50 protein-coding genes and 6 tRNA genes (1 of these 56 only partly in view) are annotated in these 56,658 nt (G+C 67.6%); 22 read left to right on the plus strand and 34 right to left on the minus strand.

Going from position 1 to position 56,658, the window contains the following annotated elements; translation table 11 throughout:
* The 4 genes from EDC29_RS13070 to EDC29_RS13085 form a co-directional block, all read right to left on the minus strand.
* Positions 1-227, minus strand: a 227-nt coding sequence (locus EDC29_RS13070) for a GTP-binding protein (protein ID WP_243695651.1), incomplete at its 3' end; no start/stop codon positions are given.
* Between the two features lie 66 nt (positions 228-293).
* Positions 294-369, minus strand: a tRNA-Thr gene (locus EDC29_RS13075).
* A 39-nt stretch (positions 370-408) separates the two neighbouring features.
* A tRNA-Gly gene (locus tag EDC29_RS13080) sits at positions 409-483 on the minus strand.
* 98 nt (positions 484-581) lie between these two features.
* Positions 582-666: transfer RNA gene (locus EDC29_RS13085), tRNA-Tyr, on the minus strand.
* Between the two features lie 295 nt (positions 667-961).
* On the opposite strand from EDC29_RS13085, the gene EDC29_RS13090 reads away from it, so the two are divergent.
* Positions 962-2,299, plus strand: coding sequence for a UDP-glucose dehydrogenase family protein (locus EDC29_RS13090; RefSeq protein WP_123141131.1), 1,338 nt, complete (start codon positions 962-964; stop codon positions 2,297-2,299).
* A gap of 51 nt (positions 2,300-2,350) precedes the next feature.
* On the opposite strand, the gene EDC29_RS13095 is transcribed toward EDC29_RS13090, so the two are convergent.
* The 7 genes from EDC29_RS13095 to EDC29_RS13125 all read right to left on the minus strand — a co-directional run bounded on the left by EDC29_RS13095 (position 2,351) and on the right by EDC29_RS13125 (position 9,280).
* Positions 2,351-3,829, minus strand: a complete 1,479-nt coding sequence (locus EDC29_RS13095) for an OmpP1/FadL family transporter (RefSeq protein ID WP_062275464.1) — start codon at positions 3,827-3,829, stop codon at positions 2,351-2,353.
* A gap of 258 nt (positions 3,830-4,087) precedes the next feature.
* Positions 4,088-4,672, minus strand: coding sequence for an aminoacyl-tRNA hydrolase (pth, locus tag EDC29_RS13100; RefSeq protein WP_123141129.1), 585 nt, complete (start codon positions 4,670-4,672; stop codon positions 4,088-4,090).
* A 119-nt stretch (positions 4,673-4,791) separates the two neighbouring features.
* Positions 4,792-5,403 carry a 50S ribosomal protein L25/general stress protein Ctc gene (locus EDC29_RS13105; protein ID WP_123141128.1) on the minus strand — a complete coding sequence of 204 codons (612 nt, stop codon included), beginning with the start codon at positions 5,401-5,403 and terminating at the stop codon, positions 4,792-4,794.
* A 136-nt stretch (positions 5,404-5,539) separates the two neighbouring features.
* Positions 5,540-6,493 carry a ribose-phosphate diphosphokinase gene (locus EDC29_RS13110; protein WP_123141127.1) on the minus strand — a complete coding sequence of 318 codons (954 nt, stop codon included), beginning with the start codon at positions 6,491-6,493 and terminating at the stop codon, positions 5,540-5,542.
* A 36-nt stretch (positions 6,494-6,529) separates the two neighbouring features.
* A tRNA-Gln gene (locus EDC29_RS13115) sits at positions 6,530-6,605 on the minus strand.
* A gap of 48 nt (positions 6,606-6,653) precedes the next feature.
* A complete protein-coding gene (gene ispE / locus EDC29_RS13120) occupies positions 6,654-7,556 on the minus strand; it encodes a 4-(cytidine 5'-diphospho)-2-C-methyl-D-erythritol kinase (protein WP_123141126.1) in 903 nt (300 codons plus the stop codon).
* A complete protein-coding gene (locus EDC29_RS13125; RefSeq protein WP_132230262.1) occupies positions 7,553-9,280 on the minus strand; it encodes a tetratricopeptide repeat protein in 1,728 nt (575 codons plus the stop codon). The genes ispE and EDC29_RS13125 overlap by 4 nt, the downstream gene beginning before the upstream one ends.
* 438 nt (positions 9,281-9,718) lie before the next feature.
* On the opposite strand from EDC29_RS13125, the gene hemA reads away from it, so the two are divergent.
* From hemA to prmC, 3 genes are read left to right on the plus strand one after another with little or no spacing between them, the layout of a single operon-like run.
* On the plus strand, positions 9,719-10,993 hold the full coding sequence (gene hemA / locus EDC29_RS13130; RefSeq protein WP_062275454.1) for a glutamyl-tRNA reductase: 1,275 nt from the start codon (positions 9,719-9,721) through the stop codon (positions 10,991-10,993).
* Positions 10,990-12,072, plus strand: a complete 1,083-nt coding sequence (gene prfA / locus EDC29_RS13135; protein WP_123141124.1) for a peptide chain release factor 1 — start codon at positions 10,990-10,992, stop codon at positions 12,070-12,072. The genes hemA and prfA overlap by 4 nt, the downstream gene beginning before the upstream one ends.
* A gap of 2 nt (positions 12,073-12,074) precedes the next feature.
* A complete protein-coding gene (prmC, locus tag EDC29_RS13140; RefSeq protein ID WP_200189272.1) occupies positions 12,075-12,941 on the plus strand; it encodes a peptide chain release factor N(5)-glutamine methyltransferase in 867 nt (288 codons plus the stop codon).
* Here prmC and EDC29_RS13145 read toward each other — a convergent pair.
* Positions 12,894-13,703, minus strand: a complete 810-nt coding sequence (locus tag EDC29_RS13145) for a lysophospholipid acyltransferase family protein (RefSeq protein ID WP_123141123.1) — start codon at positions 13,701-13,703, stop codon at positions 12,894-12,896. The two genes, prmC and EDC29_RS13145, sit on opposite strands and share 48 nt — an antisense overlap.
* 208 nt (positions 13,704-13,911) lie before the next feature.
* Between EDC29_RS13145 and EDC29_RS13150 the strand changes: the two genes are divergently transcribed.
* The 3 genes from EDC29_RS13150 to EDC29_RS13160 are packed head-to-tail and all read left to right on the plus strand — an operon-like array spanning position 13,912 to position 15,687.
* A complete protein-coding gene (locus EDC29_RS13150; RefSeq protein WP_123141122.1) occupies positions 13,912-14,322 on the plus strand; it encodes a hypothetical protein in 411 nt (136 codons plus the stop codon).
* Positions 14,323-14,362: 40 nt separating this feature from the next.
* Entirely contained in the window at positions 14,363-15,109 is a 747-nt protein-coding gene (locus EDC29_RS13155; protein ID WP_123141121.1) for a HesA/MoeB/ThiF family protein, read from the plus strand.
* A gap of 44 nt (positions 15,110-15,153) precedes the next feature.
* Positions 15,154-15,687, plus strand: coding sequence for a hypothetical protein (locus EDC29_RS13160; RefSeq protein WP_123141120.1), 534 nt, complete (start codon positions 15,154-15,156; stop codon positions 15,685-15,687).
* On the opposite strand, the gene ubiA is transcribed toward EDC29_RS13160, so the two are convergent.
* Positions 15,672-16,574 carry a 4-hydroxybenzoate octaprenyltransferase gene (ubiA, locus tag EDC29_RS13165; RefSeq protein ID WP_123141119.1) on the minus strand — a complete coding sequence of 301 codons (903 nt, stop codon included), beginning with the start codon at positions 16,572-16,574 and terminating at the stop codon, positions 15,672-15,674. The genes EDC29_RS13160 and ubiA overlap by 16 nt on opposite strands.
* 175 nt (positions 16,575-16,749) lie before the next feature.
* Positions 16,750-18,864 carry an ATP-dependent DNA helicase RecG gene (recG, locus tag EDC29_RS13170; RefSeq protein WP_123141118.1) on the minus strand — a complete coding sequence of 705 codons (2,115 nt, stop codon included), beginning with the start codon at positions 18,862-18,864 and terminating at the stop codon, positions 16,750-16,752.
* A 113-nt stretch (positions 18,865-18,977) separates the two neighbouring features.
* On the opposite strand from recG, the gene EDC29_RS13175 reads away from it, so the two are divergent.
* A complete protein-coding gene (locus tag EDC29_RS13175) occupies positions 18,978-19,394 on the plus strand; it encodes a secondary thiamine-phosphate synthase enzyme YjbQ (RefSeq protein WP_132230264.1) in 417 nt (138 codons plus the stop codon).
* 7 nt (positions 19,395-19,401) lie between these two features.
* On the opposite strand, the gene mltB is transcribed toward EDC29_RS13175, so the two are convergent.
* Both mltB and EDC29_RS13185 read right to left on the minus strand, forming a co-directional pair.
* Positions 19,402-20,484: a lytic murein transglycosylase B gene (gene mltB / locus EDC29_RS13180; RefSeq protein ID WP_123141116.1), complete on the minus strand. Its 1,083-nt coding sequence runs from the start codon at positions 20,482-20,484 to the stop codon at positions 19,402-19,404.
* A gap of 125 nt (positions 20,485-20,609) precedes the next feature.
* The gene (locus EDC29_RS13185; protein ID WP_123141115.1) at positions 20,610-20,996 is read right to left on the minus strand and encodes a RidA family protein; all 387 of its coding nucleotides are present in this window, start codon (positions 20,994-20,996) and stop codon (positions 20,610-20,612) included.
* Positions 20,997-21,102: 106 nt separating this feature from the next.
* On the opposite strand from EDC29_RS13185, the gene EDC29_RS13190 reads away from it, so the two are divergent.
* From EDC29_RS13190 to hcp, 4 genes are all read left to right on the plus strand, one after another.
* Positions 21,103-21,987, plus strand: a complete 885-nt coding sequence (locus EDC29_RS13190) for a phosphoribosylaminoimidazolesuccinocarboxamide synthase (protein WP_123141114.1) — start codon at positions 21,103-21,105, stop codon at positions 21,985-21,987.
* A gap of 310 nt (positions 21,988-22,297) precedes the next feature.
* Positions 22,298-22,678: a c-type cytochrome domain-containing protein gene (locus tag EDC29_RS13195; protein WP_123141113.1), complete on the plus strand. Its 381-nt coding sequence runs from the start codon at positions 22,298-22,300 to the stop codon at positions 22,676-22,678.
* Between the two features lie 140 nt (positions 22,679-22,818).
* Positions 22,819-23,397, plus strand: a complete 579-nt coding sequence (locus EDC29_RS13200) for a DUF302 domain-containing protein (protein ID WP_123141112.1) — start codon at positions 22,819-22,821, stop codon at positions 23,395-23,397.
* 120 nt (positions 23,398-23,517) lie between these two features.
* Positions 23,518-24,813 carry a hydroxylamine reductase gene (hcp, locus tag EDC29_RS13205; protein WP_132230266.1) on the plus strand — a complete coding sequence of 432 codons (1,296 nt, stop codon included), beginning with the start codon at positions 23,518-23,520 and terminating at the stop codon, positions 24,811-24,813.
* Between the two features lie 3 nt (positions 24,814-24,816).
* On the opposite strand, the gene EDC29_RS13210 is transcribed toward hcp, so the two are convergent.
* Entirely contained in the window at positions 24,817-25,515 is a 699-nt protein-coding gene (locus tag EDC29_RS13210) for a Crp/Fnr family transcriptional regulator (RefSeq protein ID WP_123141110.1), read from the minus strand.
* A gap of 164 nt (positions 25,516-25,679) precedes the next feature.
* Between EDC29_RS13210 and EDC29_RS13215 the strand changes: the two genes are divergently transcribed.
* From EDC29_RS13215 to EDC29_RS13255, 9 genes are all read left to right on the plus strand, one after another.
* The gene (locus EDC29_RS13215; protein ID WP_123141109.1) at positions 25,680-26,066 is read left to right on the plus strand and encodes a DUF805 domain-containing protein; all 387 of its coding nucleotides are present in this window, start codon (positions 25,680-25,682) and stop codon (positions 26,064-26,066) included.
* 69 nt (positions 26,067-26,135) lie between these two features.
* Complete coding sequence (locus EDC29_RS13220; RefSeq protein WP_123141108.1) at positions 26,136-27,284, plus strand: efflux RND transporter periplasmic adaptor subunit; 1,149 nt, start codon at positions 26,136-26,138, stop codon at positions 27,282-27,284.
* Positions 27,281-27,946: an ABC transporter ATP-binding protein gene (locus tag EDC29_RS13225; protein WP_123141107.1), complete on the plus strand. Its 666-nt coding sequence runs from the start codon at positions 27,281-27,283 to the stop codon at positions 27,944-27,946. The genes EDC29_RS13220 and EDC29_RS13225 overlap by 4 nt, the downstream gene beginning before the upstream one ends.
* A 108-nt stretch (positions 27,947-28,054) precedes the next feature.
* The gene (locus EDC29_RS13230; protein WP_132230268.1) at positions 28,055-29,128 is read left to right on the plus strand and encodes a GGDEF domain-containing protein; all 1,074 of its coding nucleotides are present in this window, start codon (positions 28,055-28,057) and stop codon (positions 29,126-29,128) included.
* A complete protein-coding gene (locus tag EDC29_RS13235; RefSeq protein WP_132230270.1) occupies positions 29,128-30,333 on the plus strand; it encodes an ABC transporter permease in 1,206 nt (401 codons plus the stop codon). The genes EDC29_RS13230 and EDC29_RS13235 overlap by 1 nt, the downstream gene beginning before the upstream one ends.
* A gap of 11 nt (positions 30,334-30,344) precedes the next feature.
* Positions 30,345-31,541, plus strand: a complete 1,197-nt coding sequence (locus EDC29_RS13240) for an ABC transporter permease (protein ID WP_123142471.1) — start codon at positions 30,345-30,347, stop codon at positions 31,539-31,541.
* A 127-nt stretch (positions 31,542-31,668) separates the two neighbouring features.
* A complete protein-coding gene (locus tag EDC29_RS13245) occupies positions 31,669-31,977 on the plus strand; it encodes an Hpt domain-containing protein (protein WP_223806077.1) in 309 nt (102 codons plus the stop codon).
* Between the two features lie 455 nt (positions 31,978-32,432).
* Positions 32,433-33,254 (plus strand): glycine/sarcosine N-methyltransferase, encoded by an 822-nt coding sequence (locus EDC29_RS13250; protein ID WP_123142470.1) that lies wholly within the window; start codon positions 32,433-32,435, stop codon positions 33,252-33,254.
* Positions 33,251-34,093 (plus strand): SAM-dependent methyltransferase, encoded by an 843-nt coding sequence (locus EDC29_RS13255; protein WP_132230272.1) that lies wholly within the window; start codon positions 33,251-33,253, stop codon positions 34,091-34,093. Before EDC29_RS13250 ends, EDC29_RS13255 begins: the two co-directional genes overlap by 4 nt.
* Before the next feature lie 111 nt (positions 34,094-34,204).
* Here the strand turns inward: EDC29_RS13255 and EDC29_RS13260 are convergent, their stop codons facing one another.
* The 7 genes from EDC29_RS13260 to EDC29_RS13290 all read right to left on the minus strand — a co-directional run bounded on the left by EDC29_RS13260 (position 34,205) and on the right by EDC29_RS13290 (position 44,027).
* On the minus strand, positions 34,205-34,420 hold the full coding sequence (locus EDC29_RS13260) for a cold-shock protein (RefSeq protein WP_123141101.1): 216 nt from the start codon (positions 34,418-34,420) through the stop codon (positions 34,205-34,207).
* 1,024 nt (positions 34,421-35,444) lie between these two features.
* Entirely contained in the window at positions 35,445-36,815 is a 1,371-nt protein-coding gene (locus EDC29_RS13265) for an EAL domain-containing protein (protein ID WP_123141100.1), read from the minus strand.
* A gap of 194 nt (positions 36,816-37,009) precedes the next feature.
* Positions 37,010-37,210, minus strand: a complete 201-nt coding sequence (locus EDC29_RS13270) for a DUF2061 domain-containing protein (protein ID WP_123141099.1) — start codon at positions 37,208-37,210, stop codon at positions 37,010-37,012.
* A 116-nt stretch (positions 37,211-37,326) separates the two neighbouring features.
* Positions 37,327-39,330, minus strand: coding sequence for an ABC transporter ATP-binding protein (locus tag EDC29_RS13275; RefSeq protein WP_132230274.1), 2,004 nt, complete (start codon positions 39,328-39,330; stop codon positions 37,327-37,329).
* 92 nt (positions 39,331-39,422) lie between these two features.
* Entirely contained in the window at positions 39,423-40,841 is a 1,419-nt protein-coding gene (locus tag EDC29_RS13280; protein WP_123141097.1) for an ABC transporter permease, read from the minus strand.
* A 13-nt stretch (positions 40,842-40,854) separates the two neighbouring features.
* On the minus strand, positions 40,855-41,832 hold the full coding sequence (locus EDC29_RS13285; RefSeq protein ID WP_005224694.1) for an ABC transporter permease: 978 nt from the start codon (positions 41,830-41,832) through the stop codon (positions 40,855-40,857).
* Entirely contained in the window at positions 41,829-44,027 is a 2,199-nt protein-coding gene (locus tag EDC29_RS13290) for an ABC transporter substrate-binding protein (RefSeq protein WP_132230344.1), read from the minus strand. The genes EDC29_RS13285 and EDC29_RS13290 overlap by 4 nt, the downstream gene beginning before the upstream one ends.
* A 386-nt stretch (positions 44,028-44,413) precedes the next feature.
* Here EDC29_RS13290 and EDC29_RS13295 point away from each other — a divergent pair, with 386 nt between their 5' ends.
* Positions 44,414-45,190, plus strand: a complete 777-nt coding sequence (locus tag EDC29_RS13295) for an enoyl-ACP reductase FabI (protein ID WP_062275390.1) — start codon at positions 44,414-44,416, stop codon at positions 45,188-45,190.
* A gap of 312 nt (positions 45,191-45,502) precedes the next feature.
* On the opposite strand, the gene EDC29_RS13300 is transcribed toward EDC29_RS13295, so the two are convergent.
* The 10 genes from EDC29_RS13300 to hemN all read right to left on the minus strand — a co-directional run.
* Positions 45,503-47,428, minus strand: a complete 1,926-nt coding sequence (locus EDC29_RS13300) for a SurA N-terminal domain-containing protein (RefSeq protein ID WP_132230276.1) — start codon at positions 47,426-47,428, stop codon at positions 45,503-45,505.
* Positions 47,429-47,503: 75 nt separating this feature from the next.
* Positions 47,504-47,580: transfer RNA gene (locus tag EDC29_RS13305), tRNA-Asp, on the minus strand.
* 58 nt (positions 47,581-47,638) lie between these two features.
* Positions 47,639-47,714 (minus strand) — tRNA-Val (locus EDC29_RS13310).
* Between the two features lie 51 nt (positions 47,715-47,765).
* A complete protein-coding gene (locus tag EDC29_RS13315) occupies positions 47,766-48,179 on the minus strand; it encodes an HU family DNA-binding protein (RefSeq protein ID WP_165913526.1) in 414 nt (137 codons plus the stop codon).
* Positions 48,180-48,478: 299 nt separating this feature from the next.
* Positions 48,479-50,920 carry an endopeptidase La gene (lon, locus tag EDC29_RS13320; protein ID WP_132230278.1) on the minus strand — a complete coding sequence of 814 codons (2,442 nt, stop codon included), beginning with the start codon at positions 50,918-50,920 and terminating at the stop codon, positions 48,479-48,481.
* 230 nt (positions 50,921-51,150) lie between these two features.
* On the minus strand, positions 51,151-52,416 hold the full coding sequence (gene clpX / locus EDC29_RS13325) for an ATP-dependent Clp protease ATP-binding subunit ClpX (RefSeq protein WP_062275383.1): 1,266 nt from the start codon (positions 52,414-52,416) through the stop codon (positions 51,151-51,153).
* Positions 52,417-52,607: 191 nt separating this feature from the next.
* A complete protein-coding gene (gene clpP, locus EDC29_RS13330; protein WP_123141094.1) occupies positions 52,608-53,252 on the minus strand; it encodes an ATP-dependent Clp endopeptidase proteolytic subunit ClpP in 645 nt (214 codons plus the stop codon).
* 80 nt (positions 53,253-53,332) lie between these two features.
* Entirely contained in the window at positions 53,333-54,631 is a 1,299-nt protein-coding gene (gene tig, locus EDC29_RS13335) for a trigger factor (RefSeq protein ID WP_123141093.1), read from the minus strand.
* Positions 54,632-54,774: 143 nt separating this feature from the next.
* Positions 54,775-56,313, minus strand: a complete 1,539-nt coding sequence (locus EDC29_RS13340) for an AMP-binding protein (protein WP_132230280.1) — start codon at positions 56,311-56,313, stop codon at positions 54,775-54,777.
* Positions 56,314-56,323: 10 nt separating this feature from the next.
* Positions 56,324-56,658 carry the 3' end of an oxygen-independent coproporphyrinogen III oxidase gene (hemN, locus tag EDC29_RS13345; protein ID WP_123141091.1) on the minus strand. The gene runs 1,051 nt beyond the window's last position, so 335 of the gene's 1,386 nt are visible here — the last part of the coding sequence; its start codon lies beyond the right edge, outside the window; its stop codon occupies positions 56,324-56,326.

Below are 56,658 nucleotides of genomic sequence, written 5' to 3' on the forward strand. Positions count from 1 at the left end.
TGACGCGTATCGGACTCGTACTCGACGTGCGCGGTGGCGATGGTGATACCACGCTCACGCTCTTCCGGGGCGTTGTCGATCTGGTCGTAGGCACGTGCCTCACCGCCAAACTTGCGCGCCTGGTGCGTGGTGATCGCAGCCGTCAGCGTGGTCTTGCCGTGGTCGACGTGGCCAATGGTGCCAACGTTGACATGTGGCTTACTACGTTCGAATTTTTCTTTGGACATGAACGGCTCCCCGCATGTTTCAAATCGACCAGGCGCGCCTGGATGCGCGCAACCGTACCGAGAAATTGGAGCCCATGACCGGAATTGAACCGGTGACCTCACCCTTACCAAGGGTGTGCTCTACCATCTGAGCTACATGGGCAAAACTTGCTTTAAACGCGCTGCCAGCGCCTTAACTTCTTGGAGCGGGTGATGGGAATCGAACCCACATCATCAGCTTGGAAGGCTGAGGTTCTAGCCGTTGAACTACACCCGCAAGACTGGCGTACCAGCCTGCGACGCTCGCCTTCGACACAAGGCCGATCACCGCAGTGCCATGACTCAATCATGACGCCCGCCAACTAGCGGGAAACTTGGTGGAGGGGGGAGGATTCGAACCTCCGAAGGCTGAGCCGTCAGATTTACAGTCTGATCCCTTTGACCGCTCGGGAACCCCTCCAAAAGAGCTGCTCATTCTAGGCGTCGATTCAGACCCTGTCAACACTCTCTTGAAACTTTTTAACTCCGTCCCTGACCGTTTCTTTAACGTCCCAGACACTGCGGACTGATACTATGCTCGCGACAACGCCAGCAACGACGGGCCCGAGAGACTGAAACGATCAAATTCTACGGCCAGGATCGGGGGTCAATCCCCATCGCCAGCACCGGAGTAGCCCCTTAAGATACTCTCACTTCACCCCCGTACGCAACCCGATTCATCCAACATCAATTCAGTCAGACTCGGAGATCTCCCGATGGAAGTAACGATTTTCGGCAGCGGCTATGTCGGCCTGGTCACCGGCGCATGTCTTGCCGAGGTGGGCAACGACGTCCTCTGCATCGACGTCGACCCAGACAAGATCGACCTGCTCAACAGCGGCGGGGTGCCGATCTACGAACCAGGACTCGACGAACTGATCCGCAACAATCGCGAGGCCGGACGACTGCGCTTCTCGACCGACGCCGAGGCCGGGGTCAAGCACGGGCTCTTCCAGTTCATCGCCGTCGGCACCCCGCCCGACGAGGACGGATCGGCCGACCTGCAGTACGTGCTCTCGGTGGCACGCACCATCGGTCAGCACATGGAGGGCTACCGCATCCTGGTCGACAAGTCGACCGTCCCCGTCGGCACCGCCGACAAGGTTGCCGAGACCGTCCGCGCCGCACTCGCCGAGCGCGACCAGAGCATCGACTTCGATGTCGTCTCCAACCCCGAGTTCCTCAAGGAAGGCGCGGCGATCGAGGACTTCATGCGTCCCGATCGGATCATCGTCGGCACCGACAACCCACGCACCGCCGAGCTGTTGCGTGCGCTCTACGCCCCCTTCAACCGCAACCGCGACCGACTGATGGTGATGGACGTGCGTTCGGCCGAGCTGACCAAGTACGCCGCCAACGCCATGCTGGCGACCAAGATCAGCTTCATGAACGAGCTCTCGAACATCGCCGAGATCGTCGGCGCCGACATCGAGAAGGTCCGTGTCGGCATCGGCTCGGACCCCCGCATCGGCTACCAGTTCATCTATCCCGGCTGCGGCTACGGCGGCTCCTGCTTCCCCAAGGACGTGCGCGCACTCGAGCGCACCGCGCGCGGCGTCGGCTATGACCCGCAGTTGCTGCAGGCGGTCGAGGCGGTCAACTTCCGCCAGAAGGAGCTGCTGTTCGACAAGCTCAAGGCGCAGTTCGACGGCGACCTCGCCGGGCGCACCATCGCGCTCTGGGGGCTGGCCTTCAAGCCCAACACCGATGACATGCGCGAGGCCTCGAGCCGGGTGCTGATGGAATCGCTGTGGGCGGCCGGCGCCAAGGTGCAGGCGTTCGACCCGGTGGCGATGGACGAGGCCCGCCGGATCTACGGCGAGCGCCCCGACCTGGTACTCGCCGAGGACGCCACCGCCGCACTGGCCGGTGCCGATGCGCTGGTGATCGTCACCGAGTGGACCCAGTTCCGCAGCCCCAACTTCCGCCTCATCCGCGACACCCTCGCCCGCCCGCTGCTGCTCGACGGGCGCAACATCCTCGATCCGCAGCAGGCCACCGCCGCCGGCCTGACCTATCTCTCGATCGGTCGCGCACCGGCCACCCCCGCCTGAGACATCCCGCCACGCGGTCGCGCACCGGCGCGACCGCGCCCTAGCCCACCGTCAGAAACGCCGACTCCAGGCGATCTCGATGTCGAGCTGCTGCATGTACAGGCTCCCGGTCTGGTCCTGGGTGATGCTCGGATTGGCGCCGTCGAGCTGCTCCTCCGGCATATAGGACACGGCCAGGGTGAAGCGGTCGCGGTCGCTCGCCTGATAGCTCGCCCCCAGCGTCAGGTGCCAGCGCACGGTCGCCGGGGTGAGGATGTTGAACAGGGCCATGGAGCCATCGGTGAAGTCGCTGTTGTAGCTCACCCCACCCATCAGACTGAGCCGCTCGTCGACGTCGTAGCGCACCCCGAACTTGAAGACATCCATGGTCTCCCAGCCGAACCCCACGCCATTGTCGCCACCGAGACAGTAGGAGGGCTTGGTGCCGGGCGCGAAACAGGCGGAGATGTCGCGCGCATTGGAGTTGGCGATGGCGTCGATGTCACCATAGAAGATGCGCTGGTAATCGAACGCCAGGGTCAGATCACGCCAGGGCCGGTAGCTCAGACCGAGATTGAGCATCGCCGGGATGTCGAATTCGCCACCACCGGCGAACAGCCCCTCGTAGTCGTCGAAATCGGTCATGTAGATGCGGGTGCGATAGGAGGCGCCGAGCGCCAGGCGCTCGTTCACCTGCCCGTACCAGCCCAGGTGCAGACCGGCACCATAGGACCACTCCTCACCGTTGTTGGTCACCCGGTCCGGGGCGACCGAGGCGCCACGGAAGGGCTCCAGGCCCTCGGCCTCGAAGCGCTGGATGGCGAACACCGGCGCGATACCCAGCGCTTGACGGCCACCGGCGAATCGATAGGTATAGGGGATCTCGATGAACAACTGCTCGAGGCTGACACCGGTCGGCGTGGTCGCGGTGAAGTAGCCACCGGGGTTGGCATTGTTGCCCGCCGGCGGCGGCGGCACACTCGGGTCGGTCACCGGCTGCGGCGGGTTGGTCGGCAGGAACAGCAACCCGCCCGGACTGGCGATCTGGCCGGCGCCCGGAACCCCGGCGAGCTGATCCGGCGCAGCGGCAAAGTTCTCCCACACCGCACGATCGCGATACCGGGTGTTCATGCCGCCGTTGCCGAAAATGCTGACCCCGATGGTCGCTCGCTCACCGAGCGGGCGGTTGTAGCCGAAGCTCGGGATCAGGAACCAGTCGGCATCGCTGTCATAGTCACCCGGGGTGACGAAGGGACCGGTCGGGAACCCCGTCGCCGGATCGACGGCGAAGTCGGGGTTGGCCTCGTAGCCACGCGGCGACGGATGAAAGAAGGCGACGCCGATATCGAACCCCTCGCCGACGAAGGCCATGCCGGCGGGATTGGTGGCCGCGGCCAGACCATCCTGGGGGAGCGCGGTGGCGACCCCCGCCATCGCCTTGGAGCGCGCGCCCCAGCCGTGCGAGAAATACCCATTGGTCGCCGACGCGAGCGTCGGCAGGCCACCCAACACCACCGACGCCACCAGGGCGCCTCGGAACGCTGAACCCATGCACTGCCCCTCCGTTGCGTGATCTGAGACGAAGCACTCGACGAACCGGCGGACTGCACACCCTGTAAAGCGATCGAGCCGTCCTGGCACACGCCGAGCTCGTCGGCATCAGCGCGACGACGACCGATCAAGGGGTTGGGAGGGAATCCTGCTGGAACGATTGCGTTTTGTCAAAGACCGGCAATCATCGGCATGAGCGAGGAGAGCGTTCGCCCAGGAGAGCGGGCGACACCACCGACGGAGACGACGGAGAAGGGATCAGCGCCCGGCGTGCAGACGGTTCATCACCTGCTGGAAGCGCCCCTGCAACAGATCATCGAGGGCACGCTCGGTCTCGAACAGGGCATCGTCGATCGCCTGGCGATCGCTTCCCGAGGGCCGACCGAGCACATAGCCGGTCACCAGCGAGCGATCACCGGGATGGTCGATGCCGATCCGCAGACGCCAGAAATCACGCCCACCCAGGGCCGAGATCGAGTCGCGCAGACCATTGTGCCCGGCATGCCCGCCCCCCTGCTTGAGCCGGACCGCGCCGACCGGCAGGTCGAGTTCGTCATGAGCGATCAGGATGCACTCGAGCGGGATGTCGAAATAGCGCGCCACCGCAGCCACCGAGCGACCACTGTGGTTCATGTAGGTCGAGGGCTTGAGCAGGCGCAGGTCGCGACCACCGATCACGCAGCGACAGAGTTCGCCATGAAAGCGGCTCTCCGGGCGGAAGTCGACGCCGGCAGACCTGGCGATGGAGTCGACGAACCAGAAACCGACGTTGTGACGTGTCGCCTCGTACTGGGCCCCGGGGTTGCCCAGACCGACGATCAGACGAATGCCATCATTCGACATCTATGCAGGTCATTCCGTACAGAGGGACAGATTCAGGCATCGGAGAGATGCCCGGAAAAGAGCAGAGACGCCTTGCGGGCGTCTGCCCCGGCGGCACACCGCCGGGGCCTGGAGACCGATCAGGCCTCGGCGGAATCCTCGCCCTCGGACTCCTCATCGGCACCACCGCGCGGCGCCTGGATGGCGACCACCACCTCGTCACCTGCGGCGTGGGCCAGCTCGACACCGGCCGGCAGCTGCAGCTCGGAGAGGTGGAGGATGGCACCAACCTCCATCGCGACCATGTCGATCTCGATGTACTCGGGCAGATCCTGCGGCAGGCAGCTCACCTCGACCTCGGTCAGCGAACGCGAGACCAGACCACCGGCCTTGACGCCGACGCAGCTCTCCTCGTTGAGGAAGTGCAGCGGCACGCTCATGCGCAGCTTCTCACCCTGGGTGACGCGCTGGAAGTCGACGTGCAGGATGAAGGGCTTGGCGGGATGACGCTGCAGGTCCTTGAGCACCACCGAGGAGGTCTCGTCACCGACCTGAAGGGTCAGCACGTGGGAGTAGAAGGCCTCGTGCTCGAGGTGCTTGAGCAGCTCGTTGTGCGGCAGGGTGATCATCTGCGGCTCCTGGTGGCCACCGTAGACGATGGCAGGCACCTCGCCGGCGCGACGCAGGCGGCGGCTCGCACCCTTCCCCACGGTTTCGCGCGGCTGCGCAACGATGTTGAAATCGACGCTCATCAGCGTTCTCCAGATCTATCAAGGGACTCAATGAAATACGCCGGGATCCCGCGACCAGGACCCCGGCGCTCGGTGGCCACATGCTTGCGGCCGGGTCGCGCGCCAAGAGGGAGCGGCACGCGACGCAAGGACTGACTCAGTCGACGAACAGCGAGCTGACCGATTCCTCGCTCGAGATCCGACGCATGGTCTCGGCGAGCAGCTCACCGATGCTGAGCTGGCGAATCTTCGGGCACTCGGCCGCCGCGCCCCGCAGCGGGATGGTATTGGTCACCACCAGCTCATCGAGCACCGAGTTGGTGATGTTGTCGACCGCCGGCCCGGAGAGCACCGGATGGGTGCAGTAGGCCGCAACCATCTTGGCGCCATGATTCTTCAGCGCCTCGGCCGCCCGACACAGGGTGCCGGCGGTGTCGACCAGGTCGTCGACGATCACGCAGGAGCGATCGCGCACATCACCGATGATGTTCATCACCTGGGCCTCGTTGGCACGCGGACGGCGCTTGTCGATGATCGCCAGGTCGGCATCATCGAGGCGCTTGGCCACGGCACGCGCACGCACCACGCCGCCGACGTCGGGCGAGACCACCATCAGATCGTCGTGCTTCTGGCGCCAGATGTCGCCGAGCAGGATCGGCGAGGCGTAGACGTTATCGACCGGGATATCGAAGAAGCCCTGGATCTGGTCGGCGTGCAGATCGACGGTGAGTACGCGATCGGCGCCCACCTTGCCGATCATCTTGGCCACCATCCGCGCACTGATCGGCACCCGCGCCGAGCGCGGACGCCGATCCTGGCGGGCATAGCCGAAATAGGGAATCACTGCGGTGACGCGCTTGGCCGACGCCCAGCGCAGGGCATCGACCATCACCAGCAACTCCATCAGGTGGTCGTTGGTGGGGGCACAGGTCGGCTGGACGACGAAGACGTCACGCCCACGCACGTTTTCCTGGATCTCGGCCATCACCTCACCATCACTGAACTGGCCGACGACGGCCTTACCCAGCGGGAGATTGAGGCGACTTGCGATTTCAGCCGAAAGCTCCGGGTTGGCATTCCCGGAGAAGACCATCATATGGCTGGCGGGCACTGGCATCTTCCTGTCTGCGCGACTGCAGAGCTGATATGGCTGGGGCGCCAGGATTCGAACCTGGGGATGCCGGGATCAAAACCCGGTGCCTTAACCGCTTGGCCACGCCCCAAAAGATGAAAGACGATGTTCGGTTTGATACGACGAGACGCGCAGTCCCTTACGCTGGGCCATGCCGACTCGACAGTCGAGCGTCGATATCTGCGAGTCGATCGAGCAGCGGAGAGCGATTGCAGCCGCGTGCCACGAAGCCGTCGATTCCAGCGGGGCGTTGCTCCCAGGCCGCGAGTGCCTGATCGCGCCCGGCAAATGCCGCGAACACACAGGCCCCGGTCCCGGTGAGCCTGGCCTCACCCCATTGGGACAACCAATCAAGGGCATCGGCAACCGCTGGATACTCGTCGCGGACGACGGGGAGGCAATCGTTGACGACATCCCCGCCTGTAAAGTCCGCAAGTTTGATCGGTTTCGAGTCGCGTGTCAATCGCGGATGCGTGAACACGGCCTGAGTCGACACCGAGCAGCGCGGCACCAGCACCAGGAACCAGGGCTCGGGGAGTTCGACCGGGGTGAGCCGCTCGCCGACCCCCTCGCCCCAGGCCGCCTGACCACGCACGAACACCGGCACATCAGCCCCCAACGGCAGCGCCAGCCGAGCCAGTGCCTCGGTATCGAGCCCAGTCCCCCAGAGCACGTTCAGCGCCACCAGGGTGGTCGCCGCGTCCGAGCTGCCGCCACCGAGCCCACCGCCCATCGGCAACACCTTCTCACAGCGGATATCGACCCCGAGCGAACAGCCGCTCGCCGCCTGCAGCGCACGCGCGGCGCGCACCGTGAGATCGGCCTCGGCAGCGACCCCGGGCAGCTCGCCATCGCGTCGCACCTCACCGTCCTCACGTACCCGGAAACCCAGGCGGTCGCAGCGATCGACGAACTGGAACACCGTCTGCAGCTCGTGGTAGCCGTCGGCACGCCGCCCCACCACCCGCAGCATCAGGTTGAGCTTGGCCGGAGCGGGCCAGACACTCCAGGCATCGTTGTCGGTGACGGCTTCGTCGATCATGGTTGCGACTCTCTTGGCTGCAGTTGGTTGTCATCGTCGGAGACGGTGTGCGAGGAGCGATGACGCTCGATCACGTCCATCAGATAGGCGTGCCCCGGATGCGTCTCGAGCGCCGTCTCCCATACCGCCCAGGCATCGGCATGACGGCCCAGCGCCCACAACACCTCGCCGAGGTGCGCGGCGATCTCGCCGTCATCGAGCGCGGCCAGGGCGCGCTCGAGATAGTCGAGCGCGGTGTCATAGTCACCGAGCCGGTAGTGGACCCAGCCCATGCTGTCGAGGATCGCCGGCTCCTCGGGCTTGAGCGCATAAGCGCGCTCGATGTAGTCGCGCGCCTCGCGATAGCGCTCGGTGCGATCGGCCAGGGTATAGCCCAGGGCGTTGAGCGCATCGGCATGCTCGGGATCGGCGGCGATGATCCGACGCAGATCCCGCTCGGCGAGATCGAGACGGTCTCGTTCCACGGCATAGAGCGCGCGAGCATATAGCAGGTTCGGCTCGTCCGGGTAGACCTCGAGGGCCGCGGCATAGACCGTCATCGCCTGCTCGGGCCGATCGACCTCGGCAAGGATCTCGGCCTCGACCATATAGAGTGCAATGGCGTCCTCGGGGGTGCGATCACGCAGTCGCTGCAGGATCTCGCGGGCGCGCTCGAGATCCCCGCCGCGGGCCTCGATCAGGGCGATGCGGACCTGGGCATCGGTCTCGTTGGCATCGCCCACCCGGGCGTACCAGATGGCCGCCTGAGGGTCGCGCCCGGCGCGCTCCTCGGTCTGACCGAGATAGAAGGCGGCCTCGTCGCGTCGCTGCCCGGTGCCGTAGAGCCGCTCGAGATAACCGCGCGCGGAGTCGAGATCGTCGAGCTGCAAGGAGAGGATGCCGAGCGCGAACAGCACATCGGGCTGCTTGGGCTGATTGGCGAGCAGCCGCGCGAACACCTCGCGCGCGGTGCCGTATTCCTGATCGTCGACCAGCAACTGACCGTAGAGCATGCGCAGCGCGGCATCGTCCGGGCTGTTGGCGACGAAGCCCTCGAGCAGGGTGCGCGCCTCCTCGCGCCGATCCTCCGAGAGCAGCAGACGGACCAGGAACAGCCGCGGCTTGTTCCAGTCCGGGCGCAGCGCCAGGGCGCGCCGCGCCGCCGCGTCGGCAAGTTCGAAGCGCCCGGCGCTGGCCGCCACCATCGCCAGCGACTGACGCGCCTCGGCGCTCTCGGGGAAGACATCGACCAGCGAGCGCATCAGCGCCAGACGGGTCTCCACGTCGGGGGCGCGGGCGACGATCGAGACCACCTGAGCATAGGCATCGGCGACCGCGTCGCCGGCCAGCTCGATGATCCGGCGCAGATGGTTCAGCGCCGCCCCCATGTCGCCGGCACGGATGCTCAGAAAGGCCGCGACCTGGTGGGCCGAGACCGCCTCCGGCGCAAGCGTCAGCCACAACCGGACCGCGCGCCAGGCGGCGGCGTCGGAGTCGGCGCTGATGGCGCTGCGCACCGCCAGCTCGGCCAGACGCGGGCTGCGCGTCAGCGTCGCCGCCTCCAAGTAATAGTGATGGGCCAGCGCCAGCTCGCCGCGCTGCGCCGCGACCTCGGCGGCGAGCACGGCGAACACCTGCTCGGCATCGGCGCCCGCGGCCGGTGCGGCGGCGAGCGCGCTGAACGGCCAAACCAGCGCCAACCCGAGCAGGCTGGCGGAAATCGGCTTGAGAGGCATCGAGGACATGGAGGCTTCCAGGCACTTGGCATCTGAATGTGGACTCTGCCGGCGCCGCGGTCGATAACCGGGCGCGGCGCTTGCGCGCGACGCCGACGGGGCACTATTGTGCATCACGATGCGCCAGCGGCGCGCAACCGGTGAGGGCCAACCGTGGCGCCCATCCCCCGACGGCCATAAACCGTCGAGACGACTGCGCCAGGTCAATCCGCATCCGTTTTTGCAACGCCTGAAGGGTGGACGGCATTGGTCCAGGGCGGCAAAAAGTTGCTACCATGTTGCTGCTTGCACCCATTGGATGCGCAGTCTATCGGTGGCAGGAACTCGGACGTAAGCCCTTTGAGATGATGCGACCGTGACGCCCCATGGGGCCGGGCCGGCGCCGGCAGCAACGACGGCAGCCCGACCTCTCCCATCGCTGAGCGAAATTCCAAGACAGATACCGATATGAAGCTGCTTGTTCTCGGACTCAACCACAAGACCGCCCCGGTCGACATCCGCGAACGGCTGGCGTTTGGTCCAGACATCATCGCCGGAGCCCTGCGTGACCTGACCGGATGCCAGGACGTGAGCGAGGGGGTGATCCTCTCCACCTGCAACCGTACCGAGCTCTACTGTGCCATCGAGGACGGCGCCGAGCTGTCCGTGCGTCACTGGCTCAGCCAGTTCCACGGCATCGAACTCGAGCGCATCGACCCCTTCATCTACGCCTATGCCGAACGCGACGCGGTCACCCACCTGCTGCGCGTCTCCAGCGGTCTCGACTCGCTGGTGCTCGGCGAGCCGCAGATCCTCGGGCAGGTCAAGAACGCCTACCAGACCGCCAAGGACTGCGGCGCCACCGGCAAGCTGCTCGGTCGGCTGTTCCAGCATACCTTCTCGGTGGCCAAGACGGTCCGTACCGAGACGGCGATCGGCAGCAACCCGGTCTCGGTCGCCTTCGCCGCGGTCAACCTCGCGCGCCAGATCTTCAGCGACCTGTCGCAGCAGACCGCGCTGCTGATCGGCGCCGGCGAGACCATCGAGCTGGCCGCCCGTCACCTGCACAACAACGGCATCGGCCGCATCATCGTCGCCAACCGCACCGTCGAGCGCGCGCACGAACTCGCCGCCCAGTTCGATGGCTTCGCCATCGCCCTGACCGAGATCGCCGGCCACCTCGCCGATGCCGACATCGTCATCGCCTCCACCGCCAGCCCGCTGCCGGTGCTCGGCAAGGGTACGGTCGAGCGCGCGCTCAAGAAGCGCAAGCACCGCCCGATGTTCATGGTCGACATCGCCGTGCCACGCGACATCGAACCCGAGATCGCCGACCTCAACGACGTCTATCTCTACACCATCGACGACCTCAAGGAGGTCATCGACGAGAACCTGCGCTCGCGTCAGGCCGCCGCCGAGCAGGCCGAGGAGATCATCGCCTTCCACACCGAGGAGTTCCTCGCCTGGTTGCGCTCGCTCGACGCCGCCGGTCTGATCCAGGACTACCGCCTCCGTGGCGAGGCGCTGCGCGACGAGGTGCTGGCCCGTGCGCTGCGTCAGCTCGACGCCGGCAAGCCCCCGGCCGAGATCGTCAAGTTCCTCGCCCACACCCTCACCAACAAGCTGCTGCATGCGCCCAGCTCGCGGCTGCGGCAGGCGGCGCGTGACGGTGATGCGGAGATCCTCGAGGCGGCCAACGAGCTGTTCCAACTCGACACCAACAACCGTACCGCCAATTCATGAACCCATCGATCCGGGGCAAGCTGGAGCGTATCTCGGATCGCTTCGACGAACTCATGGCGCTGCTCGCGGACGCCGAGACCCAGGCGGACACCAACCGCTTCCGGGACCTCAGCCGCGAGTATGCCCAGCTCGATCCGCTGATGGCCTGCTATCGGCGCTATCTCGAGGCCGAGGACGACATCGCCACGGCCCGCGAGATGCTCGCCGATGCCGAGATGGCCGCGCTCGCCCGCGAGGAGCTGGCCGAGGCCGAGGCGCGCTGCGCGGCACTCGAGCCCGAGCTCATCGCGCTGCTGATCCCGCCCGACCCCAACGACCGCTGCAACGCCTTCCTCGAGGTCCGCGCCGGCACCGGCGGGGCCGAGGCGGCGCTGTTCGCCGCTGACCTGATGCGTATGTACATGCGCTATGCCGAACTGCTCGGCTGGCGTGTCGAGCCGATCTCCGAGAGCGCCGGCGAGCTCGGCGGCTACAAGGAGGTGGTGCTGCGCATCAGCGGCAGCGGGGTGTTCTCGCGGTTGAAGTTCGAGCCGGGCGCGCACCGCGTGCAGCGCGTCCCCGAGACCGAGTCGCAGGGACGGGTGCACACCTCGGCCTGTACCGTCGCCGTGCTGCCCGAGGTCGAGGCGATCGACTCGATCGAGATCAACAGTGCCGATCTGCGCATCGACACCTATCGCGCCTCCGGCGCCGGTGGTCAGCACGTCAACAAGACCGACTCGGCGATCCGCATCACCCACCTGCCCAGCGGCATCGTGGTGGAGTGTCAGGAGGAGCGTTCGCAGCACAAGAACCGCGCGCGCGCCATGTCGCTGCTGCAGGCCCGGCTGCTCGCCGAGGCCCAGGCCAGCCAGACCTCGGAGCAGTCCGAGTCACGCCGCCTGCAGGTCGGTAGCGGAGACCGCTCCGAGCGTATCCGCACCTACAACTTCCCGCAGAACCGGGTCACCGACCACCGCATCAACCTCACCCTCTACAAGCTCGACGAGGTGATGGCCGGGGCGCTCGATCAGGTCATCGAGCCGCTGCTCACCGAATACCGGGGTGAGCAACTCGCCGCGATGATGAGCGGCGCCTGAGGGTGGCCCGAGCGCCCTCCCCCGCCACCTTCGCCGAGCAGCGCACCGACGAGACCCTGACCCGCGCCGCTGGCGCACTGGCTGCACTCGCCGGCGCGGCGGCCCGGCTCGAGGCCGAGCTGCTGCTCGAGCAGTGCAGCGGCTGGTCGCGCACCAGCCAGCGTGCCTGGCCCGAGCGCCCGCTCGATGCCGCCACCGCCACGGCCTTCGCCGCGCTGCTCGGACGTCGACTCGACGGCGAGCCGATCGCCTACATCCGCGGCACCCAGGCGTTCTGGACGCTCGAGCTCGACGTCACCCCGGACACCCTGATCCCGCGCCCGGAGACCGAACTGCTGGTCGAGACCGCGCTGGCGCGCGGCCCGGCGGGCACGGCCACCGTGCTCGACCTCGGCACCGGCAGCGGCGCGATCGCCCTGGCCCTGGCCAGCGAACGCCCGCGCTGGCGGATCACCGCCACCGACCGCAGCAGCGCGGCGCTCGCCGTAGCACGCGCCAACCGCGACCGCCTGGGACTCGACGTCGACCTGGTCGCGGGCGACTGGCTCGGGGCCGTCGCCACCGGGAGCTGCGACCTGATCCTCAGCAACCCGCCCTATATCGACGGCGACGACCCCCATCTCGACCAGGGCGACCTGCGCTTCGAGCCCCCCGGCGCGCTGACCCCGGGAGCCGACGGGCTGGCGGCGATCCGCGCCATCCTCGCCGATACGCCGCGCTGTCTGCGTCCCGGCGGCTGGCTGATGGTCGAGCACGGCTGCGACCAGGGCGCTGCGGCGCGCGCGCTGTTCGGCGGCGCCGGGCTCGTCGAGGTCGCAACCCTAGACGACCTCGCCGGACTCGACCGGATCACGCTCGGGCGCCGCTGATCGCGGCGCAGGCTGACCCTCTTCCATCCCCAACCGCCGCGCCGCGGTCTCGCGCATCCACTGCTCGACCCGCGCGCTGAGCCGCTCGGGATCACCGTCGCCACAACCGATCGGCGCCCCGATGATCAGCCGGATACGCCCAGGGCGGCGCAGCAGCGAGCGCGCCGGCCAACAATGACCGGCATCGTGCACCATCGGCAGCACCCGCACCCCGGCCTTGCAGGCGAGCTTGGCACCACCGCCGTTGAACCGCCCGATCCGCCCCGGCGGCTGGCGCGTCCCCTCGGGATAGATCACCACGCTGATGCCCGCGCGCAGCCGCTCGCGCCCGACCCGGAGGATGGTCTTGAAGGCGTTGACCGGGCGGCCGCGATCGATCGCGATCGGCTTGAGCAGCGCCAGCCCCCAGCCGAAGAAGGGCACCCACAGCAGCTCGCGCTTGAGCACCGTGGCCTGCGGCGAGACCAGCAGCTGCAGATAGAAGGTCTCCCACTGGCTCTGGTGATTGGCCATCACCACCACCGCCTCGCCGGCGGGGATGTGCTCGCGCCCCTCGACGACGATCTCGATGCCGTTGAGCCGGCGCAGCAACCACATGGTGGCGCGCGACCACAGGTTGACGAAGCGATAGCGCTGCGCGAAATCCATCCAGGGCGCCAGCAGCAGCGAGATCAGGCTGTGGACGATCCCCATCAGGTTGTAGAGGACGAAGAACAGGAGGCTGCGCAGCCACACCCCCAGGTCGGCCTTGTCGTTGTACATCGGCAAATCCGCTCCCATCTCTCGGACAGCAGGTCTACGGCCGTCGCACCCGGCAGCACGCCCGGGATCAGGCCCTGCGCGCGCCGCCGACGCGACATCGTCACCCGTCGGAACAGGCGACACGCGGCCCGATTATAGCCACCGCCGCGACCGACCGGTCCGCCCGGGTTGATTCTTTCGCAACCACGACTAGCATTGGGCAGCCACTATGGACAGCGTCGACGTCGACCGTATCAAGGAGCGCGAGATCCCGTTCCAGGAGTTGCATCCGAACCCCGATCAGGCCGCGACCGCCGCGGCCTTCCTCGCCGAGGTCGAGGGCGTACTCGCCACCGAGGCGCTCTCGCCCTGTCTGCTGCGGGTACGCTACGACGTGCTCCAGCTCACCCTGCAGGAGATCGACGAGGCGCTCGGCGAGCTCGGGCTGCATCTCGACAACGGACTGCTCCCCAAGGTCAGGCGCGCGCTCTATCACTACACAGAGGAGACCCAGCGGGCCAATCTCGGCTACCCCAGGTGCAAGGGCAACTGTCTCAAGCAGGTCTTCGCCAAGCGCTACGCGCAGATCGAGCACGGCTGTCGCGACCAGCGGCCCGAGCACTGGCGCCGCTATCTCTGAGTCGCCACGACACCCGCCCGGGCCGGCCCGCAGCAGTACCATGAACCCGCATCCAGACCCACGCTACAGCCGCCAGATGCTGCTCCCCGGCTTCGGCGAGGACGGTCAGCGACGCCTGCGTCAGGCACGCGTGCTGCTGATCGGACTCGGCGGCCTCGGCTCGCCGATCGCCATGTATCTGGCCGCCGCCGGTGTCGGCGAGCTGCGCCTGGCCGACTTCGACGCCGTCGACCTCTCCAACCTGCACCGCCAGATCGTGCACGACAGCACCACCGTCGGCCGACCCAAGGTCGACTCGGCGATGACCCGGCTGGCGGCGCTCAACCCCGAGGTCGCGCTGGTGCCACTCAAGGGCAGCGCCACCGCCGCCCGGCTGCCCGAGCTGATCGCCGACGTCGATCTGGTGATCGACGCCTGCGACAACTTTGCCACCCGCTTCGCCATCAACGCCGCCTGCATGAGCGCCGGCATCCCCCTGGTCTCGGGCGCGGCGATCGGCACCGAGGGCCAGGTCAGCGCCTTCTCCGCTCGTCCCGGCGGCCCCTGCTACCAGTGTCTTTATCCACGCGAGGTCGGCGAGGAGGAGGGCTGCGCGGTGCGCGGCGTGCTCGGACCGGTGGTCGGCATCATCGGTGCCACCCAGGCCACCGAGGCGATCAAGATCCTCACCGGCATCGGTGAGCCGCTGTTCGGTCGGCTGCTGCTGCTCGATGCGCTGCGCATGCAGTGGCGCAGCCTGACCCTCCCCCCCGATCCCGACTGCCCGGTGTGCGGCGGGCACGGATGACCAGCAGGCCGCCTCGCGCGGCCCCGCAGCCGGAGACCCCTCAGATGCGATTCGCAGTCAGCCCCGACGAACTCCGCCGCGCCAAGGTGCCGCACGAGCTCTTTCTCACCAACCTGATCGGCAACCACATCCTGATGACGGTGGCCATCGGCGGCATCGCCGGCAGCTTCCCCTGGCTGCTGGCGCTGATCCCGACGATCTCCTTCGCCATCCTCGGCTTCATCCTGTGGCGGGCACGCCGCGCCCGCGGGCGCGACCCCTGGTACGTGATGTGTCACTGGCAGGTATGCGCGCGCCGCAGCCGGATCTTCCTGACCATGCTGACACTGCTGGTGGCGAGCGCGACCCTCGGCTGGGTCGGCTACACCTATGGCGGGATGATGAAGGAGGCGGTGTGGGCGCTGGTCGCCGGCACCGGCATCCTGCCGGTGATGGCGACCGTGCTGGTGCTGGTGATCGTCGAGTCCGACGCCCTCTACCACGCCCACGAGGCGCGGCTACCGGCCTGGGTGGTGGCGCGCCATCCCGCCCCGATCGCACAACAACGGATCGAGGGCGAGGCTCAACCGAGCGCGTAGTCGAGCACCAGCCCGACGAACACCGCCATGCCGAAGTAGTTGTTATTGAGGAAGGCGGCAAAGCAGGGGTCGGGCTCGCGCGCGCGGATCAGCCATTGCTGATAGAGGGCCAGCCCGGCGGCGGCGGCCAGCCCGAGCAGGTACCAGCCACCGCGCCCGGTGGCCATACCGACCCACAACAACAGCGCCAGCATGATGAGCTGCAACAGCCCGATGATGACACGGTCCCAGCGCCCGAACAGGATCGCGGTGGACTTGACCCCGATCTCGAGGTCGTCCTCGCGATCGACCATGGCGTACTGGGTGTCGTAGATCAGCGCCCAGATCAGGGTGGCGACGAACAGCACCCAGGCATAGAAGGGGATGGTCCCGGTCACCGCGGTGAAGGCCATCGGGATCGCCCAGCCGAAGGCGGCGCCGAGGAAGAGCTGCGGCAGATGGGTATAGCGCTTCATGAAGGGATAGAGCGCGGTCAGCGCCACCGCCACCACCGACAGCGCGATCGTCTGCCAGTTGAGCAGCAGCACCAGGCCGAAGGAGGCCAGACAGAGGACGATGAACACCCCCAGCGCCTCGCCCGCGCTCACCAGGCCGGTGGCCAGCGGGCGCTGGTTGGTGCGCCGCACATGACCGTCGAAGTCGCGATCGGCATAGTCGTTGATCGCGCACCCGGCCGAGCGCATCAGCACCACCCCGAGGACGAAAATGAGCACGATCGACCACGGCGGCTGCCCCGCGCCGGCGAACCACAGCGCCCAGAGCGCGGGCCACATCAGCAGCAGACTGCCGATCGGCCGATTGAACCGCACCAGCAGCATGTATCCATGCAGCCGCTCACGCCAGAAGGCGGGACGCAGCGCCTTGGCTGTTACCTCTTGAAGACTCATATCGCAGGTCGACTCTCACCTGATTCGTGACATTGGCGACGATGCCCCCGTCGGTACGACAGAGGACGGGACGGTCGGCAGGGGTCGCGACGAGGCGGCCACGGGAGACGGGCCCCGGCATCGTCCGCAGGTGGAGCGATTATCGCACAGCCGCGCCGGGGGCGATCGATGCGGCTCAGGCGCGACCGTAGTCGACGCGATCCCCGAGCCAGCGACGCACCAGCGGCTCGAACAGCCCGCGATGGCTGCTCAACACCAGGTCGGCGGCCTGCTGGGCGGCGGGCAGCAGCTGCTGGTCGCGCAACGGGTCGGCGATACGGAACTGCACCGCACCGGTCTGGCGGGTGCCCAGCACCTCGCCGGCACCGCGCAGCGCCAGATCACGCTCGGCGATCTCAAAGCCGCTGTTGGTAGCGCGCAGGATCCCCAGGCGCTCGCGCGCCACTGCCGAGAGCGGCGCACGATAGAGCAGCAGGCAGTGGCTCTCGACCGCGCCGCGCCCGACCCGGCCACGCAGCTGATGGAGCTGGGCGAGCCCCAGGCGCTCGGGGTTCTCGATGATCATCAGACTGGCGTTGGGCACGTCGACCCCGACCTCGATCACCGTGGTCGCCACCAGCAGGTCGAGTTCGCCCGCGGCGAAGGCGGCCATCACCGCCTCGCGCTCGGCGCCACGGATGCGCCCGTGCACCAACCCCACGCGCAGCCCGCTGAGGCGCTCGGCGAGCTGACGCGCGGTCTCCTCGGCGGCCTGGCACTCGAGCACCTCCGACTCCTCGATCAGGGTGCAGACCCAGTAGGCCTGACGCCCCTGGGCACAGGCCTCGCGCACCCGCTCGATCACCTCGTCGCGGCGGGCATCGGGCACCGCCGCCGTGGTGATCGCCTGACGCCCCGGCGGCAGGGCGTCGATCACCGAGAGATCGAGGTCGGCGTACATGGTCATCGCCAGCGAGCGCGGGATCGGCGTGGCGGTCATGATCAGCTGGTGGGCCAGCGCCCCCTCGCCCCCGCCCTTCTCGCGCAACCGCATGCGCTGGTGGACACCGAAGCGGTGCTGCTCGTCGATGATCACCAGCCCGAGCTCGGCGAAACGCACCTCGTCCTGGAACAGCGCATGGGTGCCGACCACCAGTCGCGCCTCGCCCGAGGCGATGCGCGCCAGCAGCTCGGCGCGCTCGCGCCCCTTGTGACGACCGGTCAGCCACAACGTGGTGATGCCGAGCTCGTCGAGCCAGCCCCCGAGGGTACGGTGGTGCTGCTCGGCGAGCAGCTCGGTGGGGGCCATCAGCACCGCCTGATGTCCGCACTCGATCGCCTGCAGCGCGGCGAGCGCGGCGACCACCGTCTTGCCGGCGCCGACATCGCCCTGCAACAGCCGATGCATCGGTCGCGGCAGCGCGAGATCGGCGGCGATCTCGCCGACCACCCGTTCCTGCGCCGGGGTCAGCGAGAACGGCAGGCGCGCACGCAACCGCGCGCGCAGCGCACCGTCACCGGCGAGCGGCGGTGCGACCTGCGTCCCCTGAGTCTCGCGCAACTGACGCAGACTCGCCTGGTGCGCCACCAGCTCCTCGAAGGCCAGGCGCTGGAAGCTCGGGTGACGGCGCTCGACCAGCGCCTCCAGGGTCGCCTCGGGCGGCGGGCGATGGAGATAGCGCAGCGCCTCGCTCAAGGTCGGCAGACCCAGAGGGTCGAGCACGCTGGCAGGCAGGCACTCGGCCGGGGCGCGGGTCTCGAGCAGCGCCAGGGCCTGCTCGGTGAGTCCGCGCAGCGACGCCTGGTTCAACCCCTCGGTGGCGGGGTAGACGGGGGTCAGTCCGGGCTCGAGCCCCTCCTGCCCGGCGCCCTGGATGCGATACTCCGGGTGCACCATCTCGAGGCCGCGCGGTCCTTGACGGACCTCGCCATAGCACGACAGCCGTACCCCCGGGCGCAACGCCGAGACCTGTTGACTGCCGAAGTGGAAGAAACGCAGCATCAGCGCACCGAGTCCACCGTCGGTGAGCCACACCTTGAGCGAGCGGCGGCGCCCGAGAGCGATCCCGGCCTCGCCGATCTCGGCCTCGACCAGTGCCTCCTGGCCGACCCGCAGCTCGGCGAGCGGCACCGCGCGACTGCGATCCTGATAGCGGGTCGGCAGGTGCAGCAACAGGTCCTGGACGCTGTGGATACCGAGCCGGGTCAGGCGCTCGGCCACCCGGGGCCCGACACGGTGCAACCGCTCGACCGGGATCTGGTCGAGCGCCTCGGTGTCGTCAGGCTTGTGATCTGGTACGGTTTGAATCAAGGCGCTGCTGTCTGCTCTAATCGCCGCGCGGGCCCCGTACATGGCGCCCGTCGCTGTACGGCGCCGCGACCCCACCTTCGTCACTGGACCCGGAGACCAGCAGCCCCTCGCCGATGATCGAACAACACCGCCTCAGCATCGCGACCCGGGGTCGCGGCACCTACGAGATCACCGACGCGGTTCAGCAACGAGTGTGCCAGAGCGCCATCGTTACTGGACTTTGCCACGTCTTCGTGCATCACACCAGTGCCTCGCTACTGCTGTGCGAGAACGCCGACCCCTCGGTCCGGCACGATCTGGAGCACTTCCTCGCCCGGCTCGCCCCCGACGGCGACCCGGTCTATACCCATGCCGCCGAGGGCCCGGACGACATGCCGGCGCACCTGCGCGCCATCCTCACCAAGATGGACCTGACCCTCCCGATCAGCGACGGACGCTGCGCGCTCGGCACCTGGCAGGGGGTCTATCTCTACGAGCACCGCACCGGCGCACAGCGGCGCCGACTCACCCTCACCCTCAACGGGGTCTGAGACGCGCTCAACGCCCGGCCAGGGCCGCGCCGTGACGGGCACGGACGGCCGCGGCGAGCTGGTGCACCGCCATGGCGTAATAGGTACTGCGGTTGTAGCGGGTGATCACCCCGAAGTTCTCGAACCCCACCCAGTACTCGGTGCCACCGCGCGCATCGAGCGCCAGCAGGCTCAGCCGCCCCCGTCCCGGCACGCCGTCGAGATCGACCCCGTGGGCACGCAGCGCGGCGCGGCTGTGGGCGCTGGTGAAGCCGGTCTTGAGCGCGCCGATCCCCTGCCCCGCGCTCACCCGCACGCGCATCGTCACCGGCGCGCCGGCGCGCCAGCCGTGGGCCTTGAAATAGTGGGCGACGCTGCCGATGGCGTCGGTCGGGTCCCAGAGATCGCGCACGCCGTCGTCGTCGAAGTCGACCGCGTAACGCTGGAAGCTGGTGGGCATGAACTGTCCCAGCCCCATGGCACCGGCATAGGAGCCTTGCGGCTTGCGCGGATCGACCCCGGACTCGCGCGCCATCAGCAGGAAGGCCTCGAGTTCGCCGGTGAAGTAGTCGGCGCGGCGCGGATAGGCGAAGGCGAGCGTGGCCAGGGCATCGAGGGTGCGGGTGGTACCGACATAGCCGCCGTAGCGTGTCTCGACCCCGAGGATGGCGACGATGTACTCGGGCGGCACGCCGTAGCGCGCCCCGGCACGCTCCAGGGTGGCGGCGTGGGCGCGCCAGAAGCGCACGCCGCCGGCGATGTTGTCGGCGGTGACGAACTTGCCGCGATAGCGCGTCCAGGCCCCGTTCGGCGCCCGCTTGGCGCGCGGCGCCTGACGGTCCATCAGCTCGATGATCCACTGCTCGCGGCGCGCCTCGGAGAGCAGCCCGGCGAGCACCTCGGGGGCGAAGTCGTGCTCCCGCGCCATGCGTGCGACGAAACGCGCGGCCGCATCGCTGGCGGCGAAGTCGCCGCGCACCTCGGCGTCGGCCGCCACCGGCAGGACACCGCTGGAGAAGGGGTCGAGGGCGACGCGCTGCTGGGCGCTGGCGCTGCAGCCGGCCACCAGGACCGGCACGCAGAGGGCGAGGACGAAGGCGATGCGATGCATGGCAGACCCGGTTGATGGCTGAGGTTGAAGGAAAGGAATGGACTGGCGACCGATCGCGCCGCGGGCGCTACCGCCAATGGTATGCCAGGATCGCGCGAATACCATTCGCGTCGGCGCCGGGCGGTTCAGTCGGCCAGGGCCATCACCGCATCCATCTCGACCCCGGCCCCCTTGGGCAGGGCCGCCACCCCGACCACGGCGCGCGCCGGATAGGGCTCGGAGAAGTATTCGGTCATCACCTGGTTGACCACCGGGAAATGACCGAGATCGGTGAGGAAGACATTGAGCTTGACGATGTCGGCGAGGGTGCCGTTGGCGGCCCGGGCAACCGCCGTGAGATTGTCGAAGACCCGCCGCACCTGGGCCTCGATGTCGCCCTCGACCAGGGTCATGGTCTCGGGGACCAGCGGGATCTGGCCCGAGAGATAGACGGTATCGCCGACCCGCACCGCCTGCGAGTAGGTGCCGATGGCCTGGGGGGCCTGATCGGTGGAGATGACGCGTTTGTTCATCGAAGGACCTCAGATGCTCAGGATGGCGCCGACGGGCGTCGGGGATGGCCCACGAAGCGGCGTAAATCGTTATAATCTCAGCCTTGTCGTTCTGGGATCAACCGTCATGCCTGCGCTCTACGAATCGAACATCTCCACACTGCCGCTGCTCGGTCGCGGCAAGGTCCGGGACATCTATGCCGTCGGCGAGGATCATCTGCTGGTGGTCACCAGCGACCGCCTCTCGGCCTTCGACGTGGTGCTCCCGCAGCCGATCCCGGGCAAGGGCGAGGTGCTCACCCGGGTCTCCAACTTCTGGTTCGAGCGCACCGCCGACCTGATCCCCAATCACCTCTCCGACATCCCGGTCGAGGCGGTGATCACCGACCCCGAGACACTCGCCACGCTCGGCGAGCGCGCCATGGTGGTACGCCGCCTCAAGCCGCTGCCGGTCGAGGCGATCGTGCGCGGCTACCTGATCGGCTCGGGCTGGAAGGACTATCGCGCCACCGGCGCGGTGTGCGGCATCGCCCTGCCCCAGGGCCTGCGCCAGGCCGACCAGCTCCCGGAGGCGATCTACACCCCCTCGACCAAGGCCGAGATCGGCGATCACGACGAGAACATCGACTTCGCCCGCACCGTCGAGCTGCTCGGTCGCGAACTGGCCGAGCAGGTGCGCGACACCGCCATCGCCATCTACACCAGCTGCGCGGCCTATGCCCGCGAACGCGGCATCATCATCGCCGACACCAAGTTCGAGTTCGGACTCGACGAGGCGGGCCGGCTGCACCTGATCGACGAGGTGCTCACCCCCGACTCCTCGCGCTTCTGGCCGGCCGACGAGTACCGCCCGGACACCAGCCCGCCGAGCTTCGACAAGCAGTTCGTACGCGACTATCTCGAGACCCTCGACTGGGACAAGACCCCGCCGGGGCCGGAGCTGCCGCAGTCGATCATCGACCGCACCGCCGCCAAGTATCTCGAGGCCGAGCAGCGCCTGACCGGCGCCTGAGTCCGCCCTCCCCGGGGGTGATCCCACACCCCCGTCGTCCAAGCCCAGCCCCGACCAGCGGGGCACGAAAAGCTGACCTAGGCCGGTATCACACACCTTGTCGATGGCCGGGAGTCGACTAGCATTAGAATCAACGGGGCAATTGTCAGTGGCCCGTGCCCACCGATGATTCATCAGGGGGCAAGCCGTCGAACTGCACGGTGAGCGGTCGGCATCCAGGGGCGGAACACCCTCGACCAGCGTGGCGAACACGGCAGGCCAGGAGCATTGGTGGCACGAGCCGTGTCGTGTCAACGAAGGAGAGAGGGCGATGACCAGTCGAATCCGCACGATCGCGATGATGGGGCTCCCGGCCCTGCTGGTGCTCGGTGGCTGCGGGCAGCAGGATCGCATCACCTACGAGATGCACATCCAACCACTGCTGGAGACCCATTGCGTCGAGTGTCACCTGCCGGGCGGCGCGGGCGCCGAGGCCAGCGGCTTCCAGGTCGTCTCCTACGACACCCTGATGAAGGGCACCAAGTTCGGTCCAGTGGTGGTGCCGGGCGATGCGCTCTCGAGCAGCCTCTACCGTCTGCTCGCCGGCGAGGTCGATCAATCGATCCGCATGCCCCACGGCAAGGATCCACTCGCACCGGAGCAGGTCGCGCTTGTCGAGACCTGGATCGAGCAGGGCGCGCCCGAGCGCTGACCCCTCCAGTCCGGCTCGCCGCAGGCGCGCACGGGACCGGGCCTCAGGCCCCCACCCCATCTTGAGCACATGCGCCCGTCCCCACCGGACGGGCGTCTCGGGGTCCCGCGAGGGGCCCCTTCGTCAATGGAGGGATATGGATGAGACTGGCCCGCAACCTGTTTGCCATCTTCGGGGTGCTCTGTCTGCTCGCCATCGGCTATGGCGCCGCACGACTGGCGCCGATCCTCGCGACCTTCGACCCCGGCGCACCCCGGGTCTATGCCGAGTTCGGCCAGCGTCTGCTCGCGACCGGCGACCCCGGCATGGCGATGATGTGGTCGGTCCCCGTCGAAGAGGGGCTCGCGACCGAGGACGTCGTCGACTCGCTCAAGAGCCTCGCCGTCTCCAACAACCTGCTGTTCGTCGGCGAATCGCCCTTCTATCAGCAGATCGAGGCGATCACCGGCGAGCCCTATCGCTATGTCAACTTCCTCTCCTTCTGCGACGCCCGGGTCGGGCGCCAGATGCTCGAGCACCGCAACGAGTACAGCGGCTTCATGCCCTGTCGCATCGCCCTGGTCGAGGACGCCGAGGGACGGCTACACCTCTACAGCATGAACCTCGACCTGCTGATCCACGGCGGTCGCCCGCTCCCCCCGGAGCTTGAGCAGTCGGCCACGCGGGTGCGCGACATCATCTGGAGCATCATGCAGGGGGCGGCGGTCGGCGAGTTCTGATCCACGGGGACGGATTTGACCTCCATCAAGGGGCGATCGACGAGAGCGGACGAGACTGCGCCCGTCCCCGCCGTCAGTGAGACGCGGGACAGGTCCCGTCCGCCCACAGGAGATCGCCCCATGTATTGCAACCAGTGTGAACAGACCTTCCGCAACAGCGCCTGCGTGAACTCGCCCGGCACCTGCGGCAAGGACGCCGACGTACAGTCGCTGCAGGAGACCCTGCTCTACGGCCTCAAGGGGATGGCCGCCTACGCCCATCACGCACGCCGCCTCGGCCACCACGACGAGACCGTCTCGGCGTTCATCGAGGAGGCGCTGTTCGTCACCATGACCAACGTCAACTTCGACCCCGAGGCGCTGCTCGACTACTGTCTGCGCTGCGGCGAGATGAACCTGCGGGTGATGGAGCTGCTCGACGCGGCCCATGTCGAGACCTTCGGCGCCCCCGCCCCGAGCCGGGTGCGCGAGGGCACCGCGGCCGGTCCCGGCATCCTCGTCACCGGCCACGATCTGCTCGATCTCTGGGAGCTGCTGTGCCAGGTCGAGGGCACCGCGATCCGCGTCTACACCCACGGCGAGATGCTCCCCGCGCACATGTACCCGAAGTTGCGCGATCATCCCAACCTGGCCGGTCACTACGGCGGCGCCTGGCAGGATCAGAAGCGAGAGTTCGCCGCCTTCCCCGGCCCGGTACTGGCCACCACCAACTGCGTGCTGATCCCGCCCGAGCAGTATCGCGACCGGCTCTACACCATCCGCGCCACCGGCGTCCCCAACGCCCGGCGTCTCCCCGATGGCGACTACTCGGCGCTGATCACCGCCGCCCTGACCTGCCCGCCCTGCCCCGAGGCGCCCGCCGGCGAATCGACCATCGGCTTCCACCGCCAGGTGCTGCTCGATCAGGCACCGACCCTCGTCGAGGCGGTCAGGTCCGGCGCGATCAGCCACTTCTTCGTCATCGGCGGCTGCGACGGTGCCGAGAAGGGGCGCAACTACTTCACCGACTACGCCCGCGCCACCCCGCCGGACTCCTTCATCCTCACCCTCGGCTGCGGCAAGTACCGCATCCGCGACCACGACTACGGCGAGCACCTGGGGCTGCCGCGGCTGCTCGACATGGGCCAGTGCAACGACGCCTATGGCGCCATCGCCGTCGCCGCCGCGCTGGCCGAGGCCTGCGATTGCGGCATCAACGACCTGCCGCTGACCCTGGTGGTGAGCTGGTTCGAGCAGAAGGCGGTGGCGGTGCTGCTGAGCCTGCTGCATCTTGGCGTGCGCGGCATCACCCTCGGCCCCAACCCGCCGGCCTTCATCACCCCCGGTGTGTTCGCGATCCTGCAGCAGCGCTACGACCTGCGCCTGACCGGCCAGGACCCCGCGGGCGATCTGGCGCGCGCGCTGGCCGCGGCCTGAGGCTCACTCCGGCCCGAGCCCAGGCTCGAGCGCGGCGAGTTCGACCAGCCGGGGGCGATCGAGCAGGGTCACATGACGCCCCTCGAGCGCGATCACACCGGCATCGACGAACTGACGCAGCGCCCGCGACAAGGTCTCGGGCTGGATCGACAGACGCGAGGCAAGCACCCCCTTGGGGACCTCCAGACGCAGCGCGCGCCGCTCCGGCGGCAGCCGTTCGAGCAGATAGCGCGCCAGCCGACCGCTGGCGGTGTGCAGGGTGAGATGGTCGATCTCGCCGATCAGGCCACGCAGCCGCTGGCTCAGCGCCCCGAGCAGCAGGAAGCAGGTGTCGACCGATTCGCGCAGCATGGCGGCGAAGTCGGCCGCGTCGATCGCGATCAGCTCGGTCGGCGCGAGCGCGCTGGCGCACACCGGATAGCTCGGGCGGTTGAGGAACATCAGCGCTTCGGCGAAGGTCTGCCCGGGGGAGACGATCTCGATCACCTTGCGCGCGCCATCGGGCGCGAGCCGGTAGAGCTGCATCTGCCCGGCGCATACCAGAAAGAAACGCTCGGCCGCGTCGCCCTGGAGAAACAGCGACTGCTCGGCGGCCAGGGTGAGACGGGTGGTCCGCGCGGCGACCCGCTCGAGCTGCGCCGGTTCGAGCCGCGCGAGCAGGGGCGCGGCGCGCAATGACTCGATGATCTCGCGTTGCGACACTGTCCATCCCCAAGGTTTCGACCGTTCGTCGTCCATGCTAGCGCAGCCGGGCAGGCGACGCAGGCCGGGTATACTCTGGGAGACGCGCGCCGAGCGGCCGCATCCGTGGGGCGCAGCGCCAGCCGATCGCGTCCCGAACGAGAACCCCGCAACGAGACCCAGACATGCTCACGATCTTCTTTGGCGACATCAAGCACGGTCGTCTCTCCCGCCTCGCCTATCTCGGCTGTCACGCCGCCCTGATCGCCCTGCTGGTGCTGGCCAGCTTCGGCCTCGCCAAGGGGCCCGAGGACTCGGCGCTGATCGCCGACATCAAGCTGGCGGTGCTGGTCGCCATCGCCGCCGTGCTGCTGGTCGCCCAGGCCAACATCGCCGCCAAGCGCATCCGTGACGCCGGGCTGCCCGGCTGGTGGATACTGCTGTTGATCGCGCTGCTCAGCCTGATGATCGGGGCGCTGTTCGGTCACGAGCTGATCGCCGGTCTCGATCTGCTGCTGCTGCTGCTGCTGCTGGTGCTGCCGACCGAGGCATTCGGTAGACGCGAGGCCTGAGCCACGCATCGCACCCGCTGGTCCGGCGCGCTACAATGGTGCCCCGACCAGCCTCGGACACCGTCCCCGATGAAAAGGCCGTCGCCCTCCCTCCTGCTCGTCCTCGCGCTCGGCGGCGCGCTGCTGCTGTGGTGGTACATCAGTCGACCCGGACCGCCCCGGGTCGAGTTGGTCGCGGTCAGCGAGGGCGCCATCGAGCGGCTGGTCGCCAACACCCGCGCCGGCACCGTCAAGGCCTGTCGGCGTGCCCGACTCGCGCCCAGCCTGGGCGGTCAGATCGCCCGTCTCGAGGTCCACGAGGGCGATCGGGTGGGCGCCGGCGAGCTGCTGCTCGAACTCTGGAACCGCGACCTCGTCGCCCGTGTCGAGCTCGCCGAGCGCGAGGCCGAAGCGGCCACGGCCCGCGCCCGCGCCGCCTGTCTGCACGCCGAGCAGGCCGGGCGCGAGGCCGAGCGCCAGCGCCGGCTCGATACCCGTGCGATGACCTCGGAGGAGGCGCTCGACCGCGCCCAGACCGCCGCCCGCGCCGGCGCAGCCGAGTGCGAGGCGGCACGCGCCAACGCCGAGGTCAGCCAGGCCCAGATCGGGGTTGCGCGCGCCGAGCTGGAGCGGACCCGGCTCGTCGCACCCTTCGCCGGAGTGGTCGCCGAGGTCTCGGGCGAGCTCAACGAGTACGTCACCCCCTCGCCGCCGGGCATCCCCACACCCCCTGCGATCGATCTCATCGACGACGCCTGCTACTACATCTCCGCCCCCATCGACGAGGTCGACGCCGCGCGCATCGCCCTCGGGCTGGAGGCGCGGATCACCCTCGATGCATTCGGCGATCGGGTCTTCGCCGGGGTGGTGCGCCGCATCGCTCCCTATGTCTTCGACCAGGAGAAGCAGGCGCGTACCGTCGAGATCGAGGTGGTGATGACCGAACCGCCGACCGACACGCCACTGCTCGCCGGCTACAGCGCCGACGTGGAGATCGTGGTCGAGCGCCGCGAACAGGTCCTGCAACTGCCCACTGCGGCGATCCAGGCCGGCCTCACGCCAAGCGTGCTGTTGTTCGATCCGACCAGCGGACGACTGCAACGACGCGAGATCCGCATCGGGATCGAGAACTGGGAGCGCACCGAGATCCGCTCCGGTCTCGCGCCCGGCGACCGCGTGGCGCGCACGCTCGGCGGTGAGGACGTGACCGACGGCGCTCGTATCGAGCCGGCGCCATGATCGCGCTCCGGGGGATCAGTCGCAGCTTCCGTGTCGGCGAGCAGCAGGTGCGGGCACTGCATGGGGTGGAGCTGGATATCGACACTGGCGACTATGTCGCCATCATGGGCCCGTCGGGATCGGGCAAGAGCACCCTGCTCAACATCCTCGGTCTGCTCGACCGCCCGGACCAGGGCCGCTACCGGCTCGACGACATCGAGACCACCGGCCTCGACGAGGAGGCGCGCGCTGCGCTGCGCGGCAACCGCATCGGTTTCGTCTTCCAGTCCTTCCACCTGATCCCGCGACTGAGCGCCGCGGAGAACGTCGAGCTGCCGCTGATGCTCGCCGGCATCGCGCCCGCGGCGCGAGGCGAGCGAGTCGCCCAGGCGCTCGACCGGCTGGGGTTGACAGACCGCGCCGACCACCGTCCCGACCAGCTCTCCGGCGGCCAGCGCCAGCGCGTGGCGATCGCCCGCGCCACGGTGATGCAACCGGGGCTGCTGCTCGCCGACGAACCCACCGGCAACCTCGACCGACGCTCGGGCGATGAGGTGATCGCCACCCTCGAGGCGCTCAACGACCAGGGCGTCACCCTGGTGGTGGTCACCCACGACCCGGTCGTGGGCGGACGCGCCGGACGGCGCATCGACATGGAGGACGGCGGCATCCGTGCCCACTGACGGTCCACACCGAGGCCTCTGCATGGACGCACGTGCACCAGGACGGCAGGATTCGCCCCATCGCACTTCGCGATCCCAGGCAACACACCTGTACCAGGCACCCTCGCCATGCCCATGCCACTGCAGTCGCTGAAGCGCCTGCTCGAGACGCCACAGCGCTTTGCTCGGGACCCGCTGCTGTTTCGTCGCGCGCAGCTGCTCAACTTCACCCTGCTCGCCCTCATTGCAGTGATGACCATCGCCGCACTGTTCAACCTCATCGTCCTCGGCGACTCGACGCTCGCCCGGATCCAGCTGGCGATGGTGGCGACCATACTGCTGGCGCTATGGCATTTTCGCCGTCGCGCCAGCCTGCAGGGTCCGGCGTGGCTGGCCTCGTCTTGCGCCGGCGCGATGCTGCTGTACCTGATCATCCAAGCCAAGGGGGATAGCACCCCCTACCTGATGCTGTTGCTCTACCCCTTGTTCGCCTACCCGCTGCACGGCCCGCGTGCCGCCACCCTCGCCTATCTGGTCTTCGTCGCCGCCGTCCTCGCCGTCTTCGCCTACGACTGGCTGCACTGGGACGTGCTCAACCCCGCCAGGAAGCTGTTCAATACCCTGGTCACACTGGTGGTCGGCGGTGGCATCATCTACTACTACGAGCACACCCGCGAGGAGACGCTCAACCGGATACGCATCCTGTCGATGACCGACCCGCTCACCGGTCTCTGGAACCGCACCATGTTCGACGAGATGCTCGCGCGCGAGATCGCCAAGACCGGTCGTCATCAGCGCTGTTTCTCGCTGATCCTGCTCGATCTCGACCACTTCAAGCGGATCAACGACACCCTGGGACACGATGTCGGCGACGCGGTACTGCACGAGTTCGCGCAGCTGCTCGCCACACGCACGCGCGCCAGCGACAGTCTGGCGCGCTGGGGCGGCGAGGAGTTCGCGCTGATCCTGCCCGACACCTCGCGCCGTCAGGCCGAGCAGCTCGCACGCGACCTGCTCGGGACCGTCCGCGCACACCGTTTCCCCCGTGCCGGACGGGTCACCGCAAGCCTCGGGGTCGGCACCTTCTGTCCCGGCAACGACCGCGCGACCTTCTTCCGCGCAATCGATCAGGCCCTCTATCGCGCCAAGCGTCAGGGGCGCGACCGCTATGCCATGACCGAGGACGACCAGGCAGCCGACTGATGCGCCCCCACGACACCGCCACCACCGCACTGCGCGCGCTCGTCGCCCACCCCGGCCGCGCCGCGCTGACCCTGCTGGCCGTCGCCCTCGGCTGCGCGGCGGTGGTCGTCCTGTCGGGGATCGGCGATGGCGCGCGCCGCTTCGTGCTCGACGAGTTCAGCCAGCTCGGCACCCGGCTGCTGATCGTCGTCCCCGGGCGCAACGAGACCACCGGGGGCGCGCCACCCCTGCTCGGCGAGACCCCACGCGACCTCACCCTGGACGACGCCCTGGCGCTGCTGCGCGCCCCGGGGGTCGCGCGGGTCGCCCCGGTAGCGATGGGCGAGGCCCCGGTGTCGACCGGGGCGCTGGCGCGCGAGGTCGGCATCCTCGGCACCACCGCCGACTATCTCGCCATCCGCGAACTGACGCTGGCCGCCGGGCGCTTTCTGCCCGTCGCCGATCCCGGGCGCGCGGCGCCGGTGGCGGTGCTCGGCGCGACCCTGGCGCGCGAGCTGTTCGGCACCGCCAGCCCGCTCGGGCAGCGCATCCGGATCGCCGACCGGCGCTTCCGGGTGATCGGCGTGCTCGCCGGCGGCGGTGTGTCGCTGGGCACCGACATGGCCGATCTGGCACTGATCCCGGTGGCCTCGGCCCAGGCGGTGTTCGACAACCCCGGGCTGTTCCGGGTGCTGGTCCAGGGGCGAGTCGGCGCCGATCTGACGGTCACCGCCGAGCAGATCCGTGCCATCGTCCGCGACCGCCACGAGGGCGAGGACGATGTCACCGTGATCACCCAGGACGCGCTGCTCGGCACCTTCGACCAGATCCTCTCGACGCTCACCCTGGCGGTGGCGGCGATCGCTGCGATCAGCCTGGTGGTCGCCGGGGTGTTGATCATGAACGTGATGCTGGTGTCGGTCTCCCAGCGCAGCGCCGAGGTCGGGCTGCTCAAGGCGCTGGGGGCGAGTGCGGCCCAGGTGCGCGCGCTCTTCCTCACCGAGGCCCTGATACTCGGTGCGCTCGGCAGTCTCGCCGGGCTGGGGTGCGGTCACGCCCTGCTCTGGCTGATCGACCGCCAGTTCGCCGGGTTCACCCTCGCCGCGCCCCTCTGGGCGAGCCTGGCGGCGGTGCTCACCGCACTGGGCAGCGCGCTGGTGTTCGGACTGCTGCCGGCACGACGGGCCGCGCGGCTCGATCCGGTCGCGGCGCTCAACGGTCGTTGAGGCACGGAACGATGCGCACCACGGACCTGATGCGTTATGCCCTGGGCGCGGTCGGCGAGCGCCCCGGTCGCAGCCTGTTGACGGTGCTCGGGATCGCCATCGGGGTCGCCGCGGTGGTGCTGCTGACGGCGATCGGCGAGGGCGTGCACCGCTTCGTGCTCGCCGAGTTCAGCCAGTTCGGCACCAACCTGATCGCCGTCTCGCCGGGACGCACCACCACCCTGGGGATGTCCGGGGCGCTGGTCTCCAACGTCCGGCCACTGAGCCTGGAGGATGCCCGTGCGCTCGCGCGTCTCCCCGAGGTCGAGGCAGTGGTCCCCGTGGTGCAGGGCAATGTCGCCGTCGAGCACGCCGGGCGCAGCCGCCGCACCACGGTGTTCGGCGCCGGTCCCGGGGTCCCCGAGATCTGGTCGATGCGTCTGGCCAGCGGTCGCTTCCTCCCCGAACGCGGCGCCAATCCGCCGGCCTTCGCGGTGCTGGGGGCGGAGCTGGCGGTGCAGCTGTTCGGCCAGCACTCGCCGCTCGGCGCCCGTATCCGCGTCGGCGGCGAGCCCTATCGGGTGATCGGGGTGATGGCGCGCAAGGGCCAGATGCTCGGCTTCGACCTCGACGACACCCTCTACATCCCCGCCGAGCGGGCGCTGGCACTGTTCGACCGCGACAGCCTGATGGAGATCGACCTGCTCTACGACCGTCATGCCGACAGCGCGGTGGTGGCCGAGCGGGTGCGCACGCTGCTGATCCGTCGTCATGGCACCGAGGACTTCACCATCACCACCCAGGACCAGATGCTCGCGGTACTCGGGTCGGTGCTCGGCGCGCTGACCACGGTGGTCGGGGCGCTCGGCGCGATCTCGTTGCTGGTCGGCGGGATCGGCATCCTCACCATCATGACCATCGCCGTCGGCGAGCGTCGGCGCGAGATCGGGCTGCTGCGCGCGCTCGGCGCCGGACGCGAGCAGATCCGCTGGCTGTTCCTGCTCGAGGCGATGCTGCTGGCGCTGCTCGGCGGACTCGTCGGACTCGCCATCGGCGCACTGGTGGTGGTGCTGCTCGGGCTCGCACTGCCGGGGCTGCCGCTGCAACCGGCCTGGGACTTCGTGTTGCTGGCCGAGTGCGGCGCACTGCTGCTCGGGCTGGTCGCCGGGGTCGTCCCGGCGCTGCGCGCGGCGCGACTCGACCCGGTGCGGGCACTGCACGAGCAATGAGCCGCGCGGGTTGGACGGAAAGGGGAACTGGGGTTAGAGTCGCCGAAACACTCGGCGGTGGAGCACGATGATGCCGACCCCAGCACCCGCACAACCGCTTCGCGATCCAGCAGCAGCCCTTGCCAGCGTGGGCGGCGACGCTGAGCTCGCCCACGAGCTGTTCTGCGCCCTGCGCGCGGAGCTGCCGGCCGAACTCGAGGCGCTGCGCGCCTGTCGAGCCGAGAGCGACTGGCCGGGCCTGGCCGACTACGTCCATCAGATGCGCACGGTCATCCGCTACTGTGGCGTACCGGCACTCGATGCCGCACTCGACGCGCTCGAGCGCGCCGCTCGCATCGGTGACGCCCTGCGCATCGATCACGATATCGAGCAGGTCGCGACCCAGGCCGGACGACTGAGCAGCATGCCGGATCGGGAGACGATCGAACACGGATAGAAAGCCAACCAAACCGCACTCGACCTCCCCCCGCCAGTCTCCCTCCTCGCCCGCTCCAGGTGCACCCTTTTCCGCTCCCGCCGACGCCTCAGAGGCCCCGGCGAGCCAACAGGCACGGCCCGGCAATCAGATTCTCTGATAGCGAAAACAAAGATTTAAATGAAACAAAATCCACGAGCGGGTTGATTCGTGGTGTCAGCCCTGTAGGATAAAACCCTCTTCCAGTCGGGGCCACCCCGACCATCATCCGGCGGCATCCAGCTGCCACTTCGAGTGCGCAATCGCGCTGTTTTCAGTGAGCGCCCCCTGTATACCAGGGTGTATTCCGGCGCCAGAAGAAGACCTCTCGTGTATCGCCATGCCGTGCGCCATCTCCGCACTGGCCACTGAATCGCCACCCCGCGAGGCGTACACACGTCATCACCACCGACCCGAGCAGGCCCAGGAGCGACGCCATGTACAACCCCACGCATACCCAGCAGGACTATGGCAACGACCCGCTTGCAGTCAGACACACCGATCACTACCAGGCCGAATACATCCAGTCCTTCGTCGAGAAGTGGGACCAGCTGATCGACTGGGACGGACGCGCCCAGAGCGAGGGCGACTTCTTCGTCCGGGTACTGCGCGAGCACGGTGCGCGCAAGGTGCTGGATGTGGCCACCGGCACCGGCTTCCACTCGGTCCGGTTGCTCAAGGAAGGGTTCGAGGTCACCAGCGCCGACGGTAATCCCAACATGTTGGCCAAGGCCTTCGCCAACGCCCGCAGCCACGGCAAGCTGCTGCGCACCGTGCAGGCCGACTGGCGCTGGCTCAACCAGGACGTCCACGACTATTACGACGCGGCGATCTGTCTCGGCAACTCCTTCACCCATCTGTTCGACGAGCGCGACCGCCGCAAGGCACTCGCCGAGTTCTACGCCACACTGCGTCACGACGGCATCCTGATCATCGACCAGCGCAACTACGACGCCCTGCTCGATCACCAGGTCGCGCCCAGCCACGACTTCTACTACTGCGGCGACAACGTCCGCGCCACCCCCGAGCACGTCGACGACTCGCTCGCCCGCTTCCGCTACGAGTTCCCCGGCGAGAACGTCTTCCATCTCAACATGTTCCCGCTGCGCAAGAACTATCTGCGCCGGTTGCTGCACGAGGTCGGCTTCCAGAAGGTGACCACCTACGGCGACTTCAAGGAGACCTATCGCGAGGATCAGCCCGATTTCTTCATCCACGTCGCCGAGAAGCGCTATCGCCAGGAGGACGAGAACGCATGAGCGCACCCTACTCCGAGGTCGTCGAGACCGCCCGCAACTATTACAACAGCGAGGATGCCGACAACTTCTACTTCCACGTCTGGGGCGGTGAGGACATCCATATCGGCATCTACCAGCATGCCGAGGAGGCGATCGCCACGGCCAGCCGCCGTACCGTCGAGCGCATGGCGACGGTCGCCGCGCCCATCACCCCGGAGACCCGGGTGCTCGACATCGGCTCGGGATTCGGCGGCGCGGCGCGCTATCTCGCCGCCACCTTCGGCTGCACGGTGACCTGCCTGAACCTCAGCGAGAAGGAGAACGCGCGCAACCGCGCGATGAATCGAGAGCAGGGACTGGAGGATCGCATCGATGTGCGTGACGGCAGCTTCGAGTCGATCCCGCTCGCCGAGACGAGCGTCGATCTGGTGTGGTCGCAGGACGCCATCCTGCACAGCGGCGAGCGCGAGCGGGTGATTGCCGAGGTGGCACGGGTGTTACGCCCGGGCGGGCGCTTCGTCTTCACCGACCCGATGCAGACCGACGACTGTCCGTCAGGGGTGCTGCAGCCGGTGCTCGAGCGTATCCATCTCAGCACACTGGGGTCATTCAGGTTCTATCGTACGACGGCCGTGGACAACGGGCTCGAGGAGGTCGAGATCATCGATCTCACCGAACAGCTGGCGGTTCACTATAGCCGGGTCGGAGAGGTGCTGGAGAGGTCGCGCGAACAGCTGGCAGGGAAGATCTCGGCGAATTATGCCGCGCGCATGCAGGACGGTCTCACGCGCTGGGTCGAGGCGGGGCGCGCCGGCTATCTGCGCTGGGGGATCATGCACTTTCGTAAACGCACCGACTGAATCGGCTCACATCCGACGGGCATGGACGTCGGGAGAACAGCGGATCGGGTGACGGGCACCCGATCCGCGCCCTGATCGGCCCGGGCCCCAGGGGCCGGGCCAGGATCAGGCTCAGACCGGGTTGACGTTCTCGGCCTGGGGGCCTTTCGGGCCCTGGGTGACCTGCATGGTCACCTGCTGACCCTCGAGCAGGGTCTTGCGGCCACCAGCGCCATTGATCGCGCTGTAATGCACGAAGACGTCCTTGCCGCCTTCACGCGCAATAAAACCGTAACCCTTCTCGTCGTTGAACCACTTAACCGTCCCGGAAACCATTTCGCCTGGCATATCAACCTCATCACAATATAAAGCACCGGCATTCATCTCGCCGGTATTGCTAAAAATCCGCGTCCCGCACGCAATTACGAGCGCGGCTTCATCACCCTGTCACGGACAGGATGACGAATCGAACGGGAGCCACGCAGGCATCCCGCAATCGGTGGCGACACCAGGTGTCGCACCATATCCGTTATCGACCCGTGTCGATGAACGAGACCAGGCTTCCGCGGCGTGCCGAGCGCCACACACCACTCAGTGGCGTGCGAAATGCCGTTCGGCATACCTCCACGAGCACGGACGACCTGTCATCACACACTGATGACCATGGCTGTCCTGACCGGGGGAAGGGGCATCATCGTGACCGAGCATCAACCGTTCGGCAGCGACGCTCACACAGAGCGGCAGTCGCTTTCGCGGTGATCTCAAGGCCCGTGGCCCCATGCGATTGATCGGGCGGTATTGGTTCCGAGCGGGACGACCACTGGCCACCTAGGGCGGCACTGGGCCGGTTCGCCGGGCCCGCGGCCAACATGACCGTCAACCCGACACCGGACTCCGACTCCACGGGGTCCCGCGTAACTATCCTTCCATCAAGCACACGCATCCGGCGTATTCGTTCTCGAGGTGATGCGTCCTGCATCACCAGTGCTTCTTCGTCATTATGCGATTCTATTTGGCCAGTGTAAACCGGAGAACGTAATCGCAACATGGGCGTTCGCCGTCATCCCTTTTGCACCGTTTCATTATCACCACATCATCACCAGGACCACTCAGGCAACACGGCCAGCGGCTGTCATTGCTATCGGGACGAACATGATGGATACACCTCGCCTGTTCCACGCAAGACGACAGCCATGCGGTCGGGACAACGAGCGTTGGGGGAAATGCGATGGTGATCGGCGGTGATACCGCGAGTGGGGGAAATGCGACGGAGGCGGCCTTCAGTAAAGCGGAATCGAAATTCTCATGCCGGCTAGTGTAACCCTGAATCCCGCCCTTGGCGACGAAAATCTGCGTCTGGCGCACCGCACGCTCAGGATTCGATGAAGCTCGACTCGGACTCGATGCGTTGAACCGCCGGGTACATCAGGTCCTGATAGGGCATGCTGACGAAGTGCCCCTGGATGGCATCGACCCCGGCGCTGAACAGCATCGGCAGCAGCCGGGCGCTCTCCACCGCCAGCGCGATCACCTGGATGTCGCGGGCATGGGCGCAACCGACCAGACGGTCGAGATCCCGCTGTTCGACCTCGCCCTCGACCAGACCACGGGTGATCCTGCGGTTGAGCTTGACATGGGTCATCAGCCCGCCGTGACGCTCGAGAAAGCGACAGTCGCCGACACCGGGGTCTTCCAACAGGAGACCATGACGATTGAGACGCAGCAGCTCGGCGAGTTGCTCCACCCCCTCGGGTTCGCGCACGAAGGCATCGCGATGAAGCTCGACCACGATCGAGCCCGAGGAGATACGCGCCGCCGAGGTGAAGCCGCCGATGGCCTTGATCAGGGCGCGCGAACGCAGGGTCTCGGTAGCGAGGTTGACGAACAGCATGGCATCGGCGCGACCGGCACCTTGCAGCTCCTCGAGGATGGTCAGCGCCCGCCGGTAGATCCACAGATCGATCTTGCCCATCCAGCCCGCCTCGGCGATGGTCGGCAGGAAGTCGCCGGGCAGCATCAGCGCCCCGGACTCGTCCTTGAGCCGCACCAGTGCCTCGAACTGACTGCGGGCCCGCTCGGGCGCCTCGAGCGGCACGATCGGCTGGAACTCGAGGGTCAGACCGCCCTCATCGATCAGCGACTTGATCCGCAACTGCTCGGCCGACAACCCGGACTCGTGGACGGTGGTTTCGGCGACGAACTCGGTCTGGGGCTCGGAATCATGGGTCGCGGCCTTGCTCAGGTCGGTGATGGTCGGGATCACCACAGCACGCCCTCCTCGCCGCCCCTCACGACTGTCGGCATGCCCCGGCGCCACCCCCGGCGATGCGGTCTCGACCTGCTCGAGCATGCGCAAGCGCCGGCGCAGCACGGCATTGCCGAGTTCGCGCTCGCAGACCATCAGCAAGTGGTCGGTATCGCCCTTCATCACCACATCGGCCGCGCCCCACCGATAGCCCTCGGCCGGCGAGAGCTGGCTGTCTCTGGGCTTGATCAGCACCACCGATGCATCGAGGACGTCACCGATCGTATCAAGACGCTCATCGAGGGCCAGATCGAAGAAGGACCCGGCCTCACACAACACCAGATCCCAGTGTCCCGGTTCGCTCAGGGCCTGATCGAGCGACGCCTGATCACTGGCCGCGTTCAGCGCAACCTTGACCCCCCGGCGACCGAGCAACGCAGGGATGCGTAGCTTGAAGGGTTCGGGGTCCACACACAGGATGTGCTTTTTCTCGATCATCCAAAGTCCATTGGTGAGTGGTTGCGCCAGCAGCGAGTCCAATGCGCAAAAATAAGTCGAGCACAGAACTAACGCAACCCCAAAGGATCGACCGCGCCAGCACAACACCCCGTCCCGAGATGAATCGAAGGCGTCAGACTCCTGTCGAATCACAACGCCAGACGGCCGTCACCGGCAACATCGGGCATCCCCGCCTAGACCTCAGCGGTCGCGATCATCTTCGGCCGCTTGCGGATCCGCTCCCAGACCAATTCGTGGAAGAAATAGGCCACGGTGTTGATCATCGGCTCGACCAGGGCGATGGCGCCGCCGACGACCCAGCTGCCGGTCATCACATAGGCCACGGTGAAGGCCACCGTCATGTGCACCGCGCCGAAGGTGAGTGTCTTGATCATGGTCGCTACCCTCCTCGATTACCTTGAGGACAAGCATAGACCCAGACCGCCTTTAAATGAAATAGATTCTCATTTACACCCCAATAGGCATGGACGATCACGCCCCGGCCCGGCACTCAGCGCCCGGCCTCGACGAGGAGACAATGGACACGATGCGTCGCACTGACCGCCCGCCCCTCGGGATAGGCCAGGGCGCACTCGGGGCGTGCCTCGGGGCAGCGCGGATGGAAGTGACAGCCCGGCGGCGGCGCACTCGGCGAGGGCATGTCGCCCTCCAGACGCAGGGTACGCCGCTCGGCCCGGGGGTCGGCCACCGGCACCGCCGAGAGCAGCGCGCGGGTATAGGGATGACGCGGACGCTCGAGGATCTCATCGACCCTTCCCCGCTCGACCACCCGGCCCAGATACATCACCGCGACCTCGTGGGCGAGATAGGCGACCACCGACAGGTCATGGGTGATGAACAGATAGGACAGACCGAGACGGGCCTGGAGATCCTTGAGCAGGTTGAGGATCTGCGCCTGCACCGAGACGTCGAGCGCGCTGGTCGGCTCGTCGCAGACGATCACCCTGGGGTCGACGGCGAGCGCGCGGGCGATACAGATGCGCTGACGCTGCCCGCCGGAGAACTCGTGCGGATAGCGCTCGACGGCCGCACCCGGCATCCCTACCAGCTCGAGCAGCTCGGCGGCGCGGCGCAGCCGCTCCGGGCGGGTGCGCGCCAGCCCCAGCGCTTGCAGCCCCTCGCCGATCACGTCACCGACCAGCATGCGCGGATTCATCGAGGCGTGCGGGTCCTGGAAGATGATCTGCAGGTCCTTGCGGAAGCGGCGCATCCGGCGATGGCCGAGCCCAGCCAACTCGTGGCCCTGGTAACGGATCGAGCCGGCGGTGGGCGCGATCAGCTGCAGCAGCGCCTTGCCGGCAGTGGTCTTGCCGCAGCCGGACTCGCCGACCAGCGCCAGGGTACGGCCCGGGCGCAATTGCAGTGACACCCCGTCGACCGCGCGCACCTGCCCGACCACCCGGCGCAGCACCCCACGATGGATCGGGAAGTGCACCTTGAGATCGGCGACCTCGAGCAGCGGGGCCGCATCCTCCCCGGCGGGCGCCTGCTCACCCTCCGCCACCGCAGGCGCGGCCACGGTGGCGGCGTCGACCTGGTCGGCGTCCCACAGATGGCAGCGCACCCAGTGCCCCGCCCCGGCCTCGTGCCAGGGCGGCAACTGCTCGGCGCAGCGCGCGAGCGCGCGCGGACAGCGCTCGACGAAGCGACAGCCGGTGAACGCGCGATCGAGCGGCGGCACCCGCCCGGGGATGGCCGCAAGCCGCGCGCCGCGCTTGTCCGCCGTCGGCAGGCTGTCGAGCAGCATGCGGCTGTAGGGGTGCGCGGGCGCGGCGAAGAAGGCGGCGGTGGTTGCCGTCTCGACGATCTCGCCGGCATACATCACCGCCAGCCGCTCGGCGGTCTCGGCCACCACCCCGAGGTCGTGGGTGATCAGCAACACCGCCAGCCCGCTTTGCTGCTGCAGGGTCTTGAGCAGGCCCAGCACCTGCGCCTGGATGGTGACATCGAGCGCGGTGGTCGGCTCGTCGGCGATCAGCAGCTCGGGATCACCGGCGAGCGCCATGGCGATCATCACCCGCTGTTTCATCCCGCCCGAGAGCTGGTGCGGATACTCGCGCGCGCGCCGCTCGGGGTCGGGGATGCCGACCGCGTGCAGCAACTCCAACACCCGCGCATCCACCGCCGCAGCAGCGGCGCCCGCGTGCAGCCGCACCGCCTCGGCGATCTGCGCGCCGATCCGCATCACCGGGTTGAGCGAGGTCTGCGGCTCCTGGAAGATCATCGCCAGACGCGCGCCACGCACCCGGCGCATCTCGGCCTCGCTGAGCCGCAGCAGGTCGACCCCGTCGAGTCGCACCGCACCGGACTCGATCCGTCCCGCCGGCGGCAGCAACCGCATCAGCGACAGCGCGGTCATCGACTTGCCGCAGCCCGACTCGCCGAGCAGCGCGAAGGTCTCGCCGCGCGCCAGCTCCAGTCGCAGGTCGTCGACCACCCGCGCCGCGCCGATGGTGGTACTCAGCCCCTCGACCTCGAGCAGCGGCGCGCTCATCGCCAGCCCCCCGGGACGACGAGGATGACGGACGCGTGGCGACGATGGCGGATCACGGCGAGGGACCTCCGGGGTTGGGTGGACACGACGGCTCAGGCGGCGCCGCGCAGGCGCGGGTCGAAGGCATCGCGCACCACGTCGGCAAACAGGTTGGCGGCGAGCACCAGGGTGAACATGAACACGAAAGCGGCGCTCAGCGACCACCACACCACCGGTTCGCGCGCCAGCTCCAGCCGCGCGCCGTTGATCATGTTGCCCCAGCTGTTCATGGTCGGGTCGACCCCGATGTTGACATAGGAGAGCACCGCCTCGGCCAGCACCAGACCGCTGAAGTCGAGCACCAGGGTGATCAGCACGATGTGCATCACGTTGGGCAGGATGTGACGACCGATGATGGTGAAATGACCGACCCCGAGCGCGCTGGCGGCCTGGACATAATCCGACTCGCGCAGCTTGAGCGTCTCGCCCCGCAGCAACCGGCACAGCCCGGTCCAGCTGGTCACGCCGAGGATCAGACAGAGAAAGAGCAGGCGCAGGTCGGCGCGCTCGACCAGGCTGGCGAAGTCCTCGGCGTGGTTGCTCATGTAGACCTGTAGCATCAGCACCGCCGCGGCGATCAGCAACACCCCGGGGATGGCGTTGAGGGTGGTGTAGAGATACTGGATCAGGTCATCGACCCAGCCCCTGAAGTAACCGGCCATGATCCCCAGCAGCAGCGCCGCGGGCAGCATCACCAAGGTGGTCAGGGTGCCGATCAGCAGCCCGGTGCGCACGCTCTTGAGCGCCTGGTAGAGCACGTCCTCGCCGACCTTGTCGGTGCCGAGGACATGATAGTGACCGGCGAGCAGCGCCACCGCCCCGCCGAGCGCCAGGATCGACGCCAGGGTGAGCAGCGCCGCACGCCACGGCACCTCGGTGCGCCCGGCTTTGATGCGCGCGCGCATCAAAGCCGGGGTGATGCCGCGCCGCCGCGCCAGTGCCGCGCTCAGCGCGAACAGGATCGCCCCCCACAGCGCCAGCCCCAGCAGCGCGCCGAGCAGCCCGCGCCAGAGGATGTCGAGACCACGCGCGGCGGGGTCGTCGAGATGGGCGCCGCCGTGCACCAGACGGGGATAATCGCGCAGCACCCGGCCATCGGGCAGCTCGATCGCCTCCTTGACGTAGAGATGGGTGGCGAAGGGCGCCGAGTAGGTCTTCTCCGACTGGCTGCGCAGCCCGGCAAGCGCCAGATCGAGCAGGCTCAGCACCTCGGGCGAGTAGCGCGTCTCGGCGCTCGTCGCGCCGGACTGGTCAGCGAGGCGCAGCCGCAGATGCACCGAGTCGAGCACCGCGACCAGCAGATAGCAGCCGAGCACCACCAGGGTGACCACCCCGATGCGCGAGCGCGCCACCCGACGCCAGGGCGCGCGCAGGTGCTCGTGACGCGCGGCGTGCCAGGCGAACCCGCCGAGCAGCGCCAGCAACAGATAGAGCAGCGCGTCGGTCCACAGCACCACCGGCATCAACGGCATGGCATCGCTCCACTCATTGCAGCCGCACCCGCGGGTCGGCGAGGGTGTAGGAGATGTCGGTGAGGATCAGCCCGAGGATATAGAGCACGGCGCCGAGGAACACCATCGAGCGAACGATGGCGAAGTCCTGGTTGCTGATCGCATCGATGGTGTAGCTGCCCAGCCCCGGGATGGCGAAGAAGGACTCGGTGATCAGGCTACCCATGAACAGCAGCGGCAGCACCACCACCACCCCGGTGAGGATCGGGATCAGGGCGTTGCGCAACACGTGGCGGAACAGCACCAGGCGCTCGCCCAGCCCCTTGGCGCGGGCGGTACGGACATAGTCGCGACCGATCTCCTCGAGAAACAGGGTGCGATACCAGCGTGTCCCCGCACCGATACCGCCGATCACCCCGACGATCACCGGCAGCACCAGGAACTTCAACCCGGCCAGCCCGCTGTCGTAGCCCGAGATCGGCACCAATTGGAACAGCTTACCGAGCAGGAACTGGCCGCCGATGATGTAGAACAACCCCGAGATCGACATCATCGTCACCAGCAGCACCACGCTGGCCAGATCGACATAGGTGGCGCGGAAGAAGACGATGAACAGCGCATAGCTGATGTTGAAGGCCAGCCCCACCAGCAGCACCGGCAGCGCGATCGCCAGGCTCGGCCACATCCGCTGGGCGATATCACGCCCGATGTCGCGCCCATCGTCGGAGCTGCCGAAGTCGAAGACGAACAGCCGCACCGACTTGTCGAAGAAGATGGTCTCGGTCAACCGCCCCAGCCCCTCGGCCTCGGCGTTGTAGAGCATCGGCCTGTCGTAGCCGTGATCGGCCTTCCAGGCCGCGACCGCCTCGGCGGTCACCCGCTTCTCGCCGAGATGCATGCGCGCCATATCATCGGGCGAGTTGACCACGAAGAAGAGCACGAAGGTCAGCAGATTGACCCCGATCAGGATGGGGATGGCATAGAGCAGCCGACGCAGGATATAGGCACTCATAGCGCGCGACTCCGCTCGCGTCGGCGCACCAGCCACCAGGCCGGCAGCAGCAGCGCCAACAGCACGGCGGCGGCCGCGCCCAGCGGCCACAGCACCGGCTGGTTCCAGGCGCGGCGCAGCTCGGCGCGCAGCGCCGGGTCGATACGACGGTACTTGAGGGTGTTGTTGGCCATCTGGTTGGGGTAGGCGTTGTGATACCAGCGGTGATAGAGACTGAAGGCGCGCGGGTGGAAGCCCCAGATCCAGGGCGCGTCGGTACGCGCGATCTCGACCATGCGATCGATCAGCGCCTGGCGCTCGGGGCCGTCCTCGAGGTTGCGCATGCGCTCGAACAGCCGGTCGAACTCGGGGTTGGTGTAGTTGACCGAGTTCTCGCCCTGGTGCTCGACCCGACCGTTGGGGCCGTAGAGCAGGAAGAGGAAGTTCTCCGGGTCGGGGTAGTCGGCGTTCCAGCCCCAGAAGAAGATCTGACCGGTGCCGTTGCGGATCTTGTCCTGGAAGCGGTTGTAGTCGGTGGAGCGGATCACCAGCTCGATGCCGAGCTTGGCGAACTGCTTGCGCAGCCAGTTGAGCCGGGCGCGGTCGTCGGGACCGGTGGCCACCGCCTCGTAGTTGAGCGTCAGCGCCCGACCGGTGTCGCGATCACGCCCGCCGGGATAGCCGGCCTGGACCATCAGCGTGCGCGCCTCGTCGAGCGAGCGGCGCACCGCCCGCCCCGCCTCCCAGCGATAGACGAAGGGATTGATCCCGGCCTCGCCCGTGCGATGACCGAAGATGCCCGGCGGCAGCGGGCTCTGGGCGACGACGCCACGACCATTGAGGAAGATCGAGATGAACTCCTCCATGTCGACCGCGATCGAGATCGCCCGACGCAGCAGGCGCGCGCGCTGGCCCTCGCCGCCGATCACCGGATCGAGCATGTTGAAGCCCATGAAGAAGATCGTCGGCTCGACCGCGGTCATCAGCTCGACCCCGCGCGCCTCCAGCGTCTCGGTGAGCATGGGGCGGCCGCTGGCATCGACCCGCACCGCCTGATCGAAGGCGTCCGAGGAGATCCCGGAGAAGTCGTAATAGCCCTGGAGGAACTTGTTCCAGCGCGGGATGCTCTCCTTCTCCAGGCTGTAGACGACGCGATCGATGAACGGCAGCGGCGCCCCGGCATCATCGAGGATACCGGCGGCGCGATCGCCCGGCATGCCGCTGTCGGGATAGCGCTCGCCGTGGAAGTTGGGGTTGCGCTCGAGCACCATGCGCAGGTTGGGGTTGTTCTCGGTGAGCATGTAGGGACCGGTGCCGACCGGATACCAGTCGAGCATCAGGTTGCGCTCGCGCATCCCCGGCTGGGCGTAGAAGGCCTCGGCCTCCCAGGGCATGGGCGCGAAGAAGGGCATCGCCAACCAGTAGGAGAACTGCGGGTACTTGCCCTCGAGGGTGATGCGCAACCGATAGCGATCGAGCACCTCGACGCCCTCGAACTCGGTGTCGCGCAGCAGCGCCACCCGGGCGCGCGCCTGCTCCGGGTCCGCGGCCTCGAGCCGCTCGCCGAGCGCGGCGAAGCCGAGGATGTGCTCGCCCATCACCCCGTTGATCGGCGAGTGCAGCCAGGGCGCGGCCAGACGCTTGATCTGATAGGCGAAGTCGGCGGCGACCAGCTCGCGGGTGCCGTGCTCGGCGAAGTCGCCGAGGGTGTCGATCCCGGCGAGCGCGCCGGGCTCGAGGTCGAGATAGCGCGGCGCGCCCTCGGCGTCGCGAGCAAGGGCCGGATGCGGCTGGTAGCGGGTGCCGGGACGGACGTGCAGCTCGTACTCGCTGCGGGCGATCGCCGCGGCGGGCGCGTCATCGGGCAGCGGCTCGCCAGCGGCATCGTAGAAGCGCACCCGCGGCATCTCGGCCAGGGCGAGCGGGATCAGCTGGTAAGGCCGGTGGAGAAAGTGATACTGCAGCGGCGGCTCGTAGATCTGGGCGATGAAGGTGTTTTCATTGACGGTGTAGGAGCGCGCCGGATCGAGATGCTTGGGTCGCTCGCCAAAGGAGCTGTAGAGGGTGTTGCTGGTGGCCGTGTCACGCGGATAGGGATCGTTCCAGGGGCGGTCGTCGCATGCGACCAGCCCCGCGATCAGCAGCGACATCACCGACACCACCCGGATGCCTCGCCACAGCACACGCCATCTCGCCGCCTTGTCCACCATCGGCATCATCGTCCTCACCCGCTTCGCGCCACGACGACCGTCCTCGGTCCCCGGTCACAGGTCTCATCGGCACCGCAGCTCATCGACCTCTCCCTCGCGTACACCCTTCCACCTCAATACGAGTTTCGGTACTGTTATCGGTCCCCGAACCACGGGGTATCGGTTGCGGCCCGTGAGACCGCGAGGCTCGCCGCGCCCGATCCGGCGCCAGCGTCCCGGCCCCGGGTCCCGACAGGAGCGGGTGTCCGTGCCAGAGCCCCGAGCAACGATCCCCAATCATCGAATGATCTGACTGAAATGTCCAAGGGTGAACACGGACTATCAGCAGATCCCGACCCGAACGGTCGCCGGCGCACCCGCGCCCGGCCAGCGAACGCGAGAGACTACCGAACATGGGATTCCTTGAAGGCAAGAAGATTCTGATCACCGGCGTGGCGAGCAACCGCTCGATCGCCTGGGGCTGTGCCGAGGCGATGCACCGCCAGGGCGCCGAGCTGGCCTTTACCTACCAGAACGACAAGCTCAAGTCGCGTGTCACCGACATGGCCGCCAAGTGCGGTTCGGACCTGGTGCTGCCGCTCGACGTCAGCCGCGACGAGGACATCGACGCGCTGTTCGCCGCGCTCGGCGAGCAGTGGGACGGACTCGACGGCATCGTCCACTCGATCGCCTTCGCCCCGCGCGAGCAGCTCGAGGGTGAGTATGTCGATGCGGTCACCCGCGAGGGCTTCAACACCGCCCACGAGATCAGCGCCTACAGCTTCGCCGCCCTGGCCAAGGGCGGGCGGGCGATGATGGAGGGGCGTAACGGCGCGCTGCTCACCATGAGCTATCTGGGTGCGGTGCGCGCGGTTCCCAACTACAACGTGATGGGCGTGGCCAAGGCCAGCCTGGAGGCCAACGTACGCTATCTGGCCGCCTCGCTCGGCCCGCGCGGCACCCGCGTCAACGCCGTCTCGGCCGGCCCGATCCGCACCCTCGCCGCCGCCGGCATCTCCGACTTCCGCGACATGCTCAAGCAGGTCGAGGAGCGCACCCCGATGCGCCGCAACGTCACCATCGAGGAGGTCGGCAACGCCGCCGCCTTCCTCTGCTCCGACCTGGCCAGCGGCATCACCGGCGACGTCCTCTACGTCGACACCGGCTACCACATCCTCGGGCTCGGCTGAGCCCGCTCACGCCGCCGCGCCCGTCTGGTCGCGGCGGCGCCCCGAGGCGTCACTCGACGCCTCGCTCCCCCACGCTCCCCCTGCCCCACTCCCCCGCCCGGCGCACCGCTCGCCCCCCAGGGACACAACCCTGGACAGCAGGCAGGCGACGAGCGCATCAGCGAGGCCGCGCACAAAAAAACCGCCTCGGTGGAGGCGTCATGACGCCTCCACCTGGCGGTTCGATCGCATATCGCTTGATGGCTCAGCAGCGACGGCGCGCATCGCTCGGGCCACCGACCGCGTGGCCGGTGCCTGAGCGAAGTCGCGAGGTCAGAGCTGGTCGTCGTCCACGCTCAGGGGCTCGCGGGTGATCTCGGCGCGACGCTCGATGTCGGCGAGCACCACATCATAGAGATCACGCCCGGCGAGTTCGGCGAGCAGTCCGGCCTCCGGGATGGTCGCGCCCTCGCCACCGACCGTCACCTCGCCATCCTCGACCTGGGTCAGCCGCACCACCACGGCATCGCCGTCGGCAAGCGCCACCGCCTCCAGCTCGGCCTCGCCGGATTGCGGCGCTGGCAGCTTGAAGGCGAGATCGAGCACCGCTTCGGGCAACACCGCGCCGCGCCCGACCAGCCCGACCGATTCGATCACCGCCGCAGCCATCGCCTCGGACCACTCGGCCTCACCGTCGCGCACCTGGGCGAGCGCCGCCTCCGCCGCGGCCATCGCGGCCTGCTGCGCGCGCTGCTCACGCAGCGCGGCGACGATCTCCTCGCGCACCGTCTCGAGCGGGCGCTGCGCCGACTCGCGATGATCGCGCACCCGCACCACCACGGCGCTGAGCCGCTCGTGATCGGGCTCGATCAGCTCGCTGTTGTTGCCCTCGACCAGCACCTCGTCGCTGAAGGCCGCCGACAGCACACCGGGCTCGGCGAGCAGTCCCTCGCCACCCTCGCGTCCGATCCAATCGCTCTGACGCAACTCCAGGCCGAGCTCCTCGACCACCGGCTCGAGGCTGTCCGGACGCTCGTAGGAGAGGGTTGCGAGGCGCTCGCCGAGATCGTAATAGAGCGACTCGGCCTGGGCACGCGCCTGCTCTTCGTGCAGCTGCTCACGGACCGCCTCGAACGGCTGGGTCTCGCCGGGGCGGACCGCCTCGACCTCGATCAGGTGATAGCCGAAACGGGTCCGCACCGGCTCGCTCAGTCCACCCTCGGGCAGCGAGAACACCGCCTCGTCGAACACCGGATCCATCATCCCCGGCTCGATCAGACCGAGTTCGCCACCCTCGGCGGCGCTACCGGGGTCGTCCGAGTGCTCGGCGGCGAGATCGGCGAAGGATTCGCCCTCGAGGATGCGCGCGCGCAGCGCCGTGATCTCGCGCTCGGCGGCGGCGACCTGTTCGTCATCGGCCTGTTGCGGCAGCGCGATCAGCAGATGACGGACCTGTCGCTGCTCGGGCATGACGAACCGCCCCTGCTCGGCGGCATAGGCCTCGCGCAGCGCCGCCTCGTCGATCTCGATGCCCTTGGCCAGTTCGGCGACGTCGAGGACCACGTAATCGAGCTTGACCTGCTCGGGGCTGCGGAAACGCTCGGCGTGTTCCTGGTAGTAGGTCTCGATCGTCTCGTCGGCGAGCGGCTCGTCGCTCAGATAATCGGCGGCGGCAAAGCGCGCATAGTCGATGTCGCGCTGCTGTGCGGAGAGACGCTGGAACTGCTCGAGTTCGAGACGGGTCGGGAACTCGCTGGCCACCACCGCGCGGATCAGCTGGGTGCCGGTCAGCTGCCGGCGCAGCTGCTCGACGAACTGCTGCTCGCTCATCCCCTGCAGTTGCAGCAGGCGCTGGAAGGCCTCGTTGTCGAAGCGACCATCACGCTGAAAGGCCGGCTCGGAGAGGATGCGCAGCTTGAGCTCCTGATCCGAGACACGCAGCCCCAGACGCTGCGAGACGTCGATCAGCAGCACCTCGCGGATCATCTCCTCGCGCACCATGCGGCGCAGCTCGGCGCTGTCGAAGGCGGCAGGGTCATAGGCGGCGCCGAGACGCTCGCGTAGCTCCATGCGGGTCTGCTGGACCCGACGATCGAGATCGCGCTCGGTGAGTTCGACACCATTGACGGTGGCCGTCACCGTCTCGCCATTGATGCCGAGATAGGACTGGATGCCCCAGAGCGCGAACGGAATACTGATCAAGATGACGATGACCCAGGCGATCCAGCCCTGGGCACGATCCCTGATGGATTGAAGCATGGCGGTCGATCCAAACGAAGGTGTGGGCCAAAAAAAAACGGGGCACCCTTGCGGATGCCCCGTTTTTATCGAATTTGGCGGAGCGGACGGGACTCGAACCCGCGACCCCCGGCGTGACAGGCCGGTATTCTAACCAACTGAACTACCGCTCCAGAAGAATTGCCATTATACTGCAATTTTTTTTCTTTGCAACACCTTTTTTTTCGGTGTTGGTGGGTGCTACAGGGATCGAACCTGTGACCCTCGCCTTGTAAGGGCGATGCTCTCCCAGCTGAGCTAAGCACCCCACCCTTCGGCTTGGGAGGAAGTTTTTATCCTTCCCCCCGAAGGCGAAGCGCTATTGTACGGCATCCTTGAGCGCTTTGCCAGCCTTGAATGCAGGCGTCTTCGATGCCTTGATCTCGATGGTCGCGCCGGTCTGCGGGTTGCGGCCGGTACGGGCGGCACGCTCCTTGACGCTGAAGGTGCCGAAGCCGATCAGCGACACGGTACCGCCGTCCTTGAGGGTCACGGCGACCGAGTCGGTGAAGGCATCGAGGGCACGGGCTGCCGCAGCCTTGGAGATATCCGCGGCATCCGCCATGGCTTCGATGAGGTCGGATTTGTTCATTGATCCCCCTGTTACCTGTCTCGTTTGGTACACACTGACTGCGCGACGACGATGAGGCGGATGCCACGCATCGGACGCGGGGCCGGAGACCCCTGTGCGCAAGCCTTCTTCAAGATTGACGCATGCTAAATCGGAGTCCATGCGAGGGCAACCGGCTTTTCTGCCTGTTGGTCACAAAAACCCGCCGTTAAGCAGAGCCGCGGCACTTGACATGGCAGATTAGCCATCATGAGCAGACACAATCACCGTGCCAGCACCGCTGATGACCTTAACAATCGAATCGGACTCCGTCGATACAACAGAGCAAATGATCGCCGCCGACGCACCGTCCGCCCCCCTGGGGCATCGGACGATGGGCCGGAGCGGGAACATCGATCGCGGTGTTGATCGGCACCCCGGATGGGTGCGGGTGCCGACCCGACGGCGACATGCCCATCACATCAGTGATGCAGCGGCGCCCCCTGATCTCGAGCACCCTCGGCCGAGTCGGCCGACTCCTCCTCGGCCTCCTTGGCCTCGGCCGACTCCCCGGCGGGGCGCGGCGGTTCGACCAGGGCGATATCGAGGACCTCGTCGATCCAGCGCACCGGATGGATCTCCAGATGCTGCTTGATGTTCTTGGGGATCTCGACCAGGTCGCGCTCGTTCTCCAGCGGGATGATCACTTCCTCGATCCCACCGCGATGCGCGGCGAGCAGCTTCTCCTTGAGCCCGCCGATCGGCAACACCTCGCCGCGCAGGGTGATCTCGCCGGTCATCGCCACCGTCGAGCGCACCGGGATCTTGGTCAGCGCCGAGACCAACGCGGTGCACATGGCCACGCCCGCGCTCGGACCATCCTTGGGGGTCGCGCCCTCGGGGACGTGGATATGGACATCGAAGGTGCTGTGGAAGTCGGTCGGCACCCCAAGCCCCTCGGCACGCGAGCGCACCACGGTCATCGCCGCCTGGATCGACTCCTGCATCACATCACCGAGCTGACCGGTATAGCTGAGCTTGCCCTTACCCGGCATCAACGCCGACTCGATCTGCAACAGCTCGCCGCCGACCTCGGTCCAGGCCAGGCCGGTGACCTGACCGACCTGGTCGTGCTCCTCGGCGCGGCCGTAGCGATAGCGCTGCACCCCGAGATACTTCTCCAGTGACTTGGCGGTCACCGTGGTGGCGCTGTCGCGCTTCTTCAGCAGCACCTCCTTGACCACCTTGCGGCACACCTTGGAGATCTCGCGCTCGAGGTTACGCACCCCGGCCTCGCGGGTGTAGTGACGGATGATGTCGCGCAGCGCCGCCTCGCGGATCACCAGCTCACCGGGCTTGAGACCATTGTTCTTGGTCTGCTTGGGGATCAGGTAGCGCTCGGCGATGGCGACCTTCTCGTCCTCGGTGTAGCCCGAGAGCCGGATCACCTCCATCCGATCGAGCAGCGCCGGGGGGATGTTGAGGGTGTTGGCGGTGCCGACGAACATCACCTCGGAGAGGTCGAAGTCGACCTCCAGGTAATGATCGGCAAAGGCGTGGTTCTGCTCCGGGTCGAGGACCTCGAGCAGCGCCGAGGCCGGGTCGCCACGGAAGTCCATCGCCATCTTGTCGATCTCGTCGAGCAGGAAGAGCGCGTTGCGCGAACCGGCCTTGGAGAGGTTCTGGATGATCTTGCCCGGCAGCGCACCGATATAGGTGCGCCGGTGCCCCCGGATCTCAGCCTCGTCGCGCACCCCACCGAGCGACATGCGCACGAACTTGCGGTTGGTGGCGCGGGCGATCGACTGACCGAGCGAGGTCTTGCCGACACCGGGCGGACCGACCAGGCACAGGATCGGGCCCTTGAGCTTGCGCACCCGCTGCTGCACGGCGAGGTACTCGAGGATGCGCTCCTTGACCCGATCGAGCCCGTAGTGGTCCTTGTCGAGCACCGCCTCGGCGACCTTGATGTCGTTACGGATACGCGAGCGCTTCTTCCACGGCACCTGCACCAGGGTCTCGATATAGTTGCGCACCACCGTCGCCTCGGCCGACATCGGCGACATCAGCTTGAGCTTGTTGAGCTCGGACTGGGCCTTGTTGTGCGCCTCGCGAGGCATCTTCGCCTCCTCGATGCGCTTGGCCAGGTCCTCGATCTCGTTGGGGGCGTCCTCGAGCTCGCCGAGCTCCTTCTGGATCGCCTTCATCTGCTCGTTGAGATAGTACTCGCGCTGGTTCTTCTCCATCTGGCGCTTGACGCGCCCGCGGATGCGCTTCTCCATCTGCAGGATGTCGTTCTCCGACTCCATCAGCCCCATCAGGTGCTCGATGCGCAGCTGCACATCGGTCATCTCCAGCACGCGCTGCTTCTCGTCGAGCTTCAGCGACATGTGCGCGGCCATGGTGTCGGCCAGACGACCGGCCTCGTCGATGCTCGAGAGCGAGGTCAGCACCTCGGGCGGCACCTTCTTGTTGAGCTTGACGTACTGATCGAACAGCCCGACGGCCGAGCGCATCAGCACCTCCTGCTCGCGCTCGTCGGTCTCGAGCGTCTCCTCGAGCGGCTCGATGACCGCGGAGAAGGCGTCATCGGTGGTGAGGAAACGCTCGATGCGGGCACGCTGGTTGCCTTCGACCAGCACCTTGACGGTGCCGTCGGGCAGCTTGAGCAGTTGCAGGATATTGGCCAGGGTGCCGATCTCGTGCAGATCCTTGACCTCGGGGTCGTCGACCTCGGCACTCTTCTGTGCGATCAGCAGGATCTGCTTGTCGCTCGCCATGGCGGTATCGAGCGCGCGAATCGACTTGTCGCGCCCGACGAACAATGGAATCACCATGTGCGGATAGACGACGACGTCGCGCAGCGGCAGCACCGGCAGCTCCTGCGGAGTCGAGGATGTCAGGTTGGAATCGTGTTGCGCCATGGAAACCCGTTCTCATTGAAAGCGACGGCCCGCGGGGCCGTGGTCGGTACGATCGGGCCGAGCCCAGAGACCGTTCCACGGACGCCGACGTCGGTACGATTGGATGATGGGGAAAGGATCGGGGCGGCCGGCGCGCAGTTCAACGCGCCGGCGCGCCTGGATTGGGGGGCGGGCGGACAGTCCAGCGGCGGGTGTCCGTCCGCCTCCTGGGGGTGGGACAGCGCGATCGATCAGTCTCCCGATGCCGCCTGCTTCTCCATCCCGTCGTAGATCAGGAACGGCTTGTTCTCACCGGCGATCACCGAAGCGTCGATGACGACCTTGCTGACATGCTCCATGGAGGGCAGCTCGTACATGGTGTCGAGCAGCACCTGCTCCATGATCGTCCGCAGGCCGCGGGCCCCGGTCTTGCGCTCCATCGCCTTGGTGGCGATCGCGCGCAGCGCGTCCTCACGCAGCTCGATCTCGACGTCCTCCATCTCGAACAGGCGCGCGTACTGACGCACCAGCGAGTGTTTGGGCTCGGTGAGGATGCGCATCAGCGCCGCCTCGTCGAGTTCCTCGAGGGTCGCCATCACCGGCAGTCGACCGACGAACTCGGGGATCAGGCCGTAGCGGATCAGGTCCTCGGGCTCGACGCCGCTGAGCAGCTCGCCGATCATCCGCCCGTCATCCTTGCTGTGGACCTCGGCGGAGAAGCCGATACCGGTCTTGCGCGAACGATTCTGGATGATCTTGTCGAGCCCGGCGAAGGCACCACCGACGATGAACAGGATGTTGGAGGTGTCGACCTGGAGGAATTCCTGCTGCGGATGCTTGCGCCCACCCTGCGGCGGCACCGAGGCGACGGTCCCCTCGATGAGCTTGAGCAGTGCCTGCTGCACGCCCTCGCCCGAGACGTCACGGGTGATCGAGGGGTTGTCCGACTTGCGCGAGATCTTGTCGATCTCGTCGATGTAGACGATGCCGTTCTGCGCCTTGTCGACGTCGTAATCACACTTCTGCAGCAGCTTCTGGATGATGTTCTCGACGTCCTCGCCGACATAACCCGCCTCGGTGAGGGTGGTGGCATCGGCGATGGTGAAGGGGACGTTGAGCAGTCGCGCCAGGGTCTCGGCGAGCAGCGTCTTGCCGGAGCCGGTGGGGCCGATCAGCAGGATGTTGCTCTTGGCGATCTCGATGTCTTCCTTGGCCTCGGCGACCTCGAGACGCTTGTAATGGTTGTAGACGGCGACCGAGAGCACCTTCTTGGCGAACTCCTGGCCGACGACGAACTCATCGAGACGCGCCTTGATCTCACGCGGCTTGGGAAGACTGCTGGCGGCCTCGCCGACGCCCTCTTGCATCTCCTCGCGGATGATGTCGTTACACAGCTCGACGCACTCGTCGCAGATGAACACGGACGGCCCTGCGATGAGCTTGCGGACTTCATGCTGACTCTTGCCACAGAACGAACAGTAGAGCAGCTTGCCTTCGTCGCTCTTGTTTCCACTCATCGGGAATAGCTCTCCGGGGGGTCGGTTGGGGATGGGGATCGGACAATCCCCATCGAGGCGAATTCAATCATAACGGTTTGCGCTTATATGGCAAGAGAGTGAAGAGACGAAGGCTTGGCGGTCGTCACACTCCGGTGACGCCCGACAAGCCCCCTGACTCCGACCGCTTGCGACGTCGCGCGTCGCGCCACTTACTCCTTGCCGGAGGCGGCACCTCGCTCGCTGATGACGCGATCGATCAGCCCATAGGCCTGGGCCGCTTCGCCACCCATGAAGCGGTCGCGCTCGGTGTCCTCGGCGATCTTCTCGACCGACTGACCGGTGTGCTCGGCGAGGATCTGGTTGAGACGCTCGCGGATGTAGAGGATCTCGCGGGCGTGGATATCGATATCGGAGGCCTGCCCCTGGAAGCCGCCGAGCGGCTGATGGATCATCATCCGCGAATGCGGCAGGCAGTAGCGCTTGCCCGCGGCGCCGCCGGCGAGCAGCAGCGCGCCCATGCTCGCCGCCTGACCGATGCACATGGTGCTGACGTCGGGGCGGATGAAACGCATGGTGTCGTAGATCGCCAGGCCCGCGGTGACCGCGCCACCGGGCGAGTTGATATAGAGATGGATATCCTTGTCCGGATTCTCCGACTCCAGGAACAACAGCTGCGCGACCACCAGGTTGGCCATGTGGTCCTCGACCGGGCCGACCAGGAAGATCACGCGCTCCTTCAGCAGGCGCGAATAGATGTCGAACGAGCGCTCGCCGCGGGCGGTCTGCTCGATGACCATCGGCACCAGCCCCAGTGCCTCGGGCCTCCAGTCGGTGCGGCTCTCGATGTTGCTCATGGGATACGCCTTCAACTCTCTGCGGATTGGCTTCTGGAAGGCGTCCGCCGTCACCGGCGGACGCATCGCGTGGGTGTCGATCAGCCCGCGGCGCCCGGGTTGGTCAGCGCCTCGAAGCTGGTTTCCTCGTCCTCGACCGAGACCTGGCCGAGCACCAGGTCGACCACCTGGGACTCGAGCACCGCGGCCTCGAGCGCGGCCATGCGGCCACGCTCGGCCTTGTAGTAGTCGATCACCGCCTGCGGGTTCTCGTAGGTGGCGGCCATCTCGTCGAGCATCGCCTGGACGCGGTCCTGATCGGCCTTGAGCTCGTTTTGCTTGACCAGCTCGCCGATGATCAGACCGAGGGCGACACGGCGACGCGCCGGCTCCTCGAACAGCGCGTCGGGCAACTGCACCTCGCCCTGGGCGCCCACCGAGCGACGCATCTCCTCCTGCATCGAGGCGATCTCGTCGCGCACCAGCGCCTGCGGCACCTCGACCGGATTGGCCTCCATCAGCAGGTCCATCACTGCTTCCTTGGTGCGGGCCTCGAGACGCTGTTTCAACTCGCGCGCCATGTTCTCGCGCACATCGTTCTTGAAGCGCTCGACGTCGCCGTCCTCGATGCCGAAGCGCTTGACGAACTCGCCATCGACCTCGGGCAGGGTCGGCTCGGCGACCTGGCTGACGGTGATCTCGAAGCTCGCCGGCTTGCCGGCCAGCGCCTCGACCTGATACTCCTCGGGGAAGGTCACCTCGACGGTCCGGGTCTCGCCGGCGGCGGCGCCGACCAGACCGTCCTCGAAGCCGGGGATCATCCGCCCGGAGCCGAGCTCGAGCTCGACGTCAGCGGCCGAGCCACCCTCGAAGGCCTCGCCGTCGATGGTGCCGGCGAAGGAGATGGTGAGCTGATCGCCCTGCTCGGCGGCGCGCTCGACCGGGGTCCAGGTCTTGTGCTGGTCGCGCAGCCGCTCGATCAGCGCGTCGAGATCAGTCTCGGCGAGCTCGCAGACCGGACGCTTGAGTGCGCGGCCCTCGAGTGCAGCCAGCTCCACCTCGGGCATCACCTCGAAGGTGGCGACATAGGCGAAACGACCGGCCTCGACGTCGATCTCGGGCTCGACCTCCGGCTGACCGGCCGGACGCAGCGACTCCTGGGTGAGCGCCTCGTAGAAGCTCGCTTGCACCTGCTCGCCGAACACCTCCTCGAGGACCTGGGCGCCGTAACGCTTGCGCACCAGCTTCATCGGCACCTTGCCGGGGCGAAAACCGGGCAGCTTGGCGCTGCGCGCGAGCTGCTGCAGACGCTGATCGACCGCACTGGTGACCTGCTCGGAGGGCAGCTCGACCTTCACACGACGCTCGAGACCCTCGCCCGATTCCACCGAAACTTGCATTGACTCATCTCCTGTCGGCGCCGGGATTCTGACCAGGCCCGCACCTTGCTAAAAAACGCGTGCGGGCAAGACGCCCGCACAATCAAAAGTTGTTCAGTATAACGCGTGGTTTTTCGCGCCACCAAGCACCATCGCACGCGAAATCACCCCGTCACCGGGCCTTCAGTCACGCTTTCATCACTCTCGCGCCGCAACGCGCGCTTGAGGATCTTGCCCGAGGCGTTCTTCGGCAGCGCCGCGTGCAGCACCACCCGGCGTGGCACCTCGTGGCTGCCGAGGCGGTCGCGGCACCAGGCGCGCAGCTCGCCCGGCGTGACCTCGGCGGTGTCGGCGAGCGCCACGTGCGCCACCACCACCTCGCCGTGCCGGGGATCGGGATCGCCGACCACCGCCGCCTCGGCGACCGCCGGGTGGGCGTAGAGCGCCTCCTCGACCACCCGCGGATAGACATTCATGCCGTTGGTGATCACCAGATCCTTGATGCGATCGACCAGATAGACATGACCATCGCCATCGATCCGCGCCAGGTCACCGGTACGGAACCAGTCGCCGTGAAAGCTCTCGCGGGTCGCCTCGGGCAGCCCCAGATAGCCGAGCATCACGTTGGGACCGCGCACGCACAACTCACCGGTCTCGCCACTGGGCAGCACCCGTCCGGCGCGATCGCGCACCGTCAGCTCAACCCCCGGCAGCGCCGGACCGATCGAGCCCGGCTTGCGCGGCCCACTCGGACGATTGACGCTGAACACCGGGCTGCATTCGGTCGCGCCCGCGCCCTCCACCAGGAGGGTCGCGAAGCGCGTCTCGAACGCGCGCATCAACGCCGCCGGCAGCGCCGCACCACCACTGATGCACAGTCGCACCCCGCGCCACTGCTCGGCCAGGACCTCGGCATGACGCAACAACACGCCGTACATGCTCGGCACCCCGAGGAACACGGTAGCGCCATGCCGGGCGATCGCTTGGGTGACCAGCCGCGGCTCGAAGCGCGGCACCGGGATCATCGCCAGCCCGTGGAGCAGCGGCGTGAGCATCGCGGTGGTGGCGGCGAAGGAGTGAAACAGCGGCAACACCGCCAGCACGCGGTCGCCGGGCACCAGCTCGAAGCCCTGCCGGGACCCCTCGGCGTTGGCGATCAGGTTGGCGTGACTGAGCATCGCCCCCTTGGGCCGTCCGGTGGTCCCCGAGGTATAGAGCACTGCGGCAACCTCGGTGCCCGGCAGCGGCGACAGCGGCGGATGCGTGATCAGCGTGGCAAAGTCGGCTCGGGCGGCATCCAGCTCGATCCGTCTCGGTGACGCCGCGCTGCGCGCGCTGGCCGCCTCGGCGAGCGCAGCAAAGGCCGGCTGATGGAGCAACAGCGCCGGCCTTGCGTCATCGAGGATATAGGCGATCTCACGATCGCTCTGCAGCAGGTTGACCGGCACCACGGTGGCGCCGGCCTTGAGGATCGCGAGATAGGCGATGACGAACTCACGCCCGTTGGCGCACAGCAGCGCGGCACGGGCATCGGGCTGCAGCCCGGCTGCCGCCAGCGCCCCGGCCATGGCATCGGAGGCGCGATCGAGCCCGGCATAGTCGAGCGCACCGGCCTCGTCGAACAGGGCGGGTGCCCCTTGGTGCGTGGCCGCGCACGCCCGGAACCGGGCGGCAATGTCCGTCAGCTCGATCGCCCCCTCCATGACCGCCGGCTCAGATGACCTTGGAGAAGCCGACCGGGCCGCTCTTGGCCGCGAGATAGGCGTCGAAGGTCATGCAGATGTTGCGCACCAGCAGGCGACCGCGCGGCAGGATGCGGATCCGCTCGGCGTCGAGTTCGACCAAACCGTCCTCGACCATCACCTGCAGCTTGTCGAGCGCGTCGGCGAAGTAGGTCTTGAAGTCGATCCCCCAGGCGGCCTCGACGGCGGGGATGTCGAGCACGAAGTTGCAGATCAAGCGGGTGATGACGTCGCGACGGATGATGTCGTCACGAGTCAGCTCGATACCACGGAACACCGGCAGACGGCCGGCATCGATGGCGGCAT

This window comes from Marichromatium gracile, assembly GCF_004343155.1.
GTDB classification, from domain to species: Bacteria; Pseudomonadota; Gammaproteobacteria; order Chromatiales; family Chromatiaceae; genus Marichromatium; species Marichromatium gracile.

What these genes read in the sequence shown, in the direction of transcription:
- EDC29_RS13090 (WP_123141131.1), top strand. Translation starts at nt 962, where the DNA reads ATGGAAGTAACGATTTTCGGCAGCGGCTATGTCGGCCTGGTCACCGGC.
- EDC29_RS13095 (WP_062275464.1), bottom strand. Translation starts at nt 3,829, where the DNA reads ATGGGTTCAGCGTTCCGAGGCGCCCTGGTGGCGTCGGTGGTGTTGGGT.
- pth (WP_123141129.1), bottom strand. Translation starts at nt 4,672, where the DNA reads ATGTCGAATGATGGCATTCGTCTGATCGTCGGTCTGGGCAACCCCGGG.
- EDC29_RS13105 (WP_123141128.1), bottom strand. Translation starts at nt 5,403, where the DNA reads ATGAGCGTCGATTTCAACATCGTTGCGCAGCCGCGCGAAACCGTGGGG.
- ispE (WP_123141126.1), bottom strand. Translation starts at nt 7,556, where the DNA reads ATGATCGACGAAGCCGTCACCGACAACGATGCCTGGAGTGTCTGGCCC.
- EDC29_RS13125 (WP_132230262.1), bottom strand. Translation starts at nt 9,280, where the DNA reads ATGTCCTCGATGCCTCTCAAGCCGATTTCCGCCAGCCTGCTCGGGTTG.
- hemA (WP_062275454.1), top strand. Translation starts at nt 9,719, where the DNA reads ATGAAGCTGCTTGTTCTCGGACTCAACCACAAGACCGCCCCGGTCGAC.
- prfA (WP_123141124.1), top strand. Translation starts at nt 10,990, where the DNA reads ATGAACCCATCGATCCGGGGCAAGCTGGAGCGTATCTCGGATCGCTTC.
- EDC29_RS13145 (WP_123141123.1), bottom strand. Translation starts at nt 13,703, where the DNA reads ATGTACAACGACAAGGCCGACCTGGGGGTGTGGCTGCGCAGCCTCCTG.
- EDC29_RS13150 (WP_123141122.1), top strand. Translation starts at nt 13,912, where the DNA reads ATGGACAGCGTCGACGTCGACCGTATCAAGGAGCGCGAGATCCCGTTC.
- EDC29_RS13155 (WP_123141121.1), top strand. Translation starts at nt 14,363, where the DNA reads ATGAACCCGCATCCAGACCCACGCTACAGCCGCCAGATGCTGCTCCCC.
- EDC29_RS13160 (WP_123141120.1), top strand. Translation starts at nt 15,154, where the DNA reads ATGCGATTCGCAGTCAGCCCCGACGAACTCCGCCGCGCCAAGGTGCCG.
- ubiA (WP_123141119.1), bottom strand. Translation starts at nt 16,574, where the DNA reads ATGAGTCTTCAAGAGGTAACAGCCAAGGCGCTGCGTCCCGCCTTCTGG.
- EDC29_RS13175 (WP_132230264.1), top strand. Translation starts at nt 18,978, where the DNA reads ATGATCGAACAACACCGCCTCAGCATCGCGACCCGGGGTCGCGGCACC.
- mltB (WP_123141116.1), bottom strand. Translation starts at nt 20,484, where the DNA reads ATGCATCGCATCGCCTTCGTCCTCGCCCTCTGCGTGCCGGTCCTGGTG.
- EDC29_RS13185 (WP_123141115.1), bottom strand. Translation starts at nt 20,996, where the DNA reads ATGAACAAACGCGTCATCTCCACCGATCAGGCCCCCCAGGCCATCGGC.
- EDC29_RS13190 (WP_123141114.1), top strand. Translation starts at nt 21,103, where the DNA reads ATGCCTGCGCTCTACGAATCGAACATCTCCACACTGCCGCTGCTCGGT.
- EDC29_RS13195 (WP_123141113.1), top strand. Translation starts at nt 22,298, where the DNA reads ATGACCAGTCGAATCCGCACGATCGCGATGATGGGGCTCCCGGCCCTG.
- EDC29_RS13200 (WP_123141112.1), top strand. Translation starts at nt 22,819, where the DNA reads ATGAGACTGGCCCGCAACCTGTTTGCCATCTTCGGGGTGCTCTGTCTG.
- hcp (WP_132230266.1), top strand. Translation starts at nt 23,518, where the DNA reads ATGTATTGCAACCAGTGTGAACAGACCTTCCGCAACAGCGCCTGCGTG.
- EDC29_RS13215 (WP_123141109.1), top strand. Translation starts at nt 25,680, where the DNA reads ATGCTCACGATCTTCTTTGGCGACATCAAGCACGGTCGTCTCTCCCGC.
- EDC29_RS13220 (WP_123141108.1), top strand. Translation starts at nt 26,136, where the DNA reads ATGAAAAGGCCGTCGCCCTCCCTCCTGCTCGTCCTCGCGCTCGGCGGC.
- EDC29_RS13225 (WP_123141107.1), top strand. Translation starts at nt 27,281, where the DNA reads ATGATCGCGCTCCGGGGGATCAGTCGCAGCTTCCGTGTCGGCGAGCAG.
- EDC29_RS13230 (WP_132230268.1), top strand. Translation starts at nt 28,055, where the DNA reads ATGCCCATGCCACTGCAGTCGCTGAAGCGCCTGCTCGAGACGCCACAG.
- EDC29_RS13235 (WP_132230270.1), top strand. Translation starts at nt 29,128, where the DNA reads ATGCGCCCCCACGACACCGCCACCACCGCACTGCGCGCGCTCGTCGCC.
- EDC29_RS13240 (WP_123142471.1), top strand. Translation starts at nt 30,345, where the DNA reads ATGCGCACCACGGACCTGATGCGTTATGCCCTGGGCGCGGTCGGCGAG.
- EDC29_RS13250 (WP_123142470.1), top strand. Translation starts at nt 32,433, where the DNA reads ATGTACAACCCCACGCATACCCAGCAGGACTATGGCAACGACCCGCTT.
- EDC29_RS13255 (WP_132230272.1), top strand. Translation starts at nt 33,251, where the DNA reads ATGAGCGCACCCTACTCCGAGGTCGTCGAGACCGCCCGCAACTATTAC.
- EDC29_RS13260 (WP_123141101.1), bottom strand. Translation starts at nt 34,420, where the DNA reads ATGCCAGGCGAAATGGTTTCCGGGACGGTTAAGTGGTTCAACGACGAG.
- EDC29_RS13265 (WP_123141100.1), bottom strand. Translation starts at nt 36,815, where the DNA reads ATGATCGAGAAAAAGCACATCCTGTGTGTGGACCCCGAACCCTTCAAG.
- EDC29_RS13270 (WP_123141099.1), bottom strand. Translation starts at nt 37,210, where the DNA reads ATGATCAAGACACTCACCTTCGGCGCGGTGCACATGACGGTGGCCTTC.
- EDC29_RS13275 (WP_132230274.1), bottom strand. Translation starts at nt 39,330, where the DNA reads ATGAGCGCGCCGCTGCTCGAGGTCGAGGGGCTGAGTACCACCATCGGC.
- EDC29_RS13280 (WP_123141097.1), bottom strand. Translation starts at nt 40,841, where the DNA reads ATGCCGTTGATGCCGGTGGTGCTGTGGACCGACGCGCTGCTCTATCTG.
- EDC29_RS13285 (WP_005224694.1), bottom strand. Translation starts at nt 41,832, where the DNA reads ATGAGTGCCTATATCCTGCGTCGGCTGCTCTATGCCATCCCCATCCTG.
- EDC29_RS13290 (WP_132230344.1), bottom strand. Translation starts at nt 44,027, where the DNA reads ATGCCGATGGTGGACAAGGCGGCGAGATGGCGTGTGCTGTGGCGAGGC.
- EDC29_RS13295 (WP_062275390.1), top strand. Translation starts at nt 44,414, where the DNA reads ATGGGATTCCTTGAAGGCAAGAAGATTCTGATCACCGGCGTGGCGAGC.
- EDC29_RS13300 (WP_132230276.1), bottom strand. Translation starts at nt 47,428, where the DNA reads ATGCTTCAATCCATCAGGGATCGTGCCCAGGGCTGGATCGCCTGGGTC.
- EDC29_RS13315 (WP_165913526.1), bottom strand. Translation starts at nt 48,179, where the DNA reads ATGGACTCCGATTTAGCATGCGTCAATCTTGAAGAAGGCTTGCGCACA.
- lon (WP_132230278.1), bottom strand. Translation starts at nt 50,920, where the DNA reads ATGGCGCAACACGATTCCAACCTGACATCCTCGACTCCGCAGGAGCTG.
- clpX (WP_062275383.1), bottom strand. Translation starts at nt 52,416, where the DNA reads ATGAGTGGAAACAAGAGCGACGAAGGCAAGCTGCTCTACTGTTCGTTC.
- clpP (WP_123141094.1), bottom strand. Translation starts at nt 53,252, where the DNA reads ATGAGCAACATCGAGAGCCGCACCGACTGGAGGCCCGAGGCACTGGGG.
- tig (WP_123141093.1), bottom strand. Translation starts at nt 54,631, where the DNA reads ATGCAAGTTTCGGTGGAATCGGGCGAGGGTCTCGAGCGTCGTGTGAAG.
- EDC29_RS13340 (WP_132230280.1), bottom strand. Translation starts at nt 56,313, where the DNA reads ATGGAGGGGGCGATCGAGCTGACGGACATTGCCGCCCGGTTCCGGGCG.